Annotated in this window: 48 protein-coding genes and 3 pseudogenes (2 of these 51 running past the window's edge); 27 read left to right on the top strand and 24 right to left on the bottom strand. The window is 64.0% G+C overall.

Going from position 1 to position 57,671, the window contains the following annotated elements:
* The 5 genes from NKJ07_RS00745 to hutU all read right to left on the bottom strand — a co-directional run.
* Window positions 1–702 carry the 5' portion of an outer membrane protein assembly factor BamB family protein gene (locus NKJ07_RS00745; RefSeq protein WP_318568705.1) on the bottom strand. The gene continues 534 nt to the left of window position 1, outside the view, so only the first 702 of its 1,236 coding nucleotides appear in the window; its start codon is at window positions 700–702; its stop codon lies beyond the left edge, outside the window.
* A gap of 104 nt (window positions 703–806) precedes the next feature.
* Complete coding sequence (hutH, locus tag NKJ07_RS00740) at window positions 807–2,456, bottom strand: histidine ammonia-lyase (protein WP_318568704.1); 1,650 nt, start codon at window positions 2,454–2,456, stop codon at window positions 807–809.
* A complete protein-coding gene (gene hutI / locus NKJ07_RS00735) occupies window positions 2,453–3,685 on the bottom strand; it encodes an imidazolonepropionase (protein WP_318568703.1) in 1,233 nt (410 codons plus the stop codon). The genes hutH and hutI overlap by 4 nt, the downstream gene beginning before the upstream one ends.
* Entirely contained in the window at window positions 3,682–3,834 is a 153-nt protein-coding gene (locus NKJ07_RS00730) for a hypothetical protein (RefSeq protein ID WP_318568702.1), read from the bottom strand. Before NKJ07_RS00730 ends, hutI begins: the two co-directional genes overlap by 4 nt.
* The gene (hutU, locus tag NKJ07_RS00725) at window positions 3,831–5,573 is read right to left on the bottom strand and encodes a urocanate hydratase (protein WP_318568701.1); all 1,743 of its coding nucleotides are present in this window, start codon (window positions 5,571–5,573) and stop codon (window positions 3,831–3,833) included. Before hutU ends, NKJ07_RS00730 begins: the two co-directional genes overlap by 4 nt.
* A gap of 86 nt (window positions 5,574–5,659) precedes the next feature.
* Between hutU and NKJ07_RS00720 the strand changes: the two genes are divergently transcribed.
* Window positions 5,660–6,304, top strand: a complete 645-nt coding sequence (locus NKJ07_RS00720; protein ID WP_318568700.1) for a helix-turn-helix domain-containing protein — start codon at window positions 5,660–5,662, stop codon at window positions 6,302–6,304.
* A gap of 1,056 nt (window positions 6,305–7,360) precedes the next feature.
* Here NKJ07_RS00720 and NKJ07_RS00715 read toward each other — a convergent pair.
* Complete coding sequence (locus tag NKJ07_RS00715; RefSeq protein WP_318568699.1) at window positions 7,361–8,131, bottom strand: IclR family transcriptional regulator; 771 nt, start codon at window positions 8,129–8,131, stop codon at window positions 7,361–7,363.
* 517 nt (window positions 8,132–8,648) lie between these two features.
* Here NKJ07_RS00715 and NKJ07_RS00710 point away from each other — a divergent pair.
* Both NKJ07_RS00710 and NKJ07_RS00705 read left to right on the top strand, forming a co-directional pair.
* Window positions 8,649–8,987, top strand: a complete 339-nt coding sequence (locus tag NKJ07_RS00710; protein ID WP_318568698.1) for a RidA family protein — start codon at window positions 8,649–8,651, stop codon at window positions 8,985–8,987.
* Window positions 8,988–9,211: 224 nt separating this feature from the next.
* Window positions 9,212–9,637, top strand: coding sequence for a cupin domain-containing protein (locus NKJ07_RS00705; protein ID WP_318568697.1), 426 nt, complete (start codon window positions 9,212–9,214; stop codon window positions 9,635–9,637).
* Window positions 9,638–9,945: 308 nt separating this feature from the next.
* On the opposite strand, the gene NKJ07_RS00700 is transcribed toward NKJ07_RS00705, so the two are convergent.
* Window positions 9,946–10,437 carry a Rid family hydrolase gene (locus tag NKJ07_RS00700; RefSeq protein WP_318568696.1) on the bottom strand — a complete coding sequence of 164 codons (492 nt, stop codon included), beginning with the start codon at window positions 10,435–10,437 and terminating at the stop codon, window positions 9,946–9,948.
* Window positions 10,438–10,678: 241 nt separating this feature from the next.
* Between NKJ07_RS00700 and NKJ07_RS00695 the strand changes: the two genes are divergently transcribed.
* The 3 genes from NKJ07_RS00695 to NKJ07_RS00685 all read left to right on the top strand — a co-directional run bounded on the left by NKJ07_RS00695 (window position 10,679) and on the right by NKJ07_RS00685 (window position 16,640).
* The gene (locus NKJ07_RS00695; protein ID WP_318568695.1) at window positions 10,679–12,490 is read left to right on the top strand and encodes a hydantoinase B/oxoprolinase family protein; all 1,812 of its coding nucleotides are present in this window, start codon (window positions 10,679–10,681) and stop codon (window positions 12,488–12,490) included.
* Window positions 12,490–14,550, top strand: coding sequence for a hydantoinase/oxoprolinase family protein (locus NKJ07_RS00690; protein ID WP_318568694.1), 2,061 nt, complete (start codon window positions 12,490–12,492; stop codon window positions 14,548–14,550). Before NKJ07_RS00695 ends, NKJ07_RS00690 begins: the two co-directional genes overlap by 1 nt.
* 326 nt (window positions 14,551–14,876) lie before the next feature.
* Window positions 14,877–16,640 carry a TCP-1/cpn60 chaperonin family protein gene (locus tag NKJ07_RS00685; RefSeq protein WP_318568693.1) on the top strand — a complete coding sequence of 588 codons (1,764 nt, stop codon included), beginning with the start codon at window positions 14,877–14,879 and terminating at the stop codon, window positions 16,638–16,640.
* A gap of 24 nt (window positions 16,641–16,664) precedes the next feature.
* Here the strand turns inward: NKJ07_RS00685 and NKJ07_RS00680 are convergent, their stop codons facing one another.
* From NKJ07_RS00680 to NKJ07_RS00670, 3 genes are all read right to left on the bottom strand, one after another.
* Window positions 16,665–17,771 carry a phosphotriesterase family protein gene (locus NKJ07_RS00680; RefSeq protein ID WP_318568692.1) on the bottom strand — a complete coding sequence of 369 codons (1,107 nt, stop codon included), beginning with the start codon at window positions 17,769–17,771 and terminating at the stop codon, window positions 16,665–16,667.
* Between the two features lie 112 nt (window positions 17,772–17,883).
* Window positions 17,884–18,843, bottom strand: coding sequence for an asparaginase (locus NKJ07_RS00675; RefSeq protein WP_318568691.1), 960 nt, complete (start codon window positions 18,841–18,843; stop codon window positions 17,884–17,886).
* Between the two features lie 124 nt (window positions 18,844–18,967).
* Complete coding sequence (locus NKJ07_RS00670) at window positions 18,968–20,323, bottom strand: dihydroorotase (RefSeq protein WP_318568690.1); 1,356 nt, start codon at window positions 20,321–20,323, stop codon at window positions 18,968–18,970.
* 524 nt (window positions 20,324–20,847) lie between these two features.
* Between NKJ07_RS00670 and NKJ07_RS00665 the strand changes: the two genes are divergently transcribed.
* From NKJ07_RS00665 to NKJ07_RS00645, 5 genes are all read left to right on the top strand, one after another.
* Window positions 20,848–22,191 carry an aminotransferase family protein gene (locus tag NKJ07_RS00665; RefSeq protein ID WP_318568689.1) on the top strand — a complete coding sequence of 448 codons (1,344 nt, stop codon included), beginning with the start codon at window positions 20,848–20,850 and terminating at the stop codon, window positions 22,189–22,191.
* 399 nt (window positions 22,192–22,590) lie between these two features.
* Window positions 22,591–23,358, top strand: coding sequence for an ABC transporter permease (locus tag NKJ07_RS00660; protein ID WP_318568688.1), 768 nt, complete (start codon window positions 22,591–22,593; stop codon window positions 23,356–23,358).
* Window positions 23,359–23,878: 520 nt separating this feature from the next.
* Complete coding sequence (locus tag NKJ07_RS00655; RefSeq protein ID WP_318568687.1) at window positions 23,879–25,114, top strand: hypothetical protein; 1,236 nt, start codon at window positions 23,879–23,881, stop codon at window positions 25,112–25,114.
* Window positions 25,115–25,227: 113 nt separating this feature from the next.
* Window positions 25,228–26,085 (top strand): ABC transporter permease, encoded by an 858-nt coding sequence (locus tag NKJ07_RS00650; RefSeq protein ID WP_318568686.1) that lies wholly within the window; start codon window positions 25,228–25,230, stop codon window positions 26,083–26,085.
* Window positions 26,086–26,191: 106 nt separating this feature from the next.
* Complete coding sequence (locus NKJ07_RS00645) at window positions 26,192–26,563, top strand: VOC family protein (protein WP_318568685.1); 372 nt, start codon at window positions 26,192–26,194, stop codon at window positions 26,561–26,563.
* A gap of 120 nt (window positions 26,564–26,683) precedes the next feature.
* Here NKJ07_RS00645 and NKJ07_RS00640 read toward each other — a convergent pair whose 3' ends face one another.
* The gene (locus NKJ07_RS00640) at window positions 26,684–27,862 is read right to left on the bottom strand and encodes an ABC transporter ATP-binding protein (RefSeq protein WP_318568684.1); all 1,179 of its coding nucleotides are present in this window, start codon (window positions 27,860–27,862) and stop codon (window positions 26,684–26,686) included.
* 333 nt (window positions 27,863–28,195) lie between these two features.
* Here NKJ07_RS00640 and NKJ07_RS00635 point away from each other — a divergent pair, with 333 nt between their 5' ends.
* Complete coding sequence (locus tag NKJ07_RS00635) at window positions 28,196–28,666, top strand: nucleoside deaminase (protein ID WP_318568683.1); 471 nt, start codon at window positions 28,196–28,198, stop codon at window positions 28,664–28,666.
* A gap of 23 nt (window positions 28,667–28,689) precedes the next feature.
* Here NKJ07_RS00635 and NKJ07_RS00630 read toward each other — a convergent pair whose 3' ends face one another.
* The 6 genes and pseudogenes from NKJ07_RS00630 to NKJ07_RS00615 all read right to left on the bottom strand — a co-directional run bounded on the left by NKJ07_RS00630 (window position 28,690) and on the right by NKJ07_RS00615 (window position 34,928).
* Complete coding sequence (locus tag NKJ07_RS00630; RefSeq protein WP_318568682.1) at window positions 28,690–30,060, bottom strand: dihydroorotase; 1,371 nt, start codon at window positions 30,058–30,060, stop codon at window positions 28,690–28,692.
* 816 nt (window positions 30,061–30,876) lie between these two features.
* Window positions 30,877–31,131, bottom strand: a pseudogene (locus tag NKJ07_RS24345) (hypothetical protein); the annotation flags it as partial.
* Window positions 31,125–31,286, bottom strand: a complete 162-nt coding sequence (locus NKJ07_RS00625) for a hypothetical protein (RefSeq protein WP_318568681.1) — start codon at window positions 31,284–31,286, stop codon at window positions 31,125–31,127. The pseudogene NKJ07_RS24345 and the gene NKJ07_RS00625, both read right to left, overlap by 7 nt.
* Before the next feature lie 65 nt (window positions 31,287–31,351).
* Window positions 31,352–31,657 (bottom strand): annotated as a pseudogene (locus tag NKJ07_RS24340) (IclR family transcriptional regulator); the annotation flags it as partial.
* A 658-nt stretch (window positions 31,658–32,315) separates the two neighbouring features.
* The gene (locus NKJ07_RS00620; protein WP_318568680.1) at window positions 32,316–33,860 is read right to left on the bottom strand and encodes an aldehyde dehydrogenase family protein; all 1,545 of its coding nucleotides are present in this window, start codon (window positions 33,858–33,860) and stop codon (window positions 32,316–32,318) included.
* A gap of 3 nt (window positions 33,861–33,863) precedes the next feature.
* The gene (locus NKJ07_RS00615) at window positions 33,864–34,928 is read right to left on the bottom strand and encodes a zinc-dependent alcohol dehydrogenase family protein (protein ID WP_318568679.1); all 1,065 of its coding nucleotides are present in this window, start codon (window positions 34,926–34,928) and stop codon (window positions 33,864–33,866) included.
* 158 nt (window positions 34,929–35,086) lie between these two features.
* Here NKJ07_RS00615 and NKJ07_RS00610 point away from each other — a divergent pair, with 158 nt between their 5' ends.
* From NKJ07_RS00610 to NKJ07_RS00590, 5 genes and pseudogenes are all read left to right on the top strand, one after another.
* Window positions 35,087–36,529 (top strand): ABC transporter substrate-binding protein, encoded by a 1,443-nt coding sequence (locus tag NKJ07_RS00610; protein WP_318568678.1) that lies wholly within the window; start codon window positions 35,087–35,089, stop codon window positions 36,527–36,529.
* A 57-nt stretch (window positions 36,530–36,586) separates the two neighbouring features.
* Window positions 36,587–37,481 (top strand): annotated as a pseudogene (locus tag NKJ07_RS00605) (carbohydrate ABC transporter permease).
* A 5-nt stretch (window positions 37,482–37,486) separates the two neighbouring features.
* The gene (locus NKJ07_RS00600; RefSeq protein ID WP_318568677.1) at window positions 37,487–38,356 is read left to right on the top strand and encodes a carbohydrate ABC transporter permease; all 870 of its coding nucleotides are present in this window, start codon (window positions 37,487–37,489) and stop codon (window positions 38,354–38,356) included.
* Window positions 38,357–38,361: 5 nt separating this feature from the next.
* Window positions 38,362–39,504, top strand: a complete 1,143-nt coding sequence (locus tag NKJ07_RS00595) for an ABC transporter ATP-binding protein (RefSeq protein WP_318568676.1) — start codon at window positions 38,362–38,364, stop codon at window positions 39,502–39,504.
* A 187-nt stretch (window positions 39,505–39,691) separates the two neighbouring features.
* On the top strand, window positions 39,692–40,420 hold the full coding sequence (locus NKJ07_RS00590) for a glycerophosphodiester phosphodiesterase (RefSeq protein ID WP_318568675.1): 729 nt from the start codon (window positions 39,692–39,694) through the stop codon (window positions 40,418–40,420).
* A 186-nt stretch (window positions 40,421–40,606) separates the two neighbouring features.
* Here the strand turns inward: NKJ07_RS00590 and NKJ07_RS00585 are convergent, their stop codons facing one another.
* The 3 genes from NKJ07_RS00585 to NKJ07_RS00575 form a co-directional block, all read right to left on the bottom strand.
* Entirely contained in the window at window positions 40,607–41,833 is a 1,227-nt protein-coding gene (locus NKJ07_RS00585) for an RNA-guided endonuclease InsQ/TnpB family protein (protein WP_318570511.1), read from the bottom strand.
* Window positions 41,834–42,014: 181 nt separating this feature from the next.
* Window positions 42,015–43,181, bottom strand: coding sequence for an ISH3 family transposase (locus NKJ07_RS00580; protein WP_318568674.1), 1,167 nt, complete (start codon window positions 43,179–43,181; stop codon window positions 42,015–42,017).
* A gap of 292 nt (window positions 43,182–43,473) precedes the next feature.
* A complete protein-coding gene (locus tag NKJ07_RS00575; RefSeq protein ID WP_318568673.1) occupies window positions 43,474–44,742 on the bottom strand; it encodes an MgtC/SapB family protein in 1,269 nt (422 codons plus the stop codon).
* Window positions 44,743–45,099: 357 nt separating this feature from the next.
* Here NKJ07_RS00575 and NKJ07_RS00570 point away from each other — a divergent pair, with 357 nt between their 5' ends.
* A complete protein-coding gene (locus NKJ07_RS00570; RefSeq protein ID WP_343230464.1) occupies window positions 45,100–46,254 on the top strand; it encodes an MFS transporter in 1,155 nt (384 codons plus the stop codon).
* Window positions 46,255–46,936: 682 nt separating this feature from the next.
* Here NKJ07_RS00570 and NKJ07_RS00565 read toward each other — a convergent pair.
* Both NKJ07_RS00565 and NKJ07_RS00560 read right to left on the bottom strand, forming a co-directional pair.
* Window positions 46,937–47,083 (bottom strand): hypothetical protein, encoded by a 147-nt coding sequence (locus tag NKJ07_RS00565; RefSeq protein WP_318568672.1) that lies wholly within the window; start codon window positions 47,081–47,083, stop codon window positions 46,937–46,939.
* Between the two features lie 387 nt (window positions 47,084–47,470).
* A complete protein-coding gene (locus NKJ07_RS00560) occupies window positions 47,471–48,877 on the bottom strand; it encodes a DUF6498-containing protein (protein ID WP_318568671.1) in 1,407 nt (468 codons plus the stop codon).
* Between the two features lie 289 nt (window positions 48,878–49,166).
* Here NKJ07_RS00560 and NKJ07_RS00555 point away from each other — a divergent pair, with 289 nt between their 5' ends.
* Window positions 49,167–49,553, top strand: a complete 387-nt coding sequence (locus NKJ07_RS00555; RefSeq protein ID WP_318568670.1) for a hypothetical protein — start codon at window positions 49,167–49,169, stop codon at window positions 49,551–49,553.
* Window positions 49,554–49,891: 338 nt separating this feature from the next.
* Entirely contained in the window at window positions 49,892–50,395 is a 504-nt protein-coding gene (locus NKJ07_RS00550; protein ID WP_318568669.1) for a DUF3592 domain-containing protein, read from the top strand.
* 49 nt (window positions 50,396–50,444) lie between these two features.
* Here the strand turns inward: NKJ07_RS00550 and NKJ07_RS00545 are convergent, their stop codons facing one another.
* Window positions 50,445–51,344, bottom strand: a complete 900-nt coding sequence (locus tag NKJ07_RS00545) for a halocyanin domain-containing protein (protein ID WP_318568668.1) — start codon at window positions 51,342–51,344, stop codon at window positions 50,445–50,447.
* Between the two features lie 359 nt (window positions 51,345–51,703).
* Between NKJ07_RS00545 and NKJ07_RS00540 the strand changes: the two genes are divergently transcribed.
* Both NKJ07_RS00540 and NKJ07_RS00535 read left to right on the top strand, forming a co-directional pair.
* Window positions 51,704–52,093 (top strand): DUF8130 domain-containing protein, encoded by a 390-nt coding sequence (locus tag NKJ07_RS00540; RefSeq protein WP_318568667.1) that lies wholly within the window; start codon window positions 51,704–51,706, stop codon window positions 52,091–52,093.
* Window positions 52,094–52,329: 236 nt separating this feature from the next.
* A complete protein-coding gene (locus NKJ07_RS00535; protein WP_318568666.1) occupies window positions 52,330–52,818 on the top strand; it encodes a hypothetical protein in 489 nt (162 codons plus the stop codon).
* On the opposite strand, the gene NKJ07_RS00530 is transcribed toward NKJ07_RS00535, so the two are convergent.
* Window positions 52,728–53,387 carry an AIM24 family protein gene (locus tag NKJ07_RS00530; protein ID WP_318568665.1) on the bottom strand — a complete coding sequence of 220 codons (660 nt, stop codon included), beginning with the start codon at window positions 53,385–53,387 and terminating at the stop codon, window positions 52,728–52,730. The two genes, NKJ07_RS00535 and NKJ07_RS00530, sit on opposite strands and share 91 nt — an antisense overlap.
* 231 nt (window positions 53,388–53,618) lie before the next feature.
* On the opposite strand from NKJ07_RS00530, the gene NKJ07_RS00525 reads away from it, so the two are divergent.
* The 5 genes from NKJ07_RS00525 to NKJ07_RS00505 form a co-directional block, all read left to right on the top strand.
* Window positions 53,619–54,467, top strand: a complete 849-nt coding sequence (locus NKJ07_RS00525; protein WP_318568664.1) for a DUF7847 domain-containing protein — start codon at window positions 53,619–53,621, stop codon at window positions 54,465–54,467.
* Between the two features lie 140 nt (window positions 54,468–54,607).
* A complete protein-coding gene (locus NKJ07_RS00520; RefSeq protein ID WP_318568663.1) occupies window positions 54,608–55,393 on the top strand; it encodes a hypothetical protein in 786 nt (261 codons plus the stop codon).
* A 96-nt stretch (window positions 55,394–55,489) separates the two neighbouring features.
* On the top strand, window positions 55,490–56,653 hold the full coding sequence (locus NKJ07_RS00515; protein ID WP_318568662.1) for a COG1361 family protein: 1,164 nt from the start codon (window positions 55,490–55,492) through the stop codon (window positions 56,651–56,653).
* Window positions 56,654–56,657: 4 nt separating this feature from the next.
* Window positions 56,658–57,446: an ABC transporter ATP-binding protein gene (locus tag NKJ07_RS00510; protein WP_318568661.1), complete on the top strand. Its 789-nt coding sequence runs from the start codon at window positions 56,658–56,660 to the stop codon at window positions 57,444–57,446.
* 34 nt (window positions 57,447–57,480) lie between these two features.
* Window positions 57,481–57,671, top strand: the beginning of a protein-coding gene (locus NKJ07_RS00505; protein WP_318568660.1) for an ABC transporter permease. Its footprint extends 988 nt past the window's final position; 191 of the gene's 1,179 nt are visible here — the first part of the coding sequence; the start codon lies at window positions 57,481–57,483; its stop codon lies beyond the right edge, outside the window.

The following is a 57,671-nucleotide window of genomic DNA, read 5'->3' as shown; positions in this document are numbered from 1 at the left end:
AATAAACAGCCGTCCGTCCGCGAAGACGAACGTCGCCGGCTGGACCCACTCCTCGTCGAGGAGATCGTCGTTCTCCCACAACACGGTGCCCGAGTCGGCGTCGTACGCCCGCGCCACGCGCGCGCTCCCGCGATAGATCCGTCCGTCGCCGACGGTCGGCGCGACGTACGAGTCGGCTGGGAACTCGGCCTGGACCGACCCGTCGTTGATGTCGATACCGGCCGTGCGGGTGTACAGCACGCCGTCCGACAGGACCGGATCCCACTCTGCGGGTCGGTCCGTCTGCCACTGTTCCCGCCCGCGCGTGTCGTAGGCCACCATCCCGTCGTCCGTCGGCAACACGATACGGTCGTCTCCGACGACGGGTGTGTGGCACTGCCCGCTCAGATCCGACCGACTCCACACGGACTCACCCGTCGTGCGGTCCACCGCGGCCAGCACGCCCGCGTTCTGCGCGATGTAGACGCGGTCCGCATCGAAGACCGGAGCCGGCGGCCTGTTGACCGTCCGGCGACTCCACTCGTGTGACCACGCGACGGCGAGCGTCTCGCCGAGCGTGTTCCGCTGGGGGAACGTGTTCGTGCGCCCCGCGTCGCCGCGGTGCATCGACCACTGCCGCCCGTCGCTTCCGGCCGCCGGCGGGGACGACTTCGAAAGAGCACTGCCGAAGCCGAGCGACGCGAGGAATTCCCGCCGGAGCATCTCTAAAGAACTGTTCGCCAGTCCAGAAATTTCAAACTTCCGGATTGTCGGGCGTTGAGCAACCCGCCGCGGGGTCGCCAGTCATGCGTGAACTCGTTCCCGACTCAGACACCGATGAGTTCGTCGACCGCCGCGGCCCGTCGGTCCCGCCACGCCTCGCCGAGCGCCGTGACGAGTGCGTCGTCGAGGACACCCTCCGCGACGACGCGTTCGACCGCCCGGATGTCCGGGGCTGGCGGTCGGTCCTCGTCGAGCGGGGGCACGACCGCGCGGACGGCGTCGTACACCGCACCGGTGCCCGCCCCGTGTGCGAGCGCGTCGTCAACGAACTCCGCGGCCTGTGCGGCACAGAGCAGTTCGATGGCCGTGACGCGTCGGGCGTGACCGAGCGTCCGGCGGGCGGCGAGTGCCGACGTGGCCGAGAGGCTGACGTGATCCTCCTGGTTGCCCGAGACGACCGCGTTGTCGGTCGCGGGTGTCCCCACGCTGCGACACTCGGCGACGAGCGACGCGGCGGTATACCCCGCGATCATGTAGCCCGAGCGGACGCCGCTCTCGGGGGTGAGAAACGGCGGGAGGTGTGGCTCTTGTACGTTGGGGTTGAGCATCCGGTCGATACGCCGCTCCGCGATCGACGCGAGTTCGGCGAGCGCGCTCGTGACGTAATCGAGCCGGAGCGCCAGCGGTTCGCCGTGGAAGTTCCCCCCGGAGACCACGTCGGCGTGCGCCGTCCCCGAACTCCGCGGACCGACCTCGCCCGCCGGGAAGACGAGCGGGTTGTCGGTCGCGCTGTTGAGTTCGACGGTGACCGCGTCGCGGAGGTGGTCGACCGCGTCGCGGACCGCGCCGTGGACCTGCGGGAGACACCGCACCGAGTAGGCGTCCTGCACGCGGTCGCAGTTGCGGTGTGACTCGACGATCTCCGACCCCGCACAGAGTCGCTTGAGTGTCCACGCACTGGCGGCCTGGCCGGCGTGCGGCCGGACGCGCTGGATGGCCGGGTCCGAGGCGACGGTCGATCCCATCGTCACCTCGGTCGTGAGCGCGCCGGCCGCGTCGGCCGCGCGGAGCAACTGCTCGGCGTCGTGGACGAGGAGCGCCGCGAGTCCGACGGTGAGCTGTGTCCCGTTGATGAGCGCGAGCCCCTCCTTCGCACGGAGTCTGATCGGTTCGCAGTCGGCGACGGCCAGCGCCTCCTCGCCGGGGAGTCGCTCGATCGTCCCCGAGCGCTCGACGTCCGCGCGACCCTCGCCGAGCAGGACGAGCATCGCGTGGGACAGCGGCGCGAGATCGCCGCTCGCGCCGAGGCTTCCCCGCGAGGGGACGACAGGGGTGACGCCCGCGTTCACCAGCGCGACGAGGTGATCGACGACCTCCTCGCGGACGCCCGAGTAGCCCTTCACGAGCGCGTTGATCCGGGTGCAGAGGAGCGTGCGGACCTCGTCGCGGTCGAGTTCGCGACCGGTGCCGGCGGCGTGGCTCCGGACGAGGTTCGTCTGGAGGTCGTCCACGCGGTCGTCGTCGATGCGTGTGTCGACGAGCTCGCCGAAGCCGGTGTTCAACCCGTAGACGGCCTCGCCGGTCTCGACGACTTCCTCGACGCGGGTGCGGGACTCCCGGACCGCCGCGCGTGCGTCCTCGCTCACCGCGATGGTCGCGTCCTCGCGGGCGACCTGGGCCACCTCCGCGGGCGTGAGCGACGCGCCGTCGAGGACGACTGCCGCGTCGTCGGGGGCGGGACGAAAGGCGGTCATCGGGGCTCTCCCGAGGCGAGCCCGTCCGCATCGTGAACGACGACGCCGTCTTTCACCACCGTCGCGACCCGATTGACACCGAACGAGTAGGGGACGTGGACGTGAGACGGTGCGTCGAGGACGACGAGATCACCGGGGGCACCCTCGGCGAGCGTCCCGGTCCCGTCGTCGCGACCGAGCGCGAGCGCGCCACCGCGCGTCACCGCGTCGAGCGCGTCCCGGGGAGCCATCCCCATCCCGACGCAGGCGAGTGCGAACGCCATCCCCATCGACGGCGAGTGACAGTTCGGGTTGAAGTCCGAGGCGACCGCGACTGTCGCGCCGGCGTCGGTGAACCGCTCGGGCGCGGCGTAGTCCGCGCCGAGCGAGAACGCCGTCCCCGGGAGGAGGACGGGCGTGACGTCGGCGGCGGCGAGCCTCGCCGCGTCCTCGTCGGTCGCGTGGAGGAGGTGGTCGGCGCTCGCTGCGCCCACCTCGGCTCCCAACTCGGCCCCGCCGAGATGCGTGAGTTCTTCGGCGTGGATCTTCGGCGTCAGGCCGTGGGCGATGCCCGCTTCGAGGATGCGTCTGGACTGCTCGACGGAGAAGACGCCCTCCTCACAGAAGACGTCACAAAAGGCCGCGATGCCCTGCTTTTCGACCGCCGGGAGCTGCTCGTCGACGACCGCGGCCGTGTACTCGTCGGCGTCTCGATCCTCGGGGATCGCGTGCGCGCCCATGAACGTCGGGACCACGTCGACGGGGTGGCGCGCGTCCGCGGCGTCGATGAGTTCGAGCATCCGGAGTTCGGTCGCGGTGTCGAGGCCGTACCCCGACTTCACCTCGACCGTCGTCGTCCCGTGTGCGAGCATCGTGTCGAGGTGGCCGAGCAGGTTCCCGAGCAGACGCGCGTCCGTCGCCGAGCGGACCGCCCGGACGGTTCGGAGGATCCCGCCCCCCTCGGCGAGGAGTTCCTGGTAGGTCTTCCCACGGAGCTTCGCCGCGAACTCGTCCGAGCGGTCACCGGCGAAGAGCCCGTGGGTGTGGGCGTCGACGAACCCCGGGAGCACGGCACGCCCGTCCGCGTCGACGTGCTGGACGGCGTTTTCGGGTGGGTACTCCCGCGTGATCTCCGCGGTGGGACCGACCGCGACCACGCGGCCGTCCTGGACGACGACCGCGCCGTCGGCGTACGACTCCTCGGGGCCGACGACGAGTTCGCTGGCCCCGTAGACGACGGTGTCGATCACCAGACGCCTCCCGAACGGTGGACGTTCAGCGCCTGGGGGGTCACCCGAGCCACGACGGGCTGCCCGCCGCCGGGCACCCGGCACGCGTCCGTGTCGCGGGCCGTGGCGGGGCTGATCCATCCGAACCGGGCGCGAGTGGTCCCGGTCATCGTTCCTCGCGGTCGCGCATGGGGATGGCGACGCTCGACCGGTCGGCCGCGTCGAGAGCCGTCTCGTAGCCGGCGTCGGCGTGGCGGATGACGCCCATCCCGGGATCGGTCGTGAACACGCGGCGTGCCTTCTCGGCCGCGAGGTCCGTCCCGTCGAGCACGACGTGGTTGTTGGTGTGGAGCGCGTTGCCGATGCCGACGCCGCCCCCGTCGTGGACGCTGACGATGTCGGCCCCGGCCGCGCAGTTGAGCAACGCGTTGAGGATGGGCCAGTCGGCGACCGCGTCCGAACCGTCCCGCATCGCTTCCGTCTCGCGGTGCGGCGAGGCGACGGAGCCGGCGTCGAGGTGGTCGCGCGTCACGACGATGGGTGCGGAGATCTCGCCCTCACGGACGAGCTCGTTGATACGGAGCGCGAACCGCGCCCGCTCGGTGAGGCCGTCCTCGTCGGCGGTCTCGTACCCCAGCCAGCAGACCCGCGAGGGGAGCCCCTGGAACTGCACCCGCTCTTGGGCGAGGTCGATCCAGCGGTGGAGCGACTCCTTCTCGGGGAACAGCTCCACGATCGCTTGGTCCGTGCGGTAGATGTCTTCCGGGTCGCCCGAGAGCGCCGCCCACCGGAACGGGCCCTTCCCCTCGCAGAACAGCGGGCGGATGTACGCGGGGACGAACCCCGGGAAGTCGAACGCGTTCTCGACGTCTCTGTGGTCGCGGACCTGTCCGCGGATGTTGTTCCCGTACTCGAAGGCGACCGCGCCCTCCGCTTGGAGCGCGAGGATGGCCTCGACGTGGCGGGCCATCGTGTCGAGGCTCGCCTCGACGTACGCGTCGGGGTCGTCGTCGCGCAGGCGGTCGGCTTCCGCGACCGTGTAGCCCGACGGGTAGTACCCTTCGAGTTCGTCGTGCGCGCTCGTCTGGTCGGTGACGATGTCCGGAACGAACCCCCGTTCGAGCATCCCTTCGAGCATGTCGGCGGCGTTCGTGTGGACCGCGACGGAGTACGCCTCGCCCGCGGCGGCGGCGGCTTCGGCCCGCTCGATGGCCACGTCGAGGTCGTCGGTCTTCGCCTGACAGTAGCCCGTCTCGATGCGGCGGTCGATCCGGTGTTCGTTCACCTCGGCCGCGATGCACACGCCGCCGTTCATCGTCACGGCGAGCGGCTGGGCACCGCCCATCCCGCCGAGCCCGCCCGTGACCGTGATCGTTCCCGTCAAGTCGCCGCCGAACTGCTGTCGGCCGGCCTCCGCGAGCGTCTCGTACGTCCCCTGGATGATCCCTTGGGTCCCGATGTACGCCCACGACCCGGCGGTCATCTGGCCGTACATGATGAGCCCCTCGGCTTCGAGTTCGTGGAAGTGGTCCCAGTTGTCCCACTTCCCGACGAGGTTCGAGTTCGCGATGAGCACGCGCGGTGCCCGTTCGTGAGTCTCGAACCGTCCCACGGGCTTGCCCGACTGGACGAGCAGCGTCTCCGTCTCGCCCAGTTCGCGGAGTTCGTCCACGATCGCGTCGTACGCGTCCCACGAGCGCGCGGCCCGACCCGTCCCCCCGTAGACGACGAGGTTCTCTGGATCCTCTGCCACGTCGGGATCGAGGTTGTTGTTCAGCATCCGGAGGGCGGCCTCCTGCCGCCAGCCCTCGCACTCGATATCGGTGCCGGTCGGCGCGCCCTGGTACTCGCGCCACTGCGGCGACGGGTCGCCGATGCGGTCTTCGGTTCTCGGTGGCTGTTGGCTCATGTCTACGCAGTAGTTAGGTCGCCCTCGTGGAGAGCATGAACTCTCCGTGCGGCTAGTATTTTATATACAGGTGTTCAACGGCCCGTATGTACGAAGCCGTGTTCCACGTCCGCGGCGAGGGGCCGTACGAACGGGCGACGGCCGAGAGCACGACGCGGATCGATCTCTGGTGTAACGACCACTGCGACCTGCTCTCGATCGTCGGCGACGGAGAGGAACTCGTGCTGGACCGGATCCGCGAGGCCGTCGGCGTCAGCCAGCGGCTCGGCGACGGCGACGACCGACTCATCGTCACGAGCGCCTGCCTGAAACAGCACGCCGAGGGTTACGTCGAGCAGTACCTCGCGGCTCACGACTGTCTCACCCTCCCCCCCTTGCGGTACGAGAACGGCGCGAAGGTCGTCCGGGTGCTCGCGCTCGACGCCGCGAACCTCACCGCCTTCTACCGCGACGTGGCGAGCGACTACGCCGTCACCGTGGAGTCGAAGCGGGAACTCCCCACGCCGAGCGTCGACGCACCGCTGTTGTCCCCCGACGCCCTCCTGCCGGCGCTGTCCCCGCGCCAGCGAGAGGTGTATCGAACGGCCCACGAGCAGGGGTACTTCGAGCTCCCCCGTGAGACGACGACCGCCGAGATCGCCGCGACGGTCGGTATCGAGCGGCGTACGGCCGAACACCACCTGCGACGCGCGGAGAAGAAACTCGCCGACGCGCTCGTCGACGCGCTCTGAACGTCGGGTTCCGGCGATCGGGGTGCACCGAACGAAAGATACGATCGTTCGCCGCCGAGAGGAGGGAGAACCGCATTCGTTTCTCGAAGAAAGCGGCCGGCCGGGTCGGATCGGGTAACCGGGGACGCGGTGTCCCGAAGTTATGTCAGAGTTGAATGTAAGACAGAAAGCTGGTAGTAATTCGGGCTCGAACGGTGACCCACGACGGGCACCGAAGGCAGAGCAGCAGTGTGAACACGATCTCACGTCGGGTCGGATCGCCACGAGCAGACCGGAGTTCGCGTCGACCGGTGACGGTCGCTGTCCATACTACGCAGCTATTTTAGATAGATAGAGCCAAAATATAAACTCTCTTAGACGCTAAAAAAGCTGATTGTCATATCTACCGCGGGAACGGCACGAAGGGAGCAGACTGTTCGCTGTGTGTCTCGCTTCAGCTCTGGTCGACGCTCCGCGAGCGTGTTCAATCACCGCGGATCCCGAGTCGGGGGGAGTCGCTGGGGACTCTGGCGGGAGAGAAAATATATTAGTATCTCGATGTATAATTGTAACTGACGAACTCTTGTTGTATATTCGACCGTGTCACGTCGGACTGCTACAGGGCAGTTCGGATTTGCAGCGTCCGACGAAAGTGATAGCACGCTTGATAGTATCTGCCCCGATCAGAGAAGGTATTACACCTGTACACCTGTAATACACGTTCGCTGTCAATTAGACGGGAGACAGGCAACAAAAAATCACGACGGAGGTCCGCGTTCTCCAAGTCGCCGAGGGCCGTCGTCCGACGGAGGACGGGAGCGTCGACGCCTCGGGTCTCGGTTGGACCCCGAGGCGTCGAACAGAGGTGAACGCGACGTCCGTTCTCCCGGGGATCGTTGAATCGCCTCGAGACCCGTGTTCCCGATCGGTGTCCCCGGGTCTCGACGGTCGGAGAAGAACGCCGACGTGGAACTCCCAGATCACCCCCAGCGCCTCTGCAGTGGGTTCGAGCGACCGCGTCGTGGAACACCGAGCGCAGCGGGGGCGTGCGGACGAAACCCCGATGAGGAGGGTGTCTCAGCTGGGTCGTCGTACGCGATTCGCTAACGACTGCTCGAGGGTTTCTGCCGCCGGTCTGATTCGATCCGCGACCTCCGCCGGCTCGGAGATCCGATACGCCGGCCCGATGATACAGAGCGCGCCGAACACGGGTCCGTCCGGATCGTGTACAGACATGGCTACTGCCTGGAGTCCCCCCTTCTCCTCTTCGCGGTTGATCGCGTACCCCCGTTCACGTATCTGTCCGAGTTCGACGAGGAGTTCGTCGATATCCGTGATCGTCGACTCGGTCAACTTCGGGAGTCCGTACTCGTCGGCGATCTCGTGTACCCGCTCTTCGGGATACTCCGCAAGCATAGCCTTCCCGCTCGCAGAACTGTGCATGTGGAAGTACTGTCCCACTTGTGATCCGTCCTCGTGCGAGCGGTTCGCTTTGTTGAACAACGCGATCGAGCGGCCGTACTCTTCGACACAGAACGTAACCTCCTCGGCGACCCTCTCGGAGAGGTCAGAGACGGTCTGTCTCGCCAGTTCGTACCGCTTGTCTCGGACCCGAGCCCGTTCCCCGAGATAGAAAATCTTCATACCCAAGTGGTACTCACCATCGATCTTCGCGACGTGCTCGGTCTTGATGAGCGTCTGCAGATGGGTGTGCAGGGTGCTCGTCGCCATCCCAGTGAACTCGGCCAGTTCTGAGAGGGTCCCGCCACCGAGATCGTCGATCGCATCGAGGACGTAGAGGGACGTCTCAGTGGTTTTTCGGGTCCCGTTTTCTCGATCCTGAGTCATGACACACTAGAGTGTGACCTGCGGAATAAAGTTGCTGGAAGTTGTACCATTCTACGGTATCCGACCAGTAGTTCCCCAAAGTGGGGACGCTGTATTTTTCGACCGTCTAATAATATCCAATTCTTTTGAGCGGAAGAAAGTTCTAACCGCATCCGAGAGATGCCAAACGCGAAAAATAAATCATATCGCTGAACAGTTTACAGCGCCCGGGCCGAGGCTTCCGAACAGTTCCCGATATTGGGGAAAGTACCGGCGGTGAAAGTGTGTTAACTTTTCCCGTGGCCCGCTCACGTTCCTAATGCCGAGACCCGTTCGGATCTCAGTCGCCTCCCCGAGACGGGAGAGAATATCCAGGAATCTAACCGAACGGCAGGAAAATAAAATCTATTACAGAGAATGATGGACAGAGTATGCTGTAACAAAGAAAGAGGAAAGCATTAGTACGCGACCACCAGTAGTCGGAACTGTGAGTCGAGAAATACTCAGTCCCGACGAACTCGCAGATGCACCGGAGTTCATGTACACGCAGGCGATCGTGGAAGCGGGGACGCTGTACATGTCAGGACAGGTCGGCTGGGACGACGAGTTCGAGGTCGTCGGATCCGACATCGTGTCGCAGGCCCAGAAAGCGTTCGAGAACATCGAAGTCGTTCTCGAGGCTGTCGACAAGGACTTTTCTGACGTGAACAAGGTAACGAGCTACGTCGTTGACTTGGCTGAGAACACCGAGGGGTTCCGTGACGTGTGGGGTCAGGTTTTCGACGCACCCTATCCAGCTCACACGTTGCTAGGCGTCGAACAGTTGGCCGGCGAGGAGTTGTTGGTCGAAATCGAGGTCGAGGTTCCGCTCGAGTAACCAGGTCGGTCAGACGACCGACAGAGACCACGCCAGTGGGTATCGACCGGGCGTGAGACGCCCGTGAGTGTCGGCTGCGGTCCGAGGTGGGGGAGAACTGCCTCACCGTGTCCGAATTGTCCGCTTGACCCGCGCCTGAAGACGCGGGTATGCGCTCGCACTATGTATCACGGATGCGGGCAGTACGCAGCAATGGTTATGTGGTCTGACCGTCACCTGCTGCTGTGTCAAACAAAGAGCCGATCGTGACAACGCTCGCGGCTGCGGAGTCGTTCAGTCCCCCCCATCACGAGGGGACGACGTCAGTCGAACTCGCGAACCCACAGTTGGGTTCGGAGCGTGCGGTGTTCCGCGTGAGCACGATGGAACCGGGAGCGAGAGACGAGTGGCATGCGCATGCTGAATCCGATCAGCTCATGTTCGTTCGTCGAGGAACTGCCGTCTTGCGATTGGACGAGAAGGGAACCGAAAACGAGGAGGAGGCGACGCGATACCGCCTGAGCCCCGACTCTTTCGCGTACGTTCCACGGAACACCCACCATCGGGTCACCGTGACGGGTAGCGAGTCGTACGAAGTCATCCTCGTGTGGGTTCCGCCGTACCAGTCGATGGACGAGTGGAGCCGAGACAGTGCGACGACGAGCGAGTAACTACCGACTCTCGGTGAAAAGGCCGCTTCACCCTGCCAGCTCACGTCCCGTGTGAACAGTGAGGTCGGCTTTGTCAGAGAGCGCTCTTTCACCCGTCGGGGCAGTTCCACCGGAGCGGAGACGGCAGCGTTCACGCACGAATCACCTCCGTCGACGGAAGCTAGAAGCCATAGCTGGCCTTGCTACTGTGCCAGGCCGTGTGCGGACCGCGTGAGCCGGCGAGTTATCGAAGACCCCACGGTCGAGTGGTGAGCGCGCCTCTTCGAGGACCGTACCGGTGAAACGAGGCTCCGGTGATCATCAACGTCTCACTCCTCTTCGGGCACGGTCGCCCACATCATTACTTCGATCAGCATGTCCGGATGATCCAGTCCCTTGACGATCTTCAACGCGTTCGGCCGTGGCCGGTCGAAGAACTCCTCGTAGCCGTTCTCCTCCATCCACGTCTTCATGGTCCGCAGTGCTCTCGGCCAATTGTACCGCTCGGTGATCGTGTAGTCCACGAAGAAGACGTTCTCGAAGGAGGTCCCCGCCTCCTGTAACGTTCGTTCCGTCTTTTCGAGGATGAGGAGGGTCTGCTCTTCGACGTTGTGGGGTGCGACCTCCAGGGAAGCCTGGTCGATACTCTCGAAGGTCTCGTCCTCTACCATCTGGGGGTACTCTTGATCCCGATCCGGTGACCGTCCGGTCAAGCCGGCAGTGATCAAGAACTTGTTCCCCTCGATCATCACCGCACCCCACGGCATCGACTGCCCGTTCAGCACTTCCGGTGGTGACAACCACTCTGATATTTCAGACACATCAGCTCTCTCTGATCGGGCGTGTATAAACGTACCTATATAACGATCGATAAAGATAGTTGTCCAGGCGGCGGTGCCATGCCCATTCGATCCGTCGGCTCGGGTGGCTCGTCGCTGTGGAAGGGTTCCGGCCGGCCACACACAGAGACAGCCACCTGATCGTGGGGCGATGACCTCGGGCATCAGCAGGGCGACACCACAGAGCAGAAAAATATTATAGAGGGTGTACCGAATTGGAAGCGTGAGCAATTCATTCCCGGAAACTGACGAGGGGTTCGGTATTGACCCATACAAAATGAACATCTTATCGAAGAAATTCGATATAGTCACACGGGAGATGACGCAGTCGCTGCTCCGCTCTGCGCGCTCGAAGGTGATCAGTGCGGCAAAGGATTTCTCGAACGCCATCACCCTTGGAGACGGTCGCCAGTTCATGTTCACGGAGGGTATTCCGGTGCACGTGGGCAACGTCAATTACATCCCCGAATACACCCTCGAACACTACGACGACATCTCGCCGGGAGACTGTTTCTTGACGAACTCTCCGTACGCCGGGAACACCCACGCTGGAGACTACACGTACCACGCTCCCGTCTTCTACGACGACGAACTGCTGTTCTGGGCTGTCAACAGGGGTCATCAACCGGACGTAGGTCATCCCGAATCCGGCTACATGGCCGGTGCCGAGGACGTGTTCCAAGAGGGCCCACACCTTCCGTCGGTTCGGATCAGGGAGAACTACGAGGAACGGGAGGACATCGTCCGATTCCTGAAACAGAACGTTCGCAACGGGGAACAGGTGTGGTATAGCGACTATCTGGCACAGCTCGCGTCGGTCCGAGCCGCGGAGAACGAACTGAAAGAGATCTGTGACGAGTACGGCGTCGAGACGGTGAAGCAGTTCACCGAAGCCTGGTTGGAGTACGGCGAACGGATGATGCGCCAGGAAATAAAGAGCCTGCCAGAAAAGCGAATCGAGCACACGTGCTGGCACGACCCGATACCGCTCAACGACGCCGCCCCGGACGGCGTGCCGATCAACGTCAAGATCGACATCGATCACGACGAGGAGAAGATCGTCGTCGACATACGCGACAACCCCAAGCAACTCACCTGTGGACTCAACGCGACCAAAGCGACGACGACGTCGTCAGTGATCGGAGGCGTCCTTTCGGTAGTCGACGAGATGGTCCCCCCCAACCACGGTGCACTGAGCCGGATCGAAATAAAACGAGAGAAGGGACGGGTCGTGGGCGAGCCCGAGTTTCCGGCGCCGACTGCGTCGGCGACGATCAACATTGCGGCTCTCCTCCACGGAACCGTGCAGACCGCCTTTGCGAAACTCGGAGAGCCGTTCGGGTTTGCAGAGGGGAATACGGGTGGACAGTCGCTCCCGTGGACAGTCATTCGAGGAACAGACTTCCGGACCGACGAGGAGTTCGTCGATCAGATATTCCTGACCGGCGGCGGCGGGCCTGGGCACCACGGCCACGACGGGTGGATGACCTACGGGACGCCTGGAGTCGGTGGTGTGATGTTCCGGAGCAGTGTGGAGATCGAAGAACAGGAGTTCCCGATACTGGTCGAGCGGAGCGAACTGCTCACCGACACCGCCGGCCCTGGGAAGTGGCGCGGTGCCCCGGCCAGCATAACGGAGATCACGCCGCGAGGACGGAGCTTGATCTTCGGTCACTACTGCCAGGGGATCGAATACCCGCCACAGGGGGTTCTCGGCGGAAAAGCGGGCGCAGCACAGGTGATGTACAAAGTGACCGCGGACGGAGAACGAGTCGAGGTGCCCGGTATCAGCGACAGTACAGCCATCACGCCGGAGGAGACGATCGTCGGGACGCACGCCGGTGGTGGCGGGTACGGTGATCCGCTCTCCCGAGACGCCGAGATGGTGTTGAAGGACGTCAGAGAACAGTACGTGAGCGTCGAGGCAGCGCTGGAGGCGTACGGCGTCGTGATCGAGGAGATCGATGGCGAGTTGCGTGTCGACGAAGCCGGAACGAAAGAGCTTCGTGCCGCTCGCAGGGAGGATGGTCAGTAATGCGCTTTCAGATCTGTATCGACATCGGCGGGACGTTCACCGACCTGTACCTCTGGGACGAGGAGGAACGCGAATCGGACTCGATCAAAGTCGCGACGACTCCCGACGACCTCACGGCCGGGTTCATGAACGCGATCGCGGAGGCTGGCGCGCGGTGCGGCCTTTCCGCACGGGAACTCCTCGCAAACACGACGCGACTGATACACGGCACGACCATCTCGACGAACGCGATGCTGGAGGGAGAGGTCGATCGCACGGGGTTGATCACGACCGAAGGGTTCCGCGACACACTGGTACTCCGAGAGGGTGGGAAGTACAACCCGTACGACTGGGATATGGACTACCCGGACCCGTACGTCCCTCGAGAACTCACCGTTGGGGTCGACGAACGGATAACCGCAGAGGGTGACGTCGAAGAGCCGATCGACCGCGACGACGTACGGAGCGCGGTCGAGTCTCTCAAGGCGAAGGACGTCGAGGCGATCGCGGTGTCGCTTCTGTGGAGCCACGTCAACCCCGCACACGAGGACACGATCGGAGACGTAATCGAAGAGGTGGCACCGGATCTCCACTACTCACTGAGTCACGAGGTCAATCCGATCATCCGCGAGTACCGCCGAACGGTTTCGACCTGCATCGACGCCTCCCTGTACGGTCTCATTCGGGATTATTTCAGCGATTTGAAAGAGACTCTGGTGCAGTACGGGTACGAGGACGAACCGCTGATCATCACCGCAAACGGGGGCATCATGACTGCTGAAGAGGTCTCTCGGAATCCGATCTGGACCGTGGATTCGGGTCCGACGATGTTCCCGGTCTCGTCGCGGGCGTACGTCCGGTCCGAGCTCAACAACGACAACGTGATCGCGCTCGATATGGGTGGAACGAGTTTCGACATGGCCGTCGTTCAGAACGGCACCATCCCACGTACGCGGGAGGCTACGGTCGGCGACGACCTCCTCGGGATCGAGAAGGTCGAAGTCGAGAGCATCGGGTCAGGCGGTGGCAGTATCGCGTGGATCGACAGAGGGGGACTGCTCCACGTCGGCCCGAAGAGTGCCGGCTCCCAGCCAGGACCGGTGTGTTACGGCCGCGGCGGTGAGGAGCCGACTGTCACTGACGCCGCGCTCGTGCTCGGTTATCTCAGCGAGGAGTACTTCCTGGGGGGGAAAATGACCCCTGATACGGAGGCAGCCGAACGAGCGATCGAGACGAAAATCGGAGACAGACTCGGCCTGAGTGTCGAGGAGGCCGCTCGGCTGATCTACGCGACCTCGGCGCAGGACCTGATCAACGGTATTCAGGAAGTGACGGTCGAACGTGGGATCGACCCGCGACAGTACGTCCTCTCAGGTGGTGGGGGTGCGTTGGGGATGTTTGCCGCACAGGTCGCCGGCGAGCTCCAGATCGAGGAACTGCTCCTCCCGCGTAAGGCGGGCGTGGTCAGTGCGACTGGTGGGCTCCTCTCGGACGTCCGTCGAGACTTCTCTGCGAGTCTGCATACGGTCAGCGACGGGTTCGACTTCGACGAAGTAAACGACACCCTGAGATCGCTTGAGGCCGACGCAGAGGCGTTCTTCGACCGTCTCGGCATCGACCAGGACCGCCGGAAGCTGAACTTCTACACCGAGGCGCGGTATCCACAGCAGATCTGGGAGCTACAGACGGACATCCCCTCGTCTCGGGTCGACGAGGACGACCTCGACCGACTGTCGGAGAACTTCCACCAGGTGCACGACAACACGTACGGGTTCAGTCAGGCCGACGAAGCAGTGGAGTTCCTCTACTGGCGGGTCGAGGCAGTCGGTCGAACGGAGGAACTCGGCCATCCGACGGTGGACGGAGCGGACAGCCCGGTCTCCAGCGCAGTTCACGACGAGCGTGAGGCGTTCTTCGATGGGGAGTACGTCGACGCGAAGGCGTACGACGACTCCGCGCTCGCTCCCGGTCACGAGATCGACGGGCCCGCGTTCATCGACGCCGATACCACGACGGTCGTGCTCCCGCCCGGAAGCCAGCTCAGCATCACCGAAGCGAACAACTACTACATCAACCCCTGAAGCTTCCGGACCCGCGTCTTCAGGGCGGTCCCGACGGGCGGAGCCGGTCGAACGGCGACCGTGGTCCGGTTGTCGGGCGGTCCTGCTCGCCGGTCGGCCGTCCCAGGTGATCCCCGTGACCCGCGGCGAAGACGGTGTGTGTAGTCACCCCTTTGCTACTCGTCCGCTTCGCGAAGGGAGACGTTTGGCACCCAACCGCGTGGCAGAGTCAAAAAAGCGAGCGCACGGCTCGGAAAGCCCACTGCCCGGCGCGGAGTCGTGCGTGGCGGAAACGACCGGATCGGTTCCCGTCAACTTTTTACCCGAAAGAGGAGTTCAGTTAGCCAATGCAACGGCCAGAAATCGATCAAACCGAACACGACGTGGAGCTGAAGTTCCCGAGAGCGAACATCATCGCGGTCGAGGCCATCTCACGTGTTCTCGCGTCGAGTCTGGGACCGGCCTCCCGGGACAAACTCGTGGTACGACAGCTGGAAACGAGGGAAGACTCGTCGGCGGCCCCCTCGTTCGACGATTACGTCGCGACGAGCGACGGGGCGACGATTCTCGACAAACTGCCTCTTGGACATCCGATCGGTCGGCTCGTCGGTGGCATCCTCGGGCCAGAACAGACCGACGAAGAGACCGTCGAAGGGGCGGAAATCCGTGACGGCGTCTCGACGACGGTGGTACTGCTCGCCGCCATGCTCAGTGAGGCAGAGTCACTCATCGAGCGGGGAGTCCATCCATACACGGTCTGTGCGGGCTACATGCGAGGGCTCGACGTGGCGCTCCGCACGATCGACGAGGAGACGCGAGAGCTGTCGCTCCCACCGAAAGCACACAGCGCCGAGTGGCACGTCGCTCGGACCGCGCTCACGGGAAACGACGTCGGTGGGTTCGCCGAACGGTGGGCCGAGGCCGCCGTTGAGGTCGTCGAAACGATCGGCATGCCGGACGAGGTCACGATGGCGGTCCGAGCCACGCGAACCGGGTCGATAGCCGACTCGCGGGTGATCCACGGGGCGGTCCTCGACAGGAACAAGCTCTGTCACTCCGAGATGCCAACCCGCGTCACCGACGCGAAGGTCCTCGTCCTCTCGGGGTACGATTCCGGGGGCGGATTACAGGATCCGGACACGAAGAAGATCAGAGTCGAAACGGACGATCCAGAGACGATCGCGGGGATCGACGAACCGCTCGTCGCCCGTCGCCGGGCGGTCGTCGAAACGCTGGTCGCGGCGGGAGTCGACGTCGTCGTCGCACGCCAGGGGATCATTCCGGCGTATCAGCAGCTGCTCGTCGACAACGGCATCGTGGGGATTCGAGGTGTGAACCGGATCGACCTCCAGCAGGTCGCACTGGCAACCGGTGCCGCACTGGTGCAGGACATCACCGACGTGTCCGAGGACGATCTCGGACGGGCCGGCGTCGTCGAGGAGGTCACAGGTGACTCGAGGCCGGGTAGTAAGCGGACTCGCCGGATGGTGGTGTTCGACGGCTGCTCCGACCCGAACTCCGTCTGCATCCAGTTACACGGCGTCAGTGGACAGCTCGCGGAACAGGCCACGACGATGCTCCGACAGGCCGCCGCTGCGGTCGCGACGGCGAAAGGCTACGGCGGAGCACAGCCAGGTATCGTCCCGGGTGGGGGAGCAGTCGACGTCCGGATCGCCCAGCGACTCCGACACGCGGCGAGGAGCGAGGGTTCGCGGGTCGGGCTGGCGATGGAAGCGTTCGCGGACGCAGCCGAAGAGGTACCGGCGACCCTCGCGAGAAACGCCGGGCTCGACGCGCTCACGACGGTGGCGAACGCGAAGACGAAGCAGGACAGCGAGGGTTCGACCGCTGGCTTGATACTCCCGCAAGGAACCATCGGTGACGTCTTGGATGCGGGCGTCGTCGACCCGACTGCGAACCGAAAACAGATCTACGTGACCGCGACCGAACTGGCCGTTCTCGTGTTGCGGGTCGACGACGCCATCGACGCCGAGTTTACCGAAACGGCTCCTGACCCCGACGACGCGATCTACGACGACGTCGCCGAACAGCAGCAAGACCACCTCAAGCGGAACCCGGACAGCCACCGGTTCGACGAGTTGTCGGACTGAGAACTCGTCGGCTGCATCCGGGTGTTACTCTTCGGGCGGGTCGAAGGTGAGCATGCGTTTCGGGTTGTCGATCAGGATCGTGTCGAGTTGGTCCTGAGAGAAGCCGTGTTCCCGCAGCATGGGGACGACGTTCCGCAGGAGGTGTGCGTACCCGAACCCACCGTACTTCCTCAGCTGGAGCTTCTGACAGATGTCCTGTGCAAAGAGCAGTTGAGACAGATAGCCCGCATCGACGAGTTCGCTGACGGCCTCGATACGCCATCTGTCCGACGGGAACCCGTCGTTGTACTCGTCCCGGTAGAACTCCGCCCCCCAGATGTCGTACTCGAGGTAGGGCCCCCGGGACGCGAGTTCCTTCTGGTAGTCGAGGTCCTCGTACAGCGACCTGTCCATGTGATCCATGACGACACGCCCCGGGTCGAGTCCCGTCTCCTCCACGATATCGAGGACCTCCAGCGCCCAGCGGGAGGTCGGGTAGGTCCGGTCTCGCTGTGCGGCTTCCGTCCATCCTGGGGGGTGAATCGTCAGTGGGGCGCCGGTTCGGACGGCCGCGCGGGCGGCTGCCCGGAGGACCTTCTCTTCTTGCGGATACATCTCCCCTTCGGAGTCGGTGCTCAGCCCGATCTCGCCGATGATGCCGGCCCGGACGTCGGTCCCGTCGATCCCCTCCCGAACGTCACTCACGAACTCCTCTTCGAGGTCCGCCGCGCTCGCCGCGGCAACTCTGTCGGGATGGCTGTTTCGCACGTAGTACGCCGTCCCGTGGACGAACTGGATCCCGGTCGCTCGGCTGATCTCGCGGACCCGTCGAGGATCCTGGCCGATCCCCTTCGGGGTCACATCCACGATGGTCTCGCCACCTGCGCGGTAGAACTCGGCCAGTTCGTCGATCGCCACGTCCGTCGAGCCGAGAAGGTAGTTGTCCCGGTTGTTGGTCGGGTTACGACGGAGATACCACAGGTTCTCGAGGGAAACTGGTTCTTCGGCGAGCCGCCGTTCCTCGGCCGTCTCGGGCATGAGGAACCAGTTCCGCATGTCGATGAACGTGTGCTCGTGGGCGGACGTCACACCCAACTGATCGGGATCTATCTGTCCGTTGACTCCGACGGCGGAGCCTGCATCATCACTCATGCTACTGTAGTTGGTCCAGCCACCACCGATATAAAGCTTAGTTCGGCCGGTGAACAGCCACGCCGCAACGAGGCCGATGGCGTCTCCCGCGAGGTCGTCTTCACGTCGCTCGTCACGAGAACGCGGTCTCGAAGCGGCCGGCCGCGAGTGCAACGATCGTCTTGATCCGAGTCTTCTGGAGGTTGCGGTCCGAAACGGGGATCGAGAGTTCGTCACGGATCGTCTGTTCGCTCCCAGGGAAGTCGTACGTGTGCCGGGCGACACGTCCTTCCGGACAGCGCGTGGTCGCGACGACGGGGACGCCGATCTCGGTCAGGTCACGCAGCGGATCGAGGAGCGTCTGGGGAACGTGGCCGACACCGAGCGCGGCAAAGCAGAGGCCATCCGCGTCGGCGGCCGCGTGGATTTGACCCGGCGGTGAGTCCGCCGTGATCGTGACCGCGTGGACGTCGTTCGTGAGCCGCTCCGGTGTCGGGTCGAACGTCTCGTCAGGCTCGACGTGTCCCCGTCGCCACACCACTCGGTCCTCTTCGACGAACCCGAGCGGGCCGAACTCGGGCGATCGGAACGTATCGACCGCCATCGAGTGTGTCTTTGTCACGCTTCTGGCAGGGTGGATCCGGTTGTTGAACACGACGAACACGTTCGCTGTCGTCTCCGCACAGTTCAGAGTCGTCCGTACGCTATCGAGGACGTTCACCGGTCCGTCTGGACTCGCGAGCGAAGGTCCGCGCATCGCCCCGGTGAAGGCAACGGGCGTCGAACCGTCGTAACACAGGCTGACGAAGTACGCGGACTCTTCGAGGATATCGGTCCCCTGCGTCACGACGATTCCCTCGACATCGCTGTTCCGATCGAGGTCTCGGATCTTCACCACGAGATCGTACATCTGTTCGATGGTGAAGTGAGGACTCGGTACCGTCGAGAAGTCGTCGGTCTCGATCTCGGTGAGGTTCTGCAACCCCGGAACGCTCTCTGCGATCTCTCCTCCGCTCAGGTCCGGGCTGGCATCCCCACCGTCGTCTTCTGTCGCCGCTATCGTACCGCCGGTCGAGATGATTACGACTGACATACGTCGTTTTTCGTATCCGAAACGGCGGTACTTATAGACAACTGGCCCGCTCCATCCCATCGGAAACTGATCGACGCGAGCGACCGAGCGACCGGTCGCTCGGTGTGAGGGGCGGTTCGGAGCCTCAGTCCGACCGCTGGTACAACTGCCCGTCTCCGGGGGAGTTGGTCGTGTGCCGGTTTTCCGCGATTAGTTCCCCTCGCTGGTACGTCGCCAGGATCGACGCCGAGAAAGTCCAACCGTCGAACGGGCTGTACTTCCCGCTCGATTCGAAGTCCGCTGGATCGACCGTCCACGGCTCGTCTGGATCCACGACCACGAAGTCGGCGTCGGAGCCGACGCTGATCGTTCCCTTCCGTGGATAGAGTCCGTGTTTTTTCGCCGGGCGCGTCGAGTAGAGGTCGACCACTCGATCGATCGTCGTGTGTCCGCGATTGACCGCGTCGAGGAGGAACGGGAGCGCCGTTTCGACCTGCGGCATCCCGGGGGGCACCTCGAGCGGTTCACCGTCTTTTTCAGCCGCGGTGTGCGGGGCGTGATCGCTACCGAGGAGTTGGACGCGGCCGTCTGTGAGTTGAGACCAGAGCGCCTGCCTGTTTTCCTCGTCTCGTACCGGCGGCGTACCGATCCCTTCCGTTCCGACCGCCCGAAGTCGTTCCTCGTCGAAGGCCAAGTGGTACGGAGTGACTTCCGCCTCGACGGGGAGCCCCGCTTGCCGTGCGCGGTCTATACGATCGACCCCCTCGCTGGTCGTGACGTGCACAACCACCGTCTCGGTCCCGATCTCCCGAACGATGTCGAGAACGTCCGCGATCGCGGTCGTCTCGGCGATCGGCGGACGGGAGTCGAAGAACGCGTCCATTCCGCTCGTTCCGTCCCGTTCGACACGCTCTCGAAACCCGTCCAGGTACTCCTCGTCCTCGGCGTGGATGTAGATCGGCCGTCCCGTCTCTTTCACCTCTTCGAACGCCGACAGGAGCAGTGCTTTGTCGCTGATGAGTAGCGGACCGAAACTCGTTGCCATGAACGTCTTGAATCCAGTCGCGCCGGCCTCTGCCAGTTCCTGTATGTCGCCAGTTCCGACGTTGTCCTCGGTAATGGCACCGTACAGCGCGAAGTCCACGTGCGATTTCCGGTCGAACAGCGCGGCTTTCTCCTCCCACCGGGCCCTCGTCGACACCGGCGGGGTGGTGTTGGGCATTTCGACGATCGTGGTCACTCCACCAGCGGCCGCAGCAGCGCTTCCCGTAACGATCCCCTCTTTCTCCACGTATCCAGGTTCCCGCAGGTGAATGTGCTCTTCGACGGCCCCAGGGATGACGAGTTCGCCGTCGAGTTCGAGGGACGCTCTTCCCTCTGGCCCCATCCCGGGTTTGGATATGTGAGTTATTTCACCGTCCGTGATTCCGAGGTTCAGTCGGTCCAGCGTGCCGTCGTGGAGTACCTTGGCACCGGTGACTACAACATCTGCTAATGCCATCGACCATTATCGAACATAGGTGGTTAAAATATCATCGATTGTATAAAATCCAAAAATCTGGCACCGAAGTCGACGGGGGACCCGTGAGACCTCGCTGTCCACGTTCGTCGGTGAGGCATCCGAGACCGGACCGCCCGGAAACGGTTCCAGCGTTCCCGACAGCCGAGCACGACGTAAGCCGTCGTACCACGGGCGGTCTGCCCGTGAGCGCGACGCGGCCGTGGCCGAACAACTGAGAACCACCGATCAGAGGGCGAGCGGAAGCGAGACCGGGATGTGCGATGGACCTGCTGATGGAACCGGGGGGCGACGGCGTCCCCACCGAGAGAGACCCCACAGTTGGGCGACGCTCTCGATGACGCCGCCTCGACTTGCTTGGCGGTGCTGTAGGGGAGCCGTTGGCACCGGAGCAGACCAACACCTCGAGGGAGGTGGTGGCTAGATGTAATAGATACTGTCTCAGCCCTTCAATTACTGAATAAAAACTCAGAGGATTTATGTATAATTAACCCTTCGTCAACAGCATGGGTACGGAGAACGTATTCTACAAATGGGGCTCCGGTGTCGGCGCCGATCTCCCGAACATCAAGAGTGCACACGACGAGTTTCTGGTTGCCCAGAACGGTGACGAGATAATCGACGCGGCTTCGGCGGCCGTCGTGATTAACCTCGGACACTCCGTTCCTGGTGTCGGCGAGCTAATGAAGAAACAGGTCGAGGACGGGGTCGCGCTGGTGATGACCTCGAACTTCACCTCGGATCCGCTCGAGGAACTAGCCGAGAAGCTAGCGGAGATGACGCCGGGCGATCTCAACACGTCCTTCTTCGTCAGTTCCGGGAGTCAGACAGTCGATTCGGCGATGAAGCTCGTTCGGCGCTACCATCAGGAGAACGGGGACGAGCAGAAGACGACGTTCATCTCGCGGTGGCAGTCGTACCACGGCGCCACGATCGGCGCGCTCTCGCTCACTGGCAACACGCATCGGCGGTCACAGTACAAACCGCTGTTGAAGAACTACCCACACATCCCGCCAGCGTACCCCTACCGGTGGGAGTACGAGGGGTCGCCGGAAGAGCAAGCGATACAAGCCGCACAGGAACTGGAGACCGCCATCCAACAGGAGGGTCCCGAGACCGTCGCGGCGTTCGTCGCGGAGCCGGTGTCGGGATCCAGCGTGCCAGCAGCCCATCCTCACCCTGCATACTTCAAAGAGATCAGGCGGATCTGCGACGAGTACAACGTCGTCTTCATCGCGGACGAGATCATGACGGGATTCGGGCGAACGGGCGAGATGTTCGGCATGGAGAACTTCGGCGTGGTTCCGGACATCATGGTGATCGGGAAGGGGCTCTCGAGCGGGTACTCCCCGATCAGCGGTGTGGTGGTGAACGACGAAATCGCAGCCCAGTTCGACAGTCGGAAGGGGAGTTCGTTCGCGCACGGGTTCACGTACGCCGGGAACCCACTCTCCGCCGCAGTCGCCTCCCACGTGCTCGACTACTACACCGACGAGGTCATCGAACAGGGACAAGCGCGGGGTGACCAGCTGCGAGAGAGGCTCGGAGCACTCGAAGACCACCCCATCGTCGGTGATATCCGTCAGAAGGGACTCATGCTGGGGGTCGAGTTTGTCGCCGATACGGCAACCAAAGAGCCGTTCGATCCCGAGTTGAAGGTGTACAAGCGAGTGTACAACGAGGCGCTGGACCGCGGTGTATACACCTTCCCCGGTCGAGGCAGCGCAGACGGGACCAGAGGCGACCACATCATGATGGCACCGCCGCTGATCACTGGTGAGGACTCGATCGACCAGATCGCTGACGTGGTCAGCGAATCCGTCGAGGTAGTCTACGACCAGATTACGTGATCACGGATCGAGCCGTCGGCCCCGGGACGATTAGCGGGGTCACGTCGTGTCTCCACGCCGGTGTAGTGTCGTAAACGTCGACCCCCCGCCTCTGCGAGTGTCGGCTGGCCGTGGTCGCACGATTGCCGCAGGAGGTGACGCAGACGAACGGGGCGAGAGCCCAGTGACTGGTTCGTTCCTCCGGCGGTCTCCGAGCGCCGTGGGGGTGGACCAACCACAAACTATATTTTGCACACTATCGACTGTCCTCACGTGAATCGTAGTGCAATCAGGCTAGAAATCGCTTACTTGTCAGCGTGACGTGCGCTGAGTAAACAGATGCCTGGAAAATCGTCGGCTCGATCGGTGTGGCACGGGAAAGTGAACAGTGTCGTGAGTGCCATCAACACGAAACGCCTGTTGCAGATCCATCTGTTGCTCGTCGGTCTGTTCGTATACAGTCAGGTGGTCGCGTTACTCGTCTTTTCGTTCAATTCTGGAGGGATAACGTTCCCATTCGTTGACATCACCCTCGACTGGTACAACGAGGTGCTGCAGTCCGGTGCGTTCTCCGCGTCGTTCGTCAACTCGGTCAAACTGGCGGCTGCTGTCACAGTCGTCGTGACGGTTCTTTCGACCGGGAGCGCGCTGGCGTTCCGTCATCGGTTCAGAGGAAAGAACCTCATCATCTACCTGTTCTTGCTCGGGATTGTCACCCCAGGGATAATGTACGGCATCGGTATCACGGTATTCTTGGGCGAGGTGGTCGGCCTCAAGCAGGGACTCTGGCTGGGGCTTCCAGTTCACGTTATCTGGGCCTTCCCGTTCTCGTTCATCCTCTTTCTCGCCGGAATGCCGCCAAATCTGACGGATCACGAGGAGGCTGCCCGGGTCTTCGGCGCGAACGACTTCGAGGTGGCTTACACGATCATCCTCCCCGAAATCAAGTTCCAGGTGTTCGGTGCGGCCGTGTTCGCGTTTACGCTGTCCTACAACGAACTGGACCGGAGTCTCCTGTTGCTGGGGACGGACAACACGATGCCGCTCGAGGTGTACTCGGTCGCTTCGCGCGATCCGACTCCAGGACTCGCCGCGCTCGGATCCCTCACGTCGACCGTCTCGATCGTCGTGTTGATCCTGAGTTTCGCCCTGATACTGTATGGCCGCTCGGCAGCGTCCAGTAGCTGAGACGGTGAGTGCCGTCGGCCCGCTTCGATCCGACTTCGGAGCGCTCTCGACGCGGTGTGATTCGTCTCGTGCCGTGTCGTGCCAGGAGAGACCCCATCCTCCGGTCGATGAACGGCTCGTATCCGAGATCGGAGCAGGAGGAACAGTGCGACTGGTTGTTCAGGCTAACTGGCCTGGTCTCGGCGGTCGGGCGATCCCGCTCGAGGTCCCGAGGCGACACGGCCAGCATCGGCGTCTCGTCGGTGCCCCCCTTTCCGTGCGTCAGTTATAGCCGATAAACAGTGCACACACGTTGTGTTCTGCTCGGATAGCAATTGCATATACCAGTAATTATTTATGCGTATGAGTATTCATCGACCGATGTAGAAGAAAAATGGTCAAACGTAGAAACCTGCTAGCAGCAGCCGGTACTGGCTTGACGGCTGCCATCGCGGGGTGTACGGGAGGCGACGGGAGCAGTAGTAGCTCGGCCACTGACGCCGGTGGCGACGGCGGCACCGCGGAAACGACTCAAAGTGGCGTGGAAACGGGCGAGAGACCGCTCCAGATCCTCGGTCCAGCGTGGGGGCTCCGGGAAGGAAAGCGGGAGCGGTTCGAGGAAGTGACGGGCATCGACACCGAGTTCACGGTCAAGGCCCAAGCAGCGGCCAACAGACAGGTCTTGAGTGGCGGGAACGAGGTCTTTGATGCGCTGTTCACTGGCGGACAGTTGGCGCCGCAGATCATCGGGAACGATATGGCGAGTCCGATCGATCCCGCAAGCATCGAAAACTGGAACGAGGACAACGTCACGGAGTACATCCTCAACGGGACCGAAGTGTACGACGGCCAGTTCGACCGACACGCCGAGGTCATCTGGAACGACGTCGATTCTCAAGACGAGATTCAGTTCTATCCCAACGTGTTCAACGCCGACTCCGTCGGGTTCAATCCGAGGCAGGTCCCCAGCGATGTCGACGAGTGGAGTGCCATCTTCGACGACAAGTACAAGGGGAAGTCGATGTTCAACCAACTGTCCACGGTGTCGTACGTGGTGGCGATGATGCACCTCGCGGACAGGGGGATGGTCGACGCGTCGCTCCGCGAGATCAGCGACCCGACACAGGAGCACATCGACGCGATGGTGGACTTCCTGGTCAAGCAAAAACAAGCAGGGCAGTTCAAGGCCCTGTTCAGCGATCTCGGAACCCAGATCAACTTCTTCTCGTCCGAGGAGGCGATCATCGGGAACATCTGGGGGCCTGCGGTTCTGGGAACGCGGGAGAACGGCACTCCCACCGGCTACGCGAAGCTTGCACGGCAGGAGAGCCAACAGAGCCTACAGGGGTACGACGCCTGGATGGGCGGGACGATCCCGCTCAAACCCGGCGTCTCCGACCGGAACAACGAGGACGAAGTGGCGAAGTTCCTCGACCTGCACCTGACAGCGTGGTACGCCGGATTCGTCGGTCAGTCGGGGTACATCGTCCCGCAGTACCCGAACAAGGACCTCGTTCGGGGCGAGCCTGGAATGCCGACGGAGTTCTACGACTGGTTCTACGAGGGCACGGCAACCAGCAAGCCTGTCGATGGCCAGTTCATGTTCACACCGAGCAACTACGAGTGGACGGACGGCGAGTACGAGTCGAGTCCCGACGGCCACACACGGTTCCGGGGGGGCGTCAAGGACTTCCTGCCCGCGGTCGGTGCCTGGCACGTCGCTCCCAACGAAAACGAGTATATGGTCGAACAGTGGCAGGAGTTCACCGGCGCGTAGTCGGGTAGTAAGACGATTCGAATCCACAAGACGAATTCAACAGAACTGTCATGTCCCAACGAAACCTGGCGTCGTACATCGGCGGACTGACCGAGCGAGTCGGCCGTGGAGCGGTGCCGAGCAACATCACGTACAGTTACCTCATCCTGGGAGGAGCAGTTCTCTGGTTCGTCGCGTTTCTGGTGATCCCTCTCTTGATGCTGGTGGTCAGCTCGTTCATGTCCTTCGAGAACTACAGCATCGTATACGAACTCACCATCAGCCAGTATCAAAACGTCATGAACATGACCTTTTTCAACGCGATGGTTCTGACGTTCCTCTACGGCGTCGCCGTGGTCGCGATCTCCCTTCTGATCGGCTATCCGCTGGCTTACTACCTCAGGTTTCACCTCAGCTTCACACAGAGCCTGTTCGTCTTCCTCCTGCTGTTGATCCCGTTTTTCACGATGGAGGTCGTCCGGATGTACTCGGTGTTCTCCGTGCTCGGAAAGCTCGGCGTGGTGAACAAGCTACTCTTAGAGATCGGCCTCATCGACGCCCCGCTGGCACTGATGTTCACCCGGATCTCCGTTGCGTGGGGATATCTACTCAACTACTCGATATTCATGACTGGCCCGATATTCATCTCCCTCACGCAAGTCGAAGACGAGCACATCGACACGGCGAAGATATTCTGCGGGACCCCGGTCTCGATCTTTCGGTCCGTGATCTGGCCGATGAGCCTTCCCGGCGTCACGATCGGAACATTCCTGGTGTTCCTGCTGACGATCGGCAACTTCCTCGTCCCGCGTCTACTCAGCAGCGGGAAGGGGCAGATCACGAGCTACCTGTTCACGCTCGTGAACCAGGGAGTGAACTACCCTGCCGCATCGGCAGTCTCCGTCTTCCTCATGATCCCCGTCCTCGTGCTGATCGTGGTGCTGAATCACCTCGTGGACATCACGGAACCGTTCAACAGTGGTCGCTCCTGACGGTCTTCCCTGAACTCGGGTGAGAGACTCAACGGGATTCGGTACGCGATCTCCGTGTTCGGAGGAAACCGCGTAAGTATATACCCCGGTGGCAGTATCCCGAACTGTGGAGTTTATTCATACAGCAATCCGCGTCTCGGACGTCGAGGCGAGCAAACGGTTCTACATCGACGGGCTCGGCCTCGAAGCCAAACGTGAGTTCACCGGGGACGACGGGGTACGGAACTTCTACGTCGGTGGCCACGAGGGCGCACAGATACAGTTCAAAAGCGACCCCGACGGTGAAGCAGAGATTCGCCCGGAGGGTGTCGATCACCTCGCGATCTCGGTGGAGAACGTCGACCGGACGGTCTCCCAGTTAGCGTCGGAGATGGGATACACGGTCGTACAGGACCCGACAGACATGGACGAGATCAGGTTCGCGTACGTCGAAGATCCGGATGGATACCGCGTCGAACTCATTCAGTCACAGGAGTAGAGACGGATCGCGTAGTTCGTGTCGGCCATCGAAAAGGACCCGACACGCTCAGGTAACACCACCTCCAGCCCAGACCGCACCGCGACGAGCGACACGTCCACCGGGCGACCCAACGGTCGTCTACACGAGACGCTGGCCGCTCTGCCCGAACACCCAGACGTCTTCGGAGAAGGAGATGTACTTCGTCTCGTCTTCGTGTTCGATCTGCGCGGGTGGTACGATGACCGCGATCTCCGTGTCTCCGCGCTCCAGGTAGATCACATCGTGAGTACCGTGGGACTCGCGAAGTCGGACGTCAGCCGAGAAGAGTCCCTCTGAGTCGTCGAGTTCGATGAATTCGGGACGGACGGCCAGCGTGACAGTCTCGCCGACGAACGGTCGGAGACGTTCTGCCCGTTCGCCGACGAACGAGTACTCGAGAACGTCGTGCGAGAGGACGACCGCGTCGTCGTCGTCCGTACCGACAGTGCACTCGAACATGTTCGTCGTCGGTGACCCGATGAACGACGCGACGAACAGGTTCTGTGGGTCGTAGTACACCTCGTACGGTGACCCGGCCTGGTAGACCTGCCCCTCGTTCATCACGACGACCTTGTCACCGACGGTCAGAGCTTCCTCCTGATTGTGCGTCACGAAGATCATCGTCCGCTCGACCGTCCGTTGGAGCTCCTTTATTTTGGTCCGCATGTGGTCGCGGAGATTTGCGTCGAGCGCCGTGAACGGTTCGTCGAGCAAGAACAGATCCGGGTCCATCACCATCGCTCTGCCGAGGCTGACCCGCTGTTGCTGGCCGCCGGAGAGATTACCGGGGTTCTCTTCGAGCTTGTCCTCGATGTCGAGCTGCGTGGCAACGTCGCGGACCATCTCCGTTTTCTCTTCCTCGGACAGCGCGGTCATCATATCCAGGCCGTACTGTATGTTCTTCTTCACCGACATATGTGGAAACAGCGTCGTGTCTTGGAACACGAACGCGAGATTCCGCCGGTGGGGCTTGAGATCGGTGATGTCTCTCCCGTGCAGTCGAATCGTTCCCTCGTCCGGCAGTTCGAGGCCGGCGATACACCGCAACGTCGTCGTCTTCCCGCACCCAGACGGGCCAAGCAGGACGACGAACTCCTCCGACTCGATGGTCAGGCTGACGTTGTCGACCGCCAGGACGGATCCGTTCTGAAACGTCTTCTTGAGATCAGTGATCTCCAGCACGGCGTCACCGACGTCAGTTCCGGACGAGGTGGCGTCCGTCTCGAGGGGAGAGCGGTGACGGGTGCTATTCAGATTTCTTGGCACTTCTTGGCTCATTAGGTGGTCAATCAACCCACAGTGGCTAATAATTTTGGATCACTGCGCAAGAGAGATCCACATCGCTCGCAGATGTTTCTCGCTGTCGAGGTACCCGGAAAGCCCAGCCGTCGGGGTGGAGGGGGGTGGATCGTCAGATCCAGGGTGTCCGGGGGCGCTCACCAGCCACAGGTGAGACCGGCACTATGTGTCTCACAGGAGGTCACGGCGGATGTCCACGGCTTCAGCCGCCGTCGCTGACGCTTCGGGGCGGGAGTGGCGGTGACTGGATTCGGTTCCGTCGCCGGGAGGCGATTCCTGATGATTCTTATACGTCTGGGGTCACGTAGCTCTATGTCCTCCCAAGACATCGACGAGTACGATCATCACTCGCACATGGAACGAGCGTTCGCCCTCGCGCGTGAGGCCGCAGCCCGGGGAGACGATCCGTTTGGTTCCGTGCTCGTCCGCGACGATGAGATCATCATGGAGTCGTCCAACCGTGTCGTGACGGAGGACGACCTCCGCCGTCACCCGGAGTTGCACCTCGCGTACCGGGCGATGCGAGAGCTGAGCCCCGAAGAACGGTCCGAGACGGTGATGTATACGAGCACGGAACCGTGTCCGATGTGTGCCAGCGGGATGCGGCGTGCCGAGCTCGCCCGAGTAGTCTACAGCACCTCCGCAACCGATCTGGAGGAGCTGCGAGGTTCTTCCTCGCCGGTACGCGCAACGAGGATCCTCGAGGACGTCACGGACGTCGTCGGGGACGTTCGCAACGGCGACGGTCGGCACATGCTCGACGAGTGTTTGCCGGAGCGATAAAGCCGAACAGACCGGGGCGCGGTCTACCCGGTATCGAGCGTCGTGCGCTGGCCTCGTGCCACGAACTCACCGTAACCCGGCTCACCGACGACCCCGTCGTCGACCACTGGACTCCCTCGAACGAACGTCGACTCCGGGACGCCGACGACTTCCATGCCGTCGAACGGCGTCCAGCCACACTTTGCGACAACGCCGTCGTCGGTCAGCTGCATCGACCGGTCCATGTCGACGATCACCAGGTCAGCATCACTCCCGACCCGTAGCGTCCCTTTCTGTGGATACAGTCCCGTGATCTTGGCCGGGTTCGTCGAGAACACTTCGACCACCCGTTCGAGTGAGACCTTGCCTTCGTGAACCCCGTTCAACAGCAGCGGCAAGACGGTCTCGACGCCCGGGATTCCAAACGGAGCTTCGAACACGTCGTTTTTACCAGCGGCTTTCTGTTCTCGGGTCGACGGCGCATGGTCCGCGTTGATCATGTGAATGTCGCCGGCAGCCAGTCGGTCCCACAGTCCGGCGCGTTCGTCTGCACCCCGAGCCGGCGGTGTAAACATAGTGTACGGTGCGTCGTCGACGACGTCTTCCTCCGTGAGGTATAGATACTGCGGGCAGCACTCGGCGTAGACGTCGACACCGCTGTTCCGTGCGTGGGTCACTTGATCCACGACCGCTGGATGGCTGAGATGAGCCAACCAGAGGGACACACCGGTCTGTTTTGCGATCTGGAGCGTCGTGGAGACGGCTACCTGTTCTGCCTCTCTGGACCGCCATTCGGGGATGATCTCCCCATCGGTTCGACCCTCGGCTCGAATCCGGTCTTCGTTGGCCTGTAAGATCAGCTCGTCTTCCGGATGGATCATGCTGATGCCACCGAGCCGTTCGATCTCGGTGAAGACCTCCGACATCGCGTCGCTTTTGAGCGCCGGAACGCCGTGTACCTCACAGGTGAAGCTCTTGAAAGCGATCGCTCCCGCTCGCTCCAGATCACGGAGGTCCTCGACGTTGTCCGGGTGGCCGCCGGCTAGGAGGCCGAAGTCGACGTGCGCTTTCGCGGAGAGGTACTCCCGTTTGTCGGCGAACACGTCCGCGTCGAGCACCATTGGGTCCGTTCTGTGGTGCTCTCCGATGGTCGTGATTCCACCGGTCGCAGCCGCCGCAGTCCCCGTTTCGAAGTCTTCGCGATCTGTCTTCCCCGGATCCATCATGTGCACGTGCGGGTCGACGCCACCGGGAAGCACGTGTTTGCCCGTCGCATCGACGGCGTCTGCTGCCGCAACAGCTCGGCTCGGATCGTAGAGCGCCGAGATCCGACCGTCGTCGATCGCGATTGTGACCTCCTGACGGAGACCCTCGGAGACAACCGTTCCTCCAGTTACCACTCGGTCGTGAGGCATACAACAGATCGCAGGCCAGTTTACTTGTACTTTTACTATCTAAGCTGTAAACAAATATACATCCGACCCCGACGAAGAACCGAGGCGAGCGCCTCGGGACTTGACCCCGAGCGGCTCACGTCCGGGTACCGGGGTCGTTTACGATTATTTCCCGGTCGGAGACGCGGTGACCCGCCTCGTCGGATCGCGACACCGGCCGGTCGCGGCAGTCGACGCCGACACGGACTGCTCTCTCGCCGTTCGGTCGTCGCAGGTGTGCACGATGCAACTCAGAAGCGACAACGGCTCGGAACGGGTCGACAGTCGAGCGGCGATCCGAAACGTCATCAAAAGTAGCTGAGCTCGGAGTCGACCATCGATCACGGGTGTCACCGGCTCGAATTCACGAGTTCGTGAAATTCAAACGAATATATAGAATTCTCCGACACGAATCTCCAGACACGGTGCCGAAGCCGACTGACCAGCCAGTTCAATTAAAATTCTAAAAATCAAGTGTACGTTGTCGTCATGTATGTACGGCGATGTTATATATGAGCTATACTACTTTTTTAGAGTTATTTTATTCTTTTTTAATATTATTATTTTATAAACTGGCAAATCAAATCCTATTTTGGGCGAAGAGATCACTAACCCAAAAATCGAATATAATTAATTGTATACTACTGTCAGCCATGTTTCGCGACGCGATGGCTGTCCCCGCTTGGCTGCCGTCGAAACTCCGATAAGTAATCGTACATCGAACAGGTATGCAAAGTCCCGTGGTTAGTTGTCTACCGGCCTATCGAAACGTATTCCATTACACCACTATAGATGTCATTATAGCGGTGGGTACCAGTACCGGGCGTGCAGGCGGGGCGATACATTGGACGAGTGGCTGGGCTCCCTCACTCGCGCATCCCGCCGAACAGCGGGGTACCATCGCTCGTCAGGAGAACTGGTCGTTCTCTCGACGACGTTCGCGGAACGAGTGACCAGTTCCGGGAGTTCGGACTCGTAGAACGTCCCCACGAACCGACGGGCGGGCCCCGAGATACTGAGCGCCCCGAGCAACTCGTCGCCGACCATCACTGGACCCGCGACACAGCGGAGTCCCTCGACCTTCTCCTCGCGGGCGAACGCGTACCCCGCTCGCGGACGACCTTGAGTTCGTCGAACAGCGCCTCACGGGACGTGATGGTCTCGTCCGTGTACTTCGGGAGTCCGTGGCGATCGATGATCCGGTCCACCGTCCGACGGGCATCCGTGCCAGCATCGCCTTCCCCAGCGAGAGACAGTGCAGATACTCACAGCTTCCGATCGACGATCCCGTCTGGACGGCGTTCTCACCGCGTGCTTTGGAGAGGTAGACGGCCCGTCCGTGTTCGTGTGTCGCGAACTGTACGAGTTCACCACTCTCGGCCGCCAGTTCCTCGAGTTCCTCCCGAACGACGTCGGGCACCCGCAGTTGCCCCTTCGCGGCCTCCCCGAGATCGAGATACCGGAGGCTCAGCCGGTACGTCCCACCGTCGTTCACGACGTACTCGTTCGCCTCTAGCGTCGCCATGTGACTGTGGATCGTCCCCTTCGACCGACCGAGCGCTTCGACGATCTCGGTCACTCCCGCCCTCTCACGGCCCTGTAGCAGATCGATGACGTCGAAGGAGGTCTGGACCGCTTCGACCGTTCGCGCTCGCCGAGTTAGAGGTCATACGTCGAAGTATATATTCTATATATAAAAATCGTTCTCTCTGCCGGACGGTCGTCCGTTCGCATCTTCCAAACCGGTCTCGATCGATCGGGACACGAGCACCGGAGATGGCAATAAATCGTGATATTTGTGTAAATACGCTCGGGGAACAGCGACAAGACTGTATGGGGAGGGGCAGTTTGTTCGCGAGGTACAAACACGTTTGTGACGAAAGACGAGGAGAGAGCCGAACGGGACGAGAGGCCACACCACCGGTCTTCGCCAGGTCCGCGCGCGGAGCGTCGAGATCGACGACGGCTCCCTCGGTCGGCGGTGCCGCCGAGCGACTCCGCCCGCTGTTGCTCTGAGGCTCGGTCGGACGTTCCCTGCGAGGGCGTGCGAGTGGTTCAGTCGCCCCGTCACGGGAGCCGTCTCGACAACGAGGCCGCTCCTGACCGAACCGCAGACGGGTCGCCCAACAGTCACTCCCGATCACGGCCGCGTCGGTGACCGACCGGACAGTCCGGACGGGCAACTGAGAAGCGTGGAGCGATCGAGCCGAACGCGACTCGGACTCTCCGGTCGGTTCTCAGACGGACGGCTCGTCGAGGTTGACGTACACCGTCTTCGTCTGGCGGTAGTGCGTCAGTGCTTCCTCCCCGAGGTCACGGCCGATCCCGGACTGTTTGAAGCCGCCGTACGGCCCTTCGGGGCGGATCGGACCGTAGGCGTTGACGTAGACCACGCCCGCCTCGATGTCCGCCGCGGCGTGGTGTATCAGGTCCGAGGACTCCGATCCGATCCCCGCTGCGAGCCCGAACGGCGTGTCGTTCGCCAGTTCGATCGCCTCCTCGTAGGTCGCGAAGGACTGAACGGTCTGGACCGGGCCGAAGATCTCCTCACGCGCGATCCGCATGTCGTTGTCGACGTCGGTGAACACCGTCGGCTCGACGTAGTGGCCGTCTTTCAGCGCGCCGTCGTCGGGCGTCCCCCCACCGGTCGCGAGGGTCGCTCCCGCTTCGAGCCCGACGTCGACGTACTCCGTGACCGTCTCGAACTGGTCGGCCGTGGTGAGCGGCCCCATCGTCGTCTCCTCGTCGAGGGGATCACCGAGCACGTACGAGCGCGACTGCTCGACGAAGCGTGCGACGAACTCGTCGTAGACGTCCTCGTGGACGAGCGCGCGCGAGAGCGCGTCACAGATCTCGCCCGTGCTGTAGTAGATCCCGTCGGCGACGGCCTCGACGACGGTGTCGAGATCGGCGTCCGGGAAGACGACGAACGGCGACTTCCCGCCGAGTTCGAGCGTGACCGGCGCGAGTCGGGACGCGACGGTTCGCATCACCTCCGTTCCCACGTCGCCGCTGCCGGTGAACGACAGCTTCCGCACCCCGTCGTGTTCGACGAGCGCGCTCCCGGTCGTCGATCCCGGGCCGGTGACGACGTTACAGACGCCGTCCGGGAGCACCTCGGTCGAAAGCTGTGCCATCCGGATCGTGGTCAGCGGCGCGTGCGCGGAGGGCTTCAACACCGAACAGTTCCCCGCGGCGAGCGCCGGGCCGAGCTTCCAGGCCGCCGCCCACGCCGGGAAGTTCCACGGCGTGATCTGCCCCACGACGCCGAACGGTTCGGTCCGGGTGTACATGTGCAGGTCGCTCCCTGCCGGGATCTGCTCGCCGGTCTGCACCCGACAGGCCGACGCGTAGTACTCGAGCGTGTCGATCGCTCCCTCGACCTCGCCGCGGGCCTCCGCGATCGGTTTGCCGGTGTCGAGCGATTCGAGCAGCGTCAGTTCGTCGACGTGGTCCGAGAGGACATCCGTCCACTCGTGTAGTCGGTGCGAGCGCTCGCGCGGGGTGGTCGCGCCCCACTCGTCGTCGAAGGTGGCCTGTGCGGCAGTGACGGCCGCGTCGACGGTGTCAGCCGTGGCGACCGGGACCTCGACGATGGGCTCGTCGATGACGGGATCGCGGGTCGCGCGGGTCTCCGTGACGTCGGTGTCAGGATCCGCCGTGTCCCCATCACCGACGGACCGACCGTCGATCCACGATGCGACGGTCAGGCCGTCGAGCGCCCGCCGGCGTGCCGCACGGTGGCGCTCGCGGATCGCGTCGCGCTGTTCTCGGTCGGACATCCGTCAGGCGAAGCTGTCGACGACGGGGATGCCGACCGTCTCGTAGTCGGTCATCGCCTGGAGTTCGTCGGTGATGTCGTCGAGGCCGATCCGGTCGGTGACGACCGCACCGGGGTCGAGCTTCCCGTGTTCGACCATCCGGAACATCTCGCCGTACTTCGCCGGCGGGAGCCCGCTGGAGCCGTTGATCTGGATCTCGTTCATCACGATCGTGTCGGTCGGCAGCGGGTTGTAGCCGTGCTGTTCCTTGGTCGTGAGCCCGATCTGGACGTGCCGGCCGCGGGTTCGGAGCGACGCTACCGCGTTCTGGCAGGTCTCTTCGATCCCCAGGGCGTCGAGCGAGACGTGTGCCCCACCGTCGGTGATGTCCCGGACCTCTCGTACCGGATCGTCGACCGCACCCGCGTTCACCGTCTCAACCGCGCCGAGGTCCTCGGCCATCGACAGTTTCTCCTCCATGAGGTCGACGCCGACGACGTTCCCCCCGAGCGCGTCCGCGATGTGGACGGCAGACAGGCCGATGCCGCCGAGGCCGTAGACGACGACGTACTCGCCGCGGCTGACGTCGGCCTGGTGGGCCATCCCCCGATAGGCGGTCATGAACCGACAGCCCATCCCCGCGACTTCGACCTGGTCGACGCCGTCCGGGAGTTCGACGGCGTTGATGTCGGCGTTCGGGATGGGAACCTCCTCGGCGAACGCGCCGGGCGCACCCTCCTGAAACCCCAGCCCAAGGTGGTTCTCACAGAGGTTCTCGTAGCCGACGCGACACTCGTGACAGCCTCCACAGGCGAAGTTGAACGGGATCGCGATCTCGTCGCCCTCGCGGATCGTCTCGACCTCGTCGCCGACGTCGACGACCGTCCCGGAGGGTTCGTGCCCCAGGACGTGACCGAGCGGAGGTTTGTAGTCGAACCACTCCCAGTTACCGACCCAGCCGTGCCAGTCGCTCCGGCAGACACCGCAGGCGTCGACCGTCGCGACGACGCCGTCCGGGTCGGGTTCTGGTCGGTCGATGTCTCTGATATCCAACGGCTCTCCGTACTCGGCTAACACTGCTGCTCGCATGCCACCCTACGTTCGGAAACCGCGTATAAAAGTATTTTTCCGGGGGAGCGGCGGGGAACGGAACCGGGTGGCGACGCTGTCAAGCGAAACGAGACGGTTGGGATCGAGTGACTCTCCCAAAATTTTTATTAAGACACCATGTAGACAGTTAAGCGGCGATGGTTAATTCATCACGTCGGAAGTTCATCAAAGGTGCAGGAGCGGGAACAGTGGTCGCGCTCGCCGGCTGTACCGGCAACAGCGGCGGGGACGGCGGCTCGGGAGACGGAGGATCCGGCGATGGTGGGTCCGGTGACGGAGGCAGTGGGAGTGATACCAGCGGTGGCTCCACGAGCAGTGGCGGCAGCAGCGACGTCAGCATCGAATTCTGGCACATCTTCGGCGGCGAACTCGGGTCGACGCTGGAGGACATGTCGAACGAGTTCTCCGAGCAGACCGACGGCGTCACCGTCCAGGCGGTCAACAAAGGCGGCTACCGCCAGAACCTCAACCAGTCACTGCAGGCTTCGCGTGCCGGTGATCCGCCGGGCGTCGCACAGATCTTCGAGATCGGCACACGGCTCTGTCTCGACAGCGGGGCGTTCACGCCCGTCCGGGAGATCCTCCCCGAGGACCAGATCGACCTCGACGACTTCCTCCCGTCGGTGCTGAACTACTACCGCATCAACGGCCAGCTGAACTCGATGCCGTTCAACTCCTCGAACACCATCATGCTGTACAACAAGACGGCGTTCGAGGAAGCCGGGCTCGACCCCGAGAGCCCGCCGCGGAGCCTCTCGGGAGTGCGCGACGCTGCGAGCACGATCGTCGACCAGACCGACATGCAGCAGGGGATCTCTTGGCCGAACCACTCCTGGATGCAGATCGAACAGCAGTTCGCCAAGCAGGACCAGGTGCTGGTCAACAAGCAGAACGGGCGGGAGGGGCGTCCGACCGAGACCAACTACAACAGCGAAGCCGGCCGTAACGTCTACAGCTGGTGGAAGGGGATGGCCGACGAGGGACTCTACCTGAACCCCGGCATCGAGGCGTGGGGGGAGGCCCGGCAGGCGTTCCTCACGCAGAAGGTCCCGATGCTCTGGGACTCCACCTCGAACATGGTGTCGATGAAAGCGGGTGCGGAGGAGAACGGCTTCGAGCTCGGGTCGGCGTATCTCCCGACGCCGAACGGCGCGAACACCGGCGTCGTCATCGGCGGGGGGTCGCTGTGGGTCCCCAGCGCGCTGTCCGACGAGAAGAAACAGGCGGCCGGCCAGTTCCTCGCCTGGATCTCCAAGCCGGAACAACAGGCCCGCTGGCACCGCAACAGCGGCTACTTCCCCGTGCGACAGGGGGCGATCGACCAGCTCCAGAGCGAGGGCTGGTTCGACGAGAACCCCAACTTCAGCACGGCGTTCGAACAACTGCAGGACACCGAGGACACGCCCGCGACGCGCGGCGCGGTGATGGGCGTCTGGCCGCGGGCGCGGACGATCAACTCGGAGACGTCGGTGAGCATCCTCAACGGCGATATGTCGGTCGAGGACGGCCTCACGAAGATGGACAACGACGTCCAGAGCGCGCTCGAAGGCTACTCCGGCAACTACAGCGGCGGCAACTAGGCCGCGCCGTCCGGCGAAGCAGTAGCAATTAAGTACCCGGCTCCGACACCGTTTCATATGGCATCACAGGTCAAACCGTTTGATTCGAGGTTCCAGGCGGCACTGTTGTTGGTGCCGACCTTCGCCGTCCTGGTGGGGTTTCTCTACTATCCGGCGATCGAGACGTTCAGGCTGAGTCTGTACAAGACGCTGTTTCTCGGCCAACAGCGCACCTGGGTCGGGATCCAGAACTTCGTCGACCTGGCGACGTCGCCGGAGTATCAGAACAGTTTTCGGCATCTCGGTGGCCTTCGCCGCCCTCGTCGTCGCGGGGACGCTCGTCCTCTCGTTGCTCGTCGGCTACATGCTGTTCGAGGTCGCCGTCGGGTCGTCGACGTATCTGGTCGCGGCGATCTGGCCCTACGCCCTCCCGCCGGCGGTCGCGGCCATCCTCCTGAACTTCCTCCTCCACCCGAACCTCGGCATCTTCACGTACTACCTCGAACTCCTGACGCCGTGGACGCTCGACTGGTTCAACAACGGCACACAGGCGTTCATCGTCCTGGCCATCGTCGCCATCTGGAAGCAGTTGGGGTACAACATCATCTTCATCGTGGCCGCGCTCAACAACATCCCCGAGACGCTGACCGAGAGCGCACAGATCGACGGCGTCGGTCGGCTCAAGATGCTGTACAAGGTGTACGTTCCCCTCATCTCACCGACGCTCATCTTCCTCGTCGTGATGAACACCATCTATTCGTTCTTCTCGACGTTCCCGCTCGTCGATCTGATGACCAGCGGTGGCCCGAGCGGGTCGACCAACCTCCTCATCTTCAAACTGTACCGTGACGCGTTCGAGTTCAGCAGCCTCGGCCTGGCATCCGCCGAGTCAGTCGTCCTGTTCGTCCTCGTGGCGATCCTGATGTACGTCCAGATCCGGGTGTCCGAAGACTACGCCCAGTACGGAGCGTGACACAGATGGCAACCGAAACCCAACCCACGGCCCCCGCCGATTCCCTGACGAGCAGGCTACCGCTCCCCGAGAACCTGCTGATGCAGATCGGCATCATCAGTTCGATCGTCCTGATGTCGCTGCCGCTCGTCCTCGCGATGATCATGAGCACGCAGACGACCACAGAGGTGTACCAGGTGACGAACCTCGGGATCGGGAGCCAGGGGCTTGCCAACTACGAGCGTGCGCTGACGGACTTCAACTTCAGCACCTACATGCTGAACTCCTTCGTGATGAGCATCATCATCGTGATCGGCAAGGTGTCGCTGTCGCTGCTCGCGGCGCTGGCGCTCGTCTACTACGAACTCCCCTACGAACGGGGCGTGTTCATGTTCATCCTGCTGACGCTGCTGTTGCCCGTCCCGGTCCGTATCGTCCCGCTGTTCCAGCTCATGGCGGATCTCGGCTGGACGAACTCGATGATCGCGCTGACCGGGCCGTACATCGCGAGCGCGACGGCGGTGTTCCTGTTCAGACAGCACTTCATGTCCATCCCCTCCTCGCTCGTCGAGACGGCCCGGCTCGACGGCGTCGGCCCACTGACGTTCCTCTTCCGGGTGCTCATCCCGATGTCGAAGGGGATGATCGCCGGCGTCTGCGTCATCACCTACATCTACGCCTGGAACCAGTTCCTCTGGCCGCTGGTCGCCGTCACGGACAAGAGCAGCCAGGTCGTCCAGGTCGGCATCCGCTACCTGCAGGGGTCCGCCCAGGCCGGTCTCACCCAGTGGGGACTCATCATGGCCGGCGCGGTCCTCGCGCTGCTCCCACCGCTTTTCGTCCTCATCGTGCTGCACCGCCCGCTCCTGAAGACGTTCGCGATCCAACAGAAGTGATCACCATGGCACGCATTACGCTCCAAAACCTGAAGAAACGCTACGACGACGTGGTCGCCGTCCGAGACGTCGATCTCGATATCAACGACGGCGAGTTCCTGGTGCTCGTCGGTCCCTCCGGCTGCGGCAAGTCGACGACGCTCCGGATGATCGCCGGGCTCGAGGACATCACCGAGGGCACGCTGCAGATCGGCGGCCAGACTGTCAACGACGTCCCGCCGAAGAACCGGAGCATCGCGATGGTGTTCCAGAACTACGCGCTGTACCCCCACATGAGCGCGGCCCAGAACATGAAGTTCGGGATGAAGTCGGTCAGCGACTTCTCCGACGACGAGATCGACCGCCGGGTCGAAGAGGCGGCCGAGACGCTCGACATCACCGACCTGCTCGGCCGGAAGCCGAAGGAGCTCTCGGGCGGCGAGCGCCAGCGCGTCGCCATCGGGCGGGCGCTCGTCCGGGAGCCGAAGGTGTTCCTCCTGGACGAGCCGCTGTCGAACCTGGACGCGAAGCTGCGTGTCCAGATGCGAGCCGAACTGCTCAAACTCCACGGCGAACTCGACACGACAACCATCTACGTGACCCACGACCAGACCGAGGCGATGACGCTCGGCGATCGGGTCGCCGTGTTGAACCACGGCGAACTCCAGCAGGTCGCCCCGCCCCAAGAGCTGTACGACTTTCCGTCGAACCGGTTCGTCGCGGAGTTCATCGGCGAGCCCGCGATGAACGTCTTCCCCGCGACCGTGAGACAGCGCGACCGCGGCTACGTCGTCGACCACGACGGCTTCACCATCGGTCTCCCGGACGGGAGCGGGCTCGCGGAGGCCGCGAACGCGGAGGTGACGTTCGGTGTCCGCCCCGAGGACGTCTCGCTCGCATCCAACCTGCCACAGGGAGTCGAGACGTTCGAGGCGACCGTCACGGTGCGCGAACCGCTCGGCGAGTTGCTCCTGCTGCACTGTGACGTTGGCGGCGACGAGCTCCAGGTCAAGGTCGAGCCAAGAAGCCGGATCCAGCCGGGAGACACGATCGAGGTCGGCTTCAACGAGGAACGGCTTCACCTGTTCGATGCGGAGACCGGCGACGTGCTCTACCACTCGACGCCGGCCGAAGAGGTCGCCGCGGAACCGATCACCTCGGAGCGTTGAGCGCCGACCCACACGGCGCGGCGTGACGACACACGCCGTGTGGCCCGACCCTCAGAGACGAAGGACGGACCCCATGACCGAGAGACACAGGTCGAGAAGAGCGGTACTGTGCGCCGCCGGTGGCACGCTCGTGACGTCGCTCGCGGGCTGTGTCGGCGGGACGAGCGTGGAACCCGACGGATCAACGATGTCAGACCAGTCGACAGAGACAGACGGAGACGGAACAGCGACGGAAACCGAGGCGACCGACCGCGACGTGCGGCTCATCGGTCACCGGGGGTGTGCCGATCAGTACCCCGAGAACACCCTGCTCGCGGTCAGGGAGTCGGCCCCCCACGTCGACATGATCGAGATCGACGTCCAGCGGTGTGGCTCGGGCGAACTCGTCGTCTTCCACGACGACGAACTCGATCGCTTGACCGACGCCACCGGCTCGGTGTCGACGACCGACTGGGAGACGCTGTCGGAGCTCACGGTGCTCGACAGCGACCAGCGGATCCCGCTGTTGGTGGCGCTCCTCGAGGCGGTCCCGTCGGAGACGGCCGTCAACGTCGAACTCAAACACGAGGGGATGGCCGACGAGGTACTCGAAGCCGCGGGAGCGGTCGACAACGAGGTCCTGTTCTCCTCGTTCTCGCCGACCGCACTCCGCGAGCTCCGCGAGCGCGACGCCGACGCGCCCCTCGCGTTCGTCACCAACGAGAGCCCGGAGAGCAGCCGGTCGATCGCCACCGATCTCGACTGTGTCGCGATCAACCCCGACTACGAGATGGTGCTGGGCACGTCGTTCGTCGCGGACGCCCACGACGAGGGGCTCGCGGTCAACACGTGGACGATCGACGACGCGGAGACGGCCGAGCGGGTCGTCGACGCGGGAGTCGACGGACTGTTCGTCGACCGGTGGGACGTCGTGTAAACTACCCCACCCTACTCCCTCGGCGTGGTCCGAGAGAGCGAAGCTCTCTCGTCATCACGAGACGGCGAAGCCGTCTCGAACGACTCCACGCCTCGGTGCTTGAGAGTGTCGTCAGAAGCGGAGCTTCTGACTGCTAACCAGAACCTGCGGTTCTGGTGATGGGGCTTTGATGTGGACTCCCGGCGATTAGTCGCCAGCAACAGGCTGGTGACTCCCGCCGTTCAACGTCCCACCATTTATACGCAGGTCTACTTCTGCGTCTCCGCTCCCCGACGTGGGCGAGGACTGGCGTCTATGTGTCCGCTTCCGGGCGTAGCGTAGCCCGATATTCTTCGCGCCATTATAGTCCGCGTTCACCTCGTACCCGCACTTCTGGCACTCAAAGTGTTCTCCGTGGCGGTTGTCTTTGTGCGTGAACCCACAGTCCGTCCGAGAATAGCGTTGGGACGTGTGGTTCGGCTCGACTTGCTCCACGGAAACGCCCTGCTCGGGCGCTTTGTACTCAACGTACCTGTACAGGCGTCGGAACGCCCAGATATGGTGCCACTTCGCGTGTGGAAGTCGCTCGCGTATGTCGGTCAAGTCCTCGAACGCGATAACGTCGCAATCGTGTTCGACGGCTTCCGCCACGAGTTCGTTAGCGACGGTGTGGATGTACTGTTTCCGCCACGCTTCTTCTTGCTTCCCGAGGCGACGCACGGCGTTGTGCGCGGCTTGCGTGCCGCGCTGTTGCATCTCACCACGTCGCTTCTCAAACTCGCGGCACCAGTGGTTGTAGTCGTCTCCCTGCCAGAACGTGCCGGTTGAGGAGACGGCGAGACTGTTGACGCCGAGGTCGATACCGAGGACCGTTTGGTCGGGGTGCTCGGTATCTGCCGAAACCTCTACGTCGTCGCCGTCTGTCCACCGAGTCGAGGTTTTGAGGTAGAACTCGTCGGTTGTCGAATCGTACTGTAGTGTACTCTCGCGGAACTCGTAATCCTCGGAAAGTACGTACCGCTCGTAGGGCGTCGGGCTATCTGCCGGGAGAACGAACGAGGGTTCAACCCGGCCCGCGACAGTTGCCAGCGACACCTTGTTGCGGTAGAAGGTCGCGCTTCGCGTGTCGTAATCCATTGTCTCGGCGGTGAATGTCGGACAGGAGACGCGCTGTCCCTTCTTCCACCGTTCGATAACGCCTTTGACGGCTTCGATGGCGCGTTTGATGGCGGCTTGGACGAGTTGTGCCTGTAAGTCCGTCTCCTCTCGAAGTTCGGAGTAGAGTGCGTCACGAACCTGCCGTTTGTTGATCTTGCACTCGGTGTAGGAGGTGTCCGACCAGCAGTAATCAGCGGTTCGGTTCGCGCAGTACAGGTATTGATCGGCGGTTCGGTGGAGTGCGTCGCGTTGCTCGTCGGAAACAGCGAGTTTCAGTACCTCACAAAGGATCCTCGGCTAGCTGTTTCTGAAGCCTGAGTTCTGTGGCGGAGCGGTTGCACTGGGGGTCTCGACGTGAGAATTTTGGGCGAACCGATGGAGAGCTGTCGCTGTCGGCGGCGGCTGCCGCCGACGCGACAGCGTCGCCACTCACACCGCTGGTTAGCCCAGTCGGAGATTACCGGCTAAATCGGTCGTCCGGTGGCCGGTTTGCGGGGACGGCCCGACGCGTCGCGAGGGCCGTCCACGCTGCGCGTCGCATCATGTTGGTGAACTCCTTGTACGACCACTCCCAGAGGCGACGCCCGCCTCGGCGGGGCATCGCCACGTACTCCCAGTGCAGATACCGCCACACGTTCTGTAACAGCAAACTCACCACGACGTATAACAGCCGTACGACCGGATTCTGTGTCGTAGTCGTCGCAATCGTTTGCTCGGAGAGCCGGTAGCTTGCCTCGATACCGAAGCGTTTCGCGTAGTGGTATCGGGCGTCTCGTGGAGTGTTGATGAACGGCGCGTCAGCGGCATAGCCGTGACGCGCCACCCCATGCCCGTCGTACCTCCCGTTCTGGTAGGTGCAGTCGATGTAGACGGGAAACTCGACGGTCCAGCTGTGACCGTCGAGTTTCGCCGTCAGGTTGTGCTGAATCACGCGACTCCAGCCTTCCGAGAGTTCTCGCTTGATCGTCCGTCCCCAGCGGACGATCGGCATGACGTACGCGTGGTTGTGCGCGTGAAGCAGTGTCAAACACTTGCTGTCGTAGAATTCGCGGTCAAGATAGACGGCCTTGACGTCGAGGTCAAGGCCGTCGAGGATCCCGAGAAACTCTGCGAGGACGCTACTGGCGGTGTCGCCGTCTTCGAGACGGCGCACCGCCAGCGTGTAGCGTTTGTTCTTCACGCGTGCGTACAGCGTCGCGTACGCGTGGAACGCGGTCGTTCCACGTTTCGCTTCCGAGTGGTAGAGGCCCTCTGTGTCGTCTTCGTCACCGTAGTAGGGTCGCAGGTGGAGGTCCGCAACGACCTCCACCTGCTCGGGGAGGACGTCGAGAACGTCCTTCTGGAGGAGCGTGTTCCCGACTTGTTCGAGCGTCTCGAGGTCGAACTTAGTGCGGAGATGGTAGAGAACCGAGTTTTCGTGGGGTGCATCTTCGCTTCTCTTACAGAGCGTCGAGACCGAGGTCCCGTCGGCGCACGCGCCGACGAGGACCTCGTAGATGTCTTCAGCGTCGATCTCAGCGTTTTCAGCGAATGTAAGAGCAACTTCCTCGTCAAGGGAGTTGACGAGGAAGTTAAGAAGCTGGTCCTCGTGAATCTCACCGTCTGCTTGCTGGGTCGTAGACACACCTTCAGCAAGCAGACGTCTCAACTAACCGGCTTTGTGATGTACTGAGTTTCACGACGGCGGTTCGACGCACGTCCATACTTCAGAGGAGATCCGACGGTAATTATACGTTCGGGAGTCGGTCGGTCGCAGTATGCCGGTTGCGTCGTACCGTGTCGGTTTCCTCCCCGACCTACTCGCTCCCATCGCTACGCTTCGGTCGCTCCTTGAGGTCGGGGGGTCCACCTCGAATTACGCTGAATCCGGCTCCGAGTTTCGGCCGAGTCTCGCTCTGGCCCCCTGACGCGAGGGCTCAGAGGAACTGGACGGTGAGCGCTGCGCCGAGGAGGCCGATCGCCGAGAGGTACGCCGACTTCCGGACGACGGGCGTGAGGAGCGATCGGTTGATGCTCGCCGCGAGCGCGATCTTGACGAGGATGCTGGAGAGGGTCCCGACGAGGACGCCCTGCGCCGCGAGGTCCGAGGAGATCTGCCCCGTGGAGTTCAGCGTCACCGCCGTCGTCGTGGTCGTCCCGCTCGAGACGAGCCCGCTCAGGAAGCTGGTCAACAGAAATCCCGTCGAGCCGAAGAGATTCTGTGCTCCGGCCGTGAGGACCAAGACGACCAGGAAGACGGTCCCGAACTTGAGCGCGTTCGTGCTGCTGAACGGCGAGTCGAAGTCGAGTTCGAGATCGCCGTGCCAGTCTGTGTCGCGCAGTGCGAGGACGACGCCGCCGACCGCGATGAGCCCGAGCGGCAGGCCGACGCCGAGCGCGGAGCCCGGGATAAAGAAGACGACGATCGAGAGGTTTCGGATCGCCATTGCCGCGTCGGCCATCAGCACCGTCCCGACGGCGACCTGGACGATGCCGACGTTGTCCCGGGCCCGTCCCGCGATCTCGCCGATGACGGCCGTCGAGTTCACCAGCCCACCAAAAAAGCCCGTGACGGCGATGCCGAGGCTCCCGTACCGCTGCATCACGGCGTAGTTGACGAATCCGATCCCGCTGACGGCGATGACGAGCAGCCAGACGAGCTTCGGATCGATGGCGTCCCACGGCCCGTACGTTCCGCTCGGGAGGAGCGGGTAGACGACGAACGCGATGATCGCGAACTCGGCAGCGCTCCGCACCTCCTCGCGCGACAGCTGGTTGGCGAAGCCGTGAAGCTCGCGCCGGAGCACGAGCAGAAACGACGAGGTGATGGCGATGATGACGCCGATGAGGACGTCGCCCGCGACGACGAGGATCCCGACGACGTACGCGACGAGCAACGAGGTCGAGGTCGTCAGTGAGAGCCCGCGGACGGCGTCTGTCTCCGGGTTCTGTGCCTCCGACATGAGTCCCCTGACGCCGAGGAGACCCGCCTGCATGAGAACCAACACCCCGCCCAGGGCGAGGATGACCGGCTCGTCGACGGTCATCGCGGCCGCGCCGATGAGGCTCGTCAGGGTGAACGTCCTGATCCCGGCGGACTTGTTCGACCACTCGCGTTCGAGACCGAGCAACATCCCCAGTGCCGCCGCGACGAACAGGTCGAACACGATCGAGCCGTGCGGGAGGCTTCCGGCACCTTCGATCATGGTTCCGGGGAACGGTGGCTCGGGCTGTCGCTCCGCGGACACCGGAGCGGCCGCTCCGAACACGCCGTCGGGTTCGACGGTCTCATGGAGCGATCAGGAGCTGGCCGAAGGTGCGGACACGGTGACGGCGCCGCCGGACGCCCGGTGGCGACCGCGTGCCGACGTGGGTACTCACTGCTTCGATACATATACTATACACTGCTATGTAGTACAATATAGCCTCTGTTCTGGGGTAATATATATCTTTGGTTTCCCACGGATCCGAGAGGGGACGGCTGGGACGCCGGCGTCTCCGAGAGGCGGAGCCGGCACCGAATGCAAAACAGTAAGGTAGGTGGTCCGGATTGCCACGAACCCATGGAGAGCGCACGGCGGTATCAGGCGATCTACTTCGTCTACTTTGCGGCCTTCAGCGGGTTCGTCGCCTACCGGAACGTCTTCTATCAGGAACTGGGGATGAGCGGCGTCCAGATGGGGCTGTTGGGATCGCTCCTCGTGGCGAGCGGCGTCCTCGCACAGCCGGTCTGGGGGGTCGTCGCGGACTACACGCAGTCGCCGAGCCGGACCATCACCATCGCGGCGGCCCTCTCGGCGATCGCGATCCTGAGCTACCCGTTGAGTGTCGAACTCCCGGGCGACACCTTCCTCGTCGTCGCGGTCGGGACCGTCGCGTACGCGGCGACGAGGGCACCGATCGTCCCGATCGCGAACGCGCTGGTCGTCTCCCGGGGGTACAACTACGCGCTGACACGGAGCTTCGGATCGCTCGCGTTCGGATCGACCGTGTTCGTCCTCGGGGCCAGCCTGGCGTGGACCGGCGTCTCCGTCATCGTCTACGTCTACATCGCCGGCATGGTCGTCCTGTTCGCGTTGCTCCGTGGGGTGCCGTCGGTCGACGGCCAGGTGTTCGAAGGCTCGCTCGGCGGCCAGGCGCTCGGACTCGTCCGCCAGCCGCGCTACCTGATCGTGTTGCTGGCCGCGTTCGCGATGGGGTTCATCTCCTTTTCGGGGAGTGCCTTCTTCTCGGTGTACATGCGGGCCGTCGGCCTCGGTGACGGCTTGACCGGGGTTGCGTGGGCGACGAAGACGGTCGCCGAAGTGATCGTGTTCCTCGCGCTCTCGCGGCTCGACAGGTGGCACGGTGTCGCCGTCGTGCTCGCGGGCGCGTCGTACGCCGGTGGCTTCCTCACGCTGTCGTTCTTTCCTTCGATCTGGCCCGTCCTCGCGGCCAACCTCGCCATGGGCGTCGGGGTCGCACTCGTCTACTTCGCGCTCGTCAACGTCGCGCACGACTGCGCGCCACGCGGGCTGGATTCGACCGCGCAGACGCTCGTCACGAGCGTCGGGATCGGCGCCGGCGGTACGCTTGGCGAGGCCGTCATCGGGTGGCTCGTCGACGGTGTCGGCGTCCAAGTCATGTACCGCTATCTCGCCGTCGCGGCCCTCTCGCTCACCGTCTGGGGCGTGCTGCTCGTCGCTACCGGTGGACGTCGCCGGGTGTCGGGTTCGTGAACACACTGGGCGGGTCGCTGTCCGTCTCGCGGTGAGACGGTGCCTCCGGGGCCTGCGCGGACGACACGCCGCTCCAGCGCTCGCTCCGGTGCCGAGTGTCACCCTCGAACGTCTCACGTTCCCGAATTCATACATTTGATACTTTTGTCGTCGTACCATTTTCCATATGTATATTCGTTCGGACGATCTGCCTCTGCGCCGTCGTCGGAAGGACGTTCAGCGAGTGCAACCAGGACTGTCTCGCGTCGTCGACGGCAGACGATGACAACGGCGTCGTGCCCCTCGTGACTGCCCGGAGCGGAACTCTCGTTCGCCCCTCTACGTAACCGACTCATACCGTTTCGAACCTCTCTCTCCGGATCGGCCGAGTTCGACGGACAGTTGCCAGCGTTCGTCCTCTTCGGCTACCGCTTCGTGGGACAGACAGCCGGTCCAACGAACACACGCTGCCGTCTGCGTGTCGGCTCCTGAATCGTCTCACGAACGAGTTGGTGATCCAACTGAAGAGCTCGTATCGTCTGTCTGAACTACATACAAAATCTATATGATGGTCGAGAAACGAAGAGCCGTTGCGGCCGCCCGAACGGAGAACGGCACTGCTTCACGGGTGACCCGAGGTAGTCGTCGCACCGGTGACATCCTCCTCGCGGTAAAGAACGACGCGACCTGCGACCCTGTCGACTCAGTCCACCGTGTATCGCCGGTAGCGTCCGACGGCGTACAGATATGAGGCGGCAGGGATGCAGACCGTGACGAGGAGAGACAGGCCGACGCCGTCGACCCACTCGTCGATCACCTCGTAGGAGGTTGGCGGCCCGCGGTCGTACATCGTCACGGTCCGGTGGACGCGCTGGGACCGTTCTGTCGGCCACCCACGGGAACCGAGTCGATCCAGAGGGGTGATTGAGGACGCCCGGAGACCACCCGCGTGGGATGTGACCGTTCGTCCGTTCCGTTCGTTCCGCGTGTCCGTTCGTCCGTTTTCTCCGCTCCGTGTGGCCACTCGTCCGTTCAGTGTGTCCGTCCGTCAGCGCCGTGCGTGTGGACGGCCCCCACGTGCGGGGGACTGCTGGTCGAGGAGGGCATCTTCACCGCTGACTGCGGTCCCCGACACATAACTCGACCGGACACACGGGCCACTGTCTCGGACGGACCCATACCGAGATCGATCCAAGACGGAGAGATCAGCGTCCGTCGACGCTAGTCGGGGTGTGACTCAGATCCGCGAGAACGCAGCCCAGAGCAGCACGCCGATCGGGAGCAACAGAAACGGCCCGCACACGATTGCGATCGCAACCGCCATCCCGTCGCTGATACGGGAGGTGAAGAACAGCCCCACCGGCACGGCGACGAAACACAGCAGCAACACGCCCGCGGCACCGATCACCGCCAGGTCCCGCTCGGGTCGCGCCGTCTCTTCGACCGGGAGTTCGAGCGTCTCGACGACGCGGTCGATGTCGGCGACCGGCCCCACCTGCACGTCGCCCCGGTCGAGCGACTCGACGCCCGAAACGGTCAGTGTCCCCGTCCCGAGCAGTCGGTCGGCGATCGCGTTCTTCACCGAGAAGTCGGTGAACGGATCGACCGTGACGATCCACTGCGGCGCCTCCAACAGCGTGTCGTACGCGACGAGCGTGTCGCCTCGTCGCTGATACTCGATCGTCCCGTACCGGAAGTAGTAGCTGAGCACCCGCGCGGCGACGATCCCGAGGACCGCGAGCAGACCGACGGCGATCCACGCGGGTTCACCCGCGATGACCGCGAGTCCCGAGAGCGCGAGCACACCGAGGCCGAACCGGTTCGCGAAGCCGAAGGCGATCGACCAGACGCTCCCGAGCAACACCGACTTCGCGCTGACAGTGGCTCGCGCCCGTACCGCTTTGTCCGGGAGGTCGAGTTCCGGCGGTGGCTCGCTGAGCTCTTCGTCGTCGGTGAGTCGGTCACCGAGTCGGAGGATCGGCGTCCCGACGTGTTCGACGTAGAAGCGGTACAGCGACGCGGTCGCCTTCGCGAGGACGACCCCGACGAGGATCAACAGTCCACCGGCTCGGCCGCCACCGGTCGCGAACAGGCCGAGCGACAGGAGAATCACGGTCAACTGCGCGGGCGTTCGCACGATCTCCCGTGCAGACACGTCGGTGTACTCTTCGGTGCCGATGTACTCGAAGACGAAGTCGACCGCCTGTGCGACCACCAGGGCAGCGATCCCGAGGAAGAGGTCGAGCGAGAACACGGTCGGCGGATCGACCGACAGCCAGTAGAGCACGCTCAACGGAAGGACCGTCACGGACCACACCCCGAGCATCGAGAGCGCGAACGGCACGTTCCGCGGGTAGATCGGTGGCCACGACTCCCGGAGCCTCAACCCACCCCGTTTCTCCCGGAGTTCGTGTAACGGTTCGATCTGGCCGGGAACCCCCGGTGAGCCGCGTTCGGCGAACAGCGTCTTGATCGCGGCCAGAACGACCGTACTGAGCGCCTCGACCCAGTAGACGACAAGCAACGACCAGAGGCTCCAGCCCCGGGCGACGACGCCGACGAGCGGCAGCAGGTTCGCGCCGAGCAAGACGGCTGCACCACCGAAGAAGAACGTCACGGACGAGAGACGCTCGCGCAGACTCACTGTCGGATACGTGGACGAACGACGGTGCGACTTTTTTGTGTACTGGTCTCCGTCGGCGGTGTCCGCCGCATAACTCATCGACCCTTCCGGGCGGGGAGCCTGTTCGCTCCCCGTTTACCCTCCACCGAGCCGCGTTCCGCGCCCGCGAAACCCCCTCCCGGCGTGCCCGTCAGTGAGCGCATGACTGCAGCGCCGGTTCTTCGACTAACGCGGGCCGAACAGCGGTGTGGCGGGCGTCACTCGTTCAGGAGCTCCTACTTTTTTCACGCTCCGGCAACCACGGCAGAGTGTGCCCTCCACGACCACGGAGACTCCGATACGCGAGCGAATCTGGGCGCAACGAAACGTCACCATCTACACGGCTCTCCTCGTCGCCCTCCCGATCACGTACGCGTTCAGCACCGTCTTCGGACCGGACGGGAGTTTCCTCCTCCTGCTGACGGTCGGCGTCGTCGTCCCGACCGCGTACAACGAGTGCTGGCCGCCGTACGACCGGACGTGGAAGGCCGTCGGCTGGACCACCGTGGCGTCGATGGTCGCCGCCGTGGCGTTCGCGACGGCGTTCACGCTGGCCGTTCGCCTGTTCGCGGCGTCCGCACTGGTGGCCAGCGGTGGGGCGTTCGTCGTGACGGCCGTCGGCGGGTTCGCCTCACTCGCTCGCTGGCGACGCCGATAGCGTCCGGGTGGTCCGCGTTGCGGTGCCGCGGTCGGTCGGGTCCCGAGACGCCTCCCGACCGGCGAAGCTCGTCTCTCACCGCCCGCCGGGGGCACCGAGGTCCGCTGGCGTCGCCCCGTCAGAGGGTTTTTGTTGGGGGACGCCGGTCGACTAGCCGATGCGCACTGCCCTCCCCCCCACGGCGACGTCAGTTCGCCGCCCGCTTCTGCGGCGTTACCGACCGCGACCCCCGCTGGCCGGACCGGAGATCCGCTCTCGTCGTGACGCGGCCGGGAGTGGCCGACGCCGGCCGGACGTTCGCAGTCCCGACCGACGATCGACCGGTGGTGGTCTGTAGCATGGCCGACGACACGGGAATCAGCATCAACGGGCCCGAGACGCTCCGCGGCGCGGTCGTCTTGCTCGTCATCGGTCTCGGCGTCACCGGCTACGGCGTCTTCGATTACGTCCAGCAGTCGGACGCGGTGCGGGAGTCGGTCGAGGTCGACGCGACGATCACCGAGGTCGGCGTCGAGACGGAGTCGAGTCCCTCGTCGGGAACGGGCGTCGAGTACGAACCGCGGGTCGAGTTCGCCTACGAGTACCGAGGCGACTCCCACACGGGGACCGACCTGTTCCCGGCGGAGATCGCACCGAGGTACGATACGCGGTCGGCCGCCGAGTCGGCCGTTCGAGCGTACGAGGAGGGAACGACGGTCACGGCGTACGTCGACCCCGACGACCCCGACGACGCGTTCTTGAGACACGAGACGTCGAACGCCCCGCTGCTGGCCGTGGGGATCGGTGCGGTGTTCGCACTCCTCGGCGGGCTCTCGACTGCGAAACGGTACCGAACCCGATGAGTCGCGGGTCGTCTCACGCACCCGCCGACCGAGCGTCGGAGAACGGCGCTCAGCCGTCCTGCTGTTCCTCGACGACGATCGCTCCCCGCTGACCGAGCGACTCGTGGGGCTCACACGCGTAGCGGTAGATGCCGGTGTCCTCGAACGTGTGCTCGAAGTGGACGCCCGGGCCCGGTTCGAACGAGTCGAGGCGGATGTCGCGATCCTCGAACGCGACGTTGTGTGGCCCGCCGTCGCCGCTCCACACCCACTTGACGGTCGTCTCCGGCGAGAGCTTCACCGCTGGCGGGGCGAAGTCGAGGGCGTCGCTGTCGGCGACCGACCCGACGGTGATCGTCACCGTCGAGTACTCGCGGCGGTCCGGGATCGTCCCGTCGTAGCCGTCGGCGTTGACGAGCCACTCGTCGACCGCCGGATAGTCGCTGGAGGGCGGTTCGGCGACCTCGACGACGGCGCGCATCCCCTCGTCTCGGTCCGGCTCCGAGACGTACCGGTACGTGCCCGGCTCCGCGAACGTGTGCTCGAAGTGCGTGCCGTTGCTGTCGATCGGCTCACCGCTGTCGAACGATCCGTCGAGGGCGACGACGTTGTGCGGGCCGCCGTATCCCGTCCACAGCCAGGAGACGGTCGTTCCGGGGACCACGCGGGCGACGACGGGGTCGAACGCGTCGTGTGCGTCGGTCCCCTCCGGACTCGCGCCGACGACGAGCGTTGGCTCGGCGTCCGGCCCGTACCGTTCCGTGTACTCGTCGGAGCCGTTGGCGCCGTCGAGGAAGTCGGTCAGACACTGCTCGGCGGGCGCCGTGGTCTCTGCCGCGGCGGGGTCGGCGGCGTCGGCGACCGCCGGGAGCTCTGACGTCGACCCGAGACAGCCGGCCAGGGAACCGAGGCCGGCGAGTGCGGTGGCGGAGAGCATCGCGCGTCGGGACCGGTCGGGCGGTGTTTCCATTGGATGTCACCACCCTGCCGTTCGCGTCTCACACGAGTATCGGTTGTGGAGGTTCAAACGACGGTTTCAGTCTCTTCGGGCGAGCACGGACAGCGCCGACCGGATTGCCTCTGTCGCACGGACGAGGTATCCCGGTCGAAGCTCAGCGGTGGGGCTCCGTCCGCGCCCGAGACGTGCCGCAAGCCGGCCGACGCCTCCGGGCGGGGCCAGGGAGCCGAGACGGATCGAAGCGACCCGGCCGACGGTGGGCCAGCGGTCGAGGGAGAGAGGGGGAACGGTCAGCCACAGTTGATAAACCCCGCCACGAGTCGGGAGGACTGATTCGCTGGTCCCCGCTCGCACACAAAGAGGGCCGAGCAGTGGCGACGTCGAAGGGCGTCTGGCTGCTCGCGGCCCTTCTCGTCATCTGGGGATACCGGCCCGGCTACGTCGGCCGGGGCGCACTCGGTGCGAACGCCACGGTCGGCTACGTACAGGTCGCCGGAACCGCCCTCCTCCCGCTCGGCGTGCTCCTGTTGAGCTACGGGGCCACCTCGACGCCGCTCGTCCGGCCGCTCGACCCCGGCGAGCGCGTCAGCGAGACGTACGAGTTACGCGGCGACAGCCTCGGCGTCACCGACACCGGGACGCAGTTCGTCCGCGGTGCGTTCGAGCGACCCGTGCTCGAAGACACCGTGAGCGCAGAGCGCGACTGGAAGTCGTTTCTTCCGAGGGTTCGCGTGTCGATCGAAGAGAAGGGAGTGCTGTGATCGACCCGATCGACTCGCTCGCGACAGGGTCCGTGTGAGCCGTCCGAGGGCTGACGCTGCGGGGGGAAGACCGGCGTGGCTCCGCGGACGGATCGACCGACGGATCCGGTGCCCGAATATCTCTTGCCTCGGCACGACTGTCTCTCCCGCGGGTGATCAGACGACTCACTCACGACCAGGACGCTCACGAAACTGTCAGATTACATGCTTACGCGTGTAACGTCTCGACCACATCAGTGACTCATCCCATCACGGGTGCACTCATCCGCGGGGTCTGGCCCGGGAACGGAGGCGCGGCCAGTGGCTTCGACATCACGTCCAGCGGTCTCGACGTGTTCAGGCAGCACGCGACGCTCGCCGTCCTCCCCGCGCCGAACCCACCCGCCGTCGACAGCGCGTTCGCCGTCCTCGCGGCCGTCGCGTACCGGTTCGGGATCGTCGGATCGCTGTCCGTCGACGACCGCTACACGGACAGGGCGCTGTCGTGCGTGCTCGCGGTCTCTTCGAGCGTGGCGACCGTCCTCGACGCGGCCATGGTCCACTGCGCCGCGCGAGTCTTCGACGGCGAGAAGACGTCCTTCGAGTCGCGGGATCCGGGTGCGGTCTTCCCAGACGAGTACCGGCCGGTCTCGGCTTACAGCTGCGAGCCTTCCTCGTACGGCTGGATGACGACGAACCCGTCCGAGCCGGTGAACTCCATCTGTACGGTCTCCCCGGAGGTCTGACCGATCTCCAGTTTCTTGTTGGTCGCGACCGACGGCGAGAGGTTCGTGCTCCACGCGACGGTCGCGTCCGGATCGGTGAACACCGGCGGCGTGACCACGAGCGGGTCGCCGTGCGTCGAGATGACGACCTGCCCGGGACCGGTGAGGTAGACGTTCGTCAGCCCCCCCGCAGCGGCTTCGGAGAGGCTCCCGATCGTGCTGATCTCGTAGTCGACCGTGGACTCGAACGCGAGGACGTCGGTGCCGTTGACCGAGATCGACTCGTCCGCGTCGAGATCGAGTATCTGTGCTTTCTTGCCCTGGTCGGCGACGTAGAGGTGGCCGTGACCCTCGGCCTCCATGATGGGTGTCCCTTCGTTCGTCACGGCGCTCTTGACGAAGCCGGTGATCCCTCCCTCGGCGGAGGACTTCCCGGTGAAGGTCATGTCGCCAGTGTAGGCGATCATCGATCCGGCTTTGATCATCACCGTCCCGTCGAGCGGGATGTCTACGAGTCGCTTGTTCTCCTTCTGGAACCCGTCGCCACCCTCGACGGGGGCGTTGGCTTTCGCGAACTCCTCTAACTCCATGTGGGATCGTGCCGCCGCGACGGACATAGTCCCCGTGAAAGCTCAAACCGGTGTTTGTGCGAGGCGGTGACGCTACCCGGTCGCCGCGACGGTCGAATCGCGTGACGCGGTCGGTCACGACGGTCCCCCGGATGGCCCCTCGGTGCGTTCGCAAGCGCGGGATCACGGGCCGTGAGCCGCGTCGATCGTGCGCACCAGTACTGCTTTATCAGTGGATCGCGCCGTCAGAACATGGCAGTCCTCGAAGCCCTCCAGACAGCGGTCGGTGCGGTGAGACGAAACCCCGCGCTGTTCGTCGTCGCGGCGGCGTTCAGCCTCCTCCAACTGCCGGGGCTCGTCGCGCAGTCGCTTCATCCCCTCGTCGGTGGCCTCGTCTCGCTGGGGTTCAGCGGGATCACGATCTTCGTCACGCCGTTCTTCTTCGGCGGCGTCATCGGCATGGCGAACGAGGCGATCGACGGCCGGACCTCGATCGGGACGCTGACCCGCGAGGGGAAGGCCCACTACGTGTCGATGCTCGTCGTCTACCTCAGTCTGTTCGCCGTCAACCTCGTGTTGGGGTTCGTCATCGTCTTCGCCACCATCGTCGGCGGCCTCCTGTTCTTCCAGAGCGGTGGACAACTGCACACGCTTCCGCTCGTGGCGCTCGGCGCGATCGGCCTCCTGGCGCTCCTCGGATACCTCGTCGTCGCGTTCGCCGTCCAGTTCTTCGGCCACGCCATCGTGGTCGACGACCGCCGGGCGGTCGAAGGGGTCAAGCGAAGCGTCTGGTGTGTTCGACACAACCTGGTCGCCGTGCTCGGGTACACTCTCGTTACCGCGGTCGCGGGTGCCACCTTCGGGCTGTTCGGAGGACTGTTCTCGCTTCTCACCTCGCCACGGCTCTCCGGGCCGGGGAGAGGGGTGGACGGGGCAACTGCGACGCCACTCGCGAACGTCCTCCCGGTCGACATCCCGACCGTGGGCCTGGCTGGGACGGTCGGACTGGTGGCTCTGCTGGTGGTGTGCAGTGGCCTCTTCGGGGGATTCTTCGCCGCGTTCTCGACGGCGTTCTACCGGCGGATCCGTCCGACGGGGTAACCGCAACTGCACGTCGTCACGCGTGTCGCTCGTGAGTCCGTGGCTGTCGTCGGAACGCACGGCGAGCTGTACTCCGGCCCGGGACGCGGCGGATCGACCCCGACGGAGGATTTTCGTAACCCCGGGTCCCCGGAATACTCGTGCGACTTCGCCCTCCATCCGCGGACTCGTTCAGTATCACCGTCGCGCTCCTGGTCGGTGCGGTCGGCGCCGTCCTCGTCCCGCGTCTCGGCGTGGTGCCGGAGGGAGCAGGTGTCGTGGTCGTCGCCGCGCTCGTCACGTGGACCCTCCTCGAACAGGCTCCGGAACGGATCGACCGCGCCGTCGCCGCACGACTGTACCTCCCGCTCGGTGGGGGTGCGCTCCTCCCGATCTTCGGGGTCATGGGTGGTGAGGCACTGGGGTACGCGGTCCTCCCCGCGTCGCTCGCCGTCCCGTCGGCGGGGCTCGCGCTCCTCGGGATCGTGGTCGTCGAGACGGGTCGGCGTCGCCGCGCGCGGGTTCTCAGGGCACGCGAGACGGTTCACCTCCACCTGTCACTGACCGAATCCCCCCGTCGGCTGTTCGTCCTCTCGGTGGCGTCCTCACTGTTCGGTGCGGGCGTCGTCCGCCTCGTTGCCGGCGAGACGGTCGGTCTCCCACTCCTCGTCGGCGTGGTCGCGGGGACCGCCGTGGGCGTGACCCTCGTCGACACCCAGGAGGTGGACCTCTACGTGGTCGACCGCGGTCTGGTCGTCGTTCCGCGGCGGCGACTCGGCGCGAGCGTCGTCCCGTGGCGACGCGTTCGCGCCGTCGCCGTCGTCGACGGGACGCTCCGAATCGACCGGGGGTTGCCGTGGCCGGCGCGCTACGAGTGTGACCTCGCGCTCGTTGACGACGCCCGGGACGTGGTGGCGACGCTCCGGAGCGTTCGTCGGAGCGTCTGATCTGCTGACCGACCGGGGCCAGCGGTTCGATGGTGGCTCAGCGAACGCTTGACCCTACCCAAATCATATACTGCGTCTCTCCATCTTGTCGAATCCATGCCCGCACAGCCCTCCTGTAAGGTCATTCTCTCGCTTTTGCTGCTCTGTGTCCCGTTGGTCGGGCTCGGTGCGACCGTCCAACCAGCAGCGGCACAGCCCGCGTCGTCGTCGTACGTCTCGGTGACGAACGTCACACACACCCCCGAGACGCCGACGACCGGGGAATCGTTCGAGGTCAGAACCGTCATCGAGAACCACGCGGGGAACGGCGGTCCCCTTGAGGTCACCGAGGTGTACGTCAGCGGACAGGGCCCCAACAGATACATCGCCGACAACCTCGGGAGCCTGCCCGCGGGCGCATCGATGCCGGTCACGCTCCCCGTGACGATCGACGAGCCGGGGCGGCACACGTTCACCGTCAACGTCCGCGGCGTGAACCCGTCCGGGACGCCGGTCGTGATCCAACACCCGGTGACGGTGAGAGTCGTCGACGAGACGAAGCCACAGATCGAACTCTCGACGCAGGCGGCCGTTCCCGGCGCGACCCGGTCGGTGAACGTGACGGTCGGCAACGGCCGACCCAGTTCGCTGGAGCAGGTGGCCGTGACCGTCTCTTCGCCGGCGGTCGAGTTCGAGGTGCAGAAGCGGGTCCAAGCCCGGATCTCCGCGCGGAACACGACGACGTTCCAGTTCCCCGCGACGGTCGGTGAGGCCGGACACCACCCCGTCGACGTCGAGGTGACCTACACGGACGGCGGGGAGCGCCGACGGCTCACCCGGTCGTTTCAGCCGGCGTTCGGCGCTCCGGCGAACCCCGGAGAGATCACGCTGACGGGGACGGAAGCGGTCGCACAGGGCGGGACGCTCGAGCTCTCGGCGACGGCGAGCAACGTCGGAACGACCGAGGTCGAAGGGGTCGTCGTCGCGATCGGTGACGCGAACCACGTCGGGTCCGCCGACTACTTCGTCGGCAGCGTCGACGGCAGTGACTTCAGTTCGTTCACGCTGACCACAGCCGTGACGGCGAACGTCTCGTCGGTCCCGGTGCGGGTCAGGTACATCGTCGACGGCGTCGAGCGGACGGACACCACGGTGGTTCCCGTCGAGCAAGCCCCGCCCAGCCGACCCGTTCAGCGCGACAGCGGGCCGCCGTTCGTGCCGATCGGTGCGGGCGTCGTCGCGCTCGTCTGTCTCGGCGTGCTCTACCGCTGGCGGAGGTAAACCGATGGAGACGGACCAGCCAGCCGGCAAGACGGTCGAACACGAGACGGGACGGGGCGAGGGGGTCGACGTGGCGACAGACCCGGCCTCGTCGGGGGCGACGCGCGACCCGGTCGTTCGCGGTGACGGCGTCGTCAAGGAGTACGAGACGGGTGGACAGCTGATCCGCGCGCTGAAGGGCCTCGACTTCCGGATCGAGCCCGCGGACTTCGTCGCCGTCGTCGGCCCCTCGGGCAGCGGGAAGTCGACGCTGCTCAACCTGCTCGGGTTGCTCGACGTTCCGACCGACGGGCAGGTCCAAGTCCGAGGCGACCCCGTCGAGACGTTCTCGGACGGCGAACGAACGCGGAAGCGGAAGGAGCTGATCGGGTTCGTGTTCCAGAGTTTCTACCTCATCCCGACGCTGACCGCGCTGGAGAACGTCGAGATGCCGCGGATGCTCGATCGGACGCCGAAGGCGACGCGTGAGCGCGCGACGGAACTGCTGGAGCAGGTCGGCCTGGGCGAGCGGGTGGATCACTATCCGGACGAGCTCTCCGGCGGACAGAAACAGCGGGTCGCCATCGCCCGATCGTTGATCAACGACCCGGCGGTCGTGCTGGCGGACGAGCCGACGGGCAACCTCGACCGGGACACCGGAGACCGGATCCTCGACCTCTTCGACCGGCTCCGCGCGGACGAGGACGTGGCGGTCGTCACGGTCACACACGACGAGTACGTCGCTGACTCCGCGGACCGTGTGGTCGAACTCGTCGACGGCGAACTACGCGACGACGGGGGGTCGGCGGGGTGACGGGCCGGCGCTCGACGCGACGGGGTGAGCCGAGATGAGGTCCCTCCGTCGACTCGCCGCGCAGTTCCCGGTGCTCGTCCTCGCCCGGCGGAACCTCTCGCGAACCTCCGCTCGCTCGGTGTTGGCCGTCGCCGCCGTCGTGATCGGGGTCGTCGCCGTCGGGACGATCGGCATCGGTGGCGAGGCGTTCAAACAGGACCAGCTGCAGGCGTACGAGGGGTTCGG

Origin of the sequence: Salinigranum marinum, assembly GCF_024228675.1 — an archaeon.
Classification (GTDB): domain Archaea; phylum Halobacteriota; class Halobacteria; order Halobacteriales; family Haloferacaceae; genus Salinigranum; species Salinigranum marinum.
The sequence above is the reverse complement of the archived record's forward strand: the minus strand, read 5'-3'. Positions and strand labels throughout refer to the sequence as shown.

Bases quoted from the DNA above. Each gene is read 5' to 3' on its own strand.
- hutH (WP_318568704.1), bottom strand. From the start codon at position 2,456: ATGACCGCCTTTCGTCCCGCCCCCGACGACGCGGCAGTCGTCCTCGAC.
- NKJ07_RS00730 (WP_318568702.1), bottom strand. From the start codon at position 3,834: ATGACCGGGACCACTCGCGCCCGGTTCGGATGGATCAGCCCCGCCACG.
- hutU (WP_318568701.1), bottom strand. From the start codon at position 5,573: ATGAGCCAACAGCCACCGAGAACCGAAGACCGCATCGGCGACCCGTCG.
- NKJ07_RS00720 (WP_318568700.1), top strand. From the start codon at position 5,660: ATGTACGAAGCCGTGTTCCACGTCCGCGGCGAGGGGCCGTACGAACGG.
- NKJ07_RS00715 (WP_318568699.1), bottom strand. From the start codon at position 8,131: ATGACTCAGGATCGAGAAAACGGGACCCGAAAAACCACTGAGACGTCC.
- NKJ07_RS00710 (WP_318568698.1), top strand. From the start codon at position 8,649: ATGTACACGCAGGCGATCGTGGAAGCGGGGACGCTGTACATGTCAGGA.
- NKJ07_RS00690 (WP_318568694.1), top strand. From the start codon at position 12,490: ATGCGCTTTCAGATCTGTATCGACATCGGCGGGACGTTCACCGACCTG.
- NKJ07_RS00685 (WP_318568693.1), top strand. From the start codon at position 14,877: ATGCAACGGCCAGAAATCGATCAAACCGAACACGACGTGGAGCTGAAG.
- NKJ07_RS00680 (WP_318568692.1), bottom strand. From the start codon at position 17,771: ATGAGTGATGATGCAGGCTCCGCCGTCGGAGTCAACGGACAGATAGAT.
- NKJ07_RS00675 (WP_318568691.1), bottom strand. From the start codon at position 18,843: ATGTCAGTCGTAATCATCTCGACCGGCGGTACGATAGCGGCGACAGAA.
- NKJ07_RS00670 (WP_318568690.1), bottom strand. From the start codon at position 20,323: ATGGCATTAGCAGATGTTGTAGTCACCGGTGCCAAGGTACTCCACGAC.
- NKJ07_RS00665 (WP_318568689.1), top strand. From the start codon at position 20,848: ATGGGTACGGAGAACGTATTCTACAAATGGGGCTCCGGTGTCGGCGCC.
- NKJ07_RS00640 (WP_318568684.1), bottom strand. From the start codon at position 27,862: ATGAGCCAAGAAGTGCCAAGAAATCTGAATAGCACCCGTCACCGCTCT.
- NKJ07_RS00635 (WP_318568683.1), top strand. From the start codon at position 28,196: ATGTCCTCCCAAGACATCGACGAGTACGATCATCACTCGCACATGGAA.
- NKJ07_RS00630 (WP_318568682.1), bottom strand. From the start codon at position 30,060: ATGCCTCACGACCGAGTGGTAACTGGAGGAACGGTTGTCTCCGAGGGT.
- NKJ07_RS00620 (WP_318568680.1), bottom strand. From the start codon at position 33,860: ATGTCCGACCGAGAACAGCGCGACGCGATCCGCGAGCGCCACCGTGCG.
- NKJ07_RS00615 (WP_318568679.1), bottom strand. From the start codon at position 34,928: ATGCGAGCAGCAGTGTTAGCCGAGTACGGAGAGCCGTTGGATATCAGA.
- NKJ07_RS00610 (WP_318568678.1), top strand. From the start codon at position 35,087: ATGGTTAATTCATCACGTCGGAAGTTCATCAAAGGTGCAGGAGCGGGA.
- NKJ07_RS00600 (WP_318568677.1), top strand. From the start codon at position 37,487: ATGGCAACCGAAACCCAACCCACGGCCCCCGCCGATTCCCTGACGAGC.
- NKJ07_RS00595 (WP_318568676.1), top strand. From the start codon at position 38,362: ATGGCACGCATTACGCTCCAAAACCTGAAGAAACGCTACGACGACGTG.
- NKJ07_RS00590 (WP_318568675.1), top strand. From the start codon at position 39,692: ATGTCAGACCAGTCGACAGAGACAGACGGAGACGGAACAGCGACGGAA.
- NKJ07_RS00575 (WP_318568673.1), bottom strand. From the start codon at position 44,742: ATGATCGAAGGTGCCGGAAGCCTCCCGCACGGCTCGATCGTGTTCGAC.
- NKJ07_RS00570 (WP_343230464.1), top strand. From the start codon at position 45,100: ATGGAGAGCGCACGGCGGTATCAGGCGATCTACTTCGTCTACTTTGCG.
- NKJ07_RS00565 (WP_318568672.1), bottom strand. From the start codon at position 47,083: ATGTACGACCGCGGGCCGCCAACCTCCTACGAGGTGATCGACGAGTGG.
- NKJ07_RS00550 (WP_318568669.1), top strand. From the start codon at position 49,892: ATGGCCGACGACACGGGAATCAGCATCAACGGGCCCGAGACGCTCCGC.
- NKJ07_RS00545 (WP_318568668.1), bottom strand. From the start codon at position 51,344: ATGGAAACACCGCCCGACCGGTCCCGACGCGCGATGCTCTCCGCCACC.
- NKJ07_RS00530 (WP_318568665.1), bottom strand. From the start codon at position 53,387: ATGGAGTTAGAGGAGTTCGCGAAAGCCAACGCCCCCGTCGAGGGTGGC.
- NKJ07_RS00525 (WP_318568664.1), top strand. From the start codon at position 53,619: ATGGCAGTCCTCGAAGCCCTCCAGACAGCGGTCGGTGCGGTGAGACGA.
- NKJ07_RS00515 (WP_318568662.1), top strand. From the start codon at position 55,490: ATGCCCGCACAGCCCTCCTGTAAGGTCATTCTCTCGCTTTTGCTGCTC.
- NKJ07_RS00510 (WP_318568661.1), top strand. From the start codon at position 56,658: ATGGAGACGGACCAGCCAGCCGGCAAGACGGTCGAACACGAGACGGGA.